The organism is Caballeronia sp. dw_19 (assembly GCF_018449515.1).
Taxonomy (GTDB): domain Bacteria; phylum Pseudomonadota; class Gammaproteobacteria; order Burkholderiales; family Burkholderiaceae; genus Caballeronia.
The window spans coordinates 230,687-287,430 of the sequence record NZ_JAAVUQ010000004.1 but is presented as its reverse complement, the minus strand read 5'-3'; the positions used below and the strand labels follow the sequence as shown (position 1 = coordinate 287,430).

General features: G+C 58.9%; 53 protein-coding genes and 1 pseudogene (2 of these 54 running past the window's edge). 25 read left to right on the top strand and 29 right to left on the bottom strand.

Translation table 11 applies throughout. The features are described from left to right. The 6 genes from HB376_RS08025 to HB376_RS08005 all read left to right on the top strand — a co-directional run. Positions 1-1,140 carry the 3' portion of a transporter substrate-binding protein gene (locus HB376_RS08025; RefSeq protein ID WP_213762881.1) on the top strand. 174 nt of this gene lie to the left of the window's left edge, so the window shows 1,140 of its 1,314 coding nt (coding positions 175-1,314); its start codon lies beyond the left edge, outside the window; it ends in the stop codon at positions 1,138-1,140. 9 nt (positions 1,141-1,149) lie between these two features. Beyond that, positions 1,150-2,025, top strand: a complete 876-nt coding sequence (locus HB376_RS08020) for a branched-chain amino acid ABC transporter permease (RefSeq protein ID WP_213762880.1) — start codon at positions 1,150-1,152, stop codon at positions 2,023-2,025. 20 nt (positions 2,026-2,045) lie between these two features. Further along, positions 2,046-3,938, top strand: a complete 1,893-nt coding sequence (locus HB376_RS08015) for an ATP-binding cassette domain-containing protein (protein WP_213762879.1) — start codon at positions 2,046-2,048, stop codon at positions 3,936-3,938. Continuing rightward, positions 3,922-4,641 (top strand): ABC transporter ATP-binding protein, encoded by a 720-nt coding sequence (locus HB376_RS08010; RefSeq protein ID WP_213762878.1) that lies wholly within the window; start codon positions 3,922-3,924, stop codon positions 4,639-4,641. Before HB376_RS08015 ends, HB376_RS08010 begins: the two co-directional genes overlap by 17 nt. A 68-nt stretch (positions 4,642-4,709) precedes the next feature. Then, entirely contained in the window at positions 4,710-6,158 is a 1,449-nt protein-coding gene (locus HB376_RS40845) for an amidase (protein ID WP_255631222.1), read from the top strand. A gap of 14 nt (positions 6,159-6,172) precedes the next feature. Further along, complete coding sequence (locus tag HB376_RS08005; RefSeq protein WP_255631221.1) at positions 6,173-6,895, top strand: glutamine amidotransferase; 723 nt, start codon at positions 6,173-6,175, stop codon at positions 6,893-6,895. Positions 6,896-7,051: 156 nt separating this feature from the next. Here HB376_RS08005 and HB376_RS08000 read toward each other — a convergent pair whose 3' ends face one another. The 3 genes from HB376_RS08000 to HB376_RS07990 are packed head-to-tail and all read right to left on the bottom strand — an operon-like array spanning position 7,052 to position 9,913. Next, positions 7,052-8,311, bottom strand: a complete 1,260-nt coding sequence (locus tag HB376_RS08000) for an MFS transporter (protein WP_213762876.1) — start codon at positions 8,309-8,311, stop codon at positions 7,052-7,054. Positions 8,312-8,363: 52 nt separating this feature from the next. Further along, entirely contained in the window at positions 8,364-9,179 is an 816-nt protein-coding gene (locus HB376_RS07995) for a siderophore-interacting protein (RefSeq protein ID WP_213762875.1), read from the bottom strand. A 23-nt stretch (positions 9,180-9,202) separates the two neighbouring features. Beyond that, a complete protein-coding gene (locus tag HB376_RS07990; protein ID WP_213762874.1) occupies positions 9,203-9,913 on the bottom strand; it encodes a PadR family transcriptional regulator in 711 nt (236 codons plus the stop codon). Between the two features lie 295 nt (positions 9,914-10,208). Here HB376_RS07990 and HB376_RS07985 point away from each other — a divergent pair, with 295 nt between their 5' ends. Continuing rightward, positions 10,209-11,204 (top strand): ABC transporter substrate-binding protein, encoded by a 996-nt coding sequence (locus HB376_RS07985; RefSeq protein WP_213762873.1) that lies wholly within the window; start codon positions 10,209-10,211, stop codon positions 11,202-11,204. Positions 11,205-11,263: 59 nt separating this feature from the next. Here the strand turns inward: HB376_RS07985 and HB376_RS07980 are convergent, their stop codons facing one another. Both HB376_RS07980 and trpS read right to left on the bottom strand, forming a co-directional pair. Next, positions 11,264-12,073, bottom strand: coding sequence for a class II aldolase/adducin family protein (locus HB376_RS07980; RefSeq protein ID WP_213762872.1), 810 nt, complete (start codon positions 12,071-12,073; stop codon positions 11,264-11,266). Positions 12,074-12,311: 238 nt separating this feature from the next. Then, entirely contained in the window at positions 12,312-13,349 is a 1,038-nt protein-coding gene (gene trpS, locus HB376_RS07975) for a tryptophan--tRNA ligase (protein ID WP_213762871.1), read from the bottom strand. Positions 13,350-13,724: 375 nt separating this feature from the next. Here trpS and HB376_RS07970 point away from each other — a divergent pair, with 375 nt between their 5' ends. Both HB376_RS07970 and HB376_RS07965 read left to right on the top strand, forming a co-directional pair. Then, entirely contained in the window at positions 13,725-14,432 is a 708-nt protein-coding gene (locus tag HB376_RS07970; protein ID WP_213762870.1) for an MgtC/SapB family protein, read from the top strand. 747 nt (positions 14,433-15,179) lie between these two features. Further along, on the top strand, positions 15,180-15,485 hold the full coding sequence (locus HB376_RS07965) for a DUF4148 domain-containing protein (RefSeq protein WP_213762869.1): 306 nt from the start codon (positions 15,180-15,182) through the stop codon (positions 15,483-15,485). 256 nt (positions 15,486-15,741) lie between these two features. Here HB376_RS07965 and HB376_RS07960 read toward each other — a convergent pair whose 3' ends face one another. The 3 genes from HB376_RS07960 to HB376_RS07950 all read right to left on the bottom strand — a co-directional run bounded on the left by HB376_RS07960 (position 15,742) and on the right by HB376_RS07950 (position 18,668). Next, positions 15,742-16,602, bottom strand: coding sequence for an MIP/aquaporin family protein (locus HB376_RS07960; RefSeq protein WP_213762868.1), 861 nt, complete (start codon positions 16,600-16,602; stop codon positions 15,742-15,744). Positions 16,603-16,706: 104 nt separating this feature from the next. Then, a complete protein-coding gene (gene glpK, locus HB376_RS07955; RefSeq protein WP_213762867.1) occupies positions 16,707-18,206 on the bottom strand; it encodes a glycerol kinase GlpK in 1,500 nt (499 codons plus the stop codon). 300 nt (positions 18,207-18,506) lie between these two features. Next, complete coding sequence (locus HB376_RS07950; protein ID WP_213762866.1) at positions 18,507-18,668, bottom strand: hypothetical protein; 162 nt, start codon at positions 18,666-18,668, stop codon at positions 18,507-18,509. Positions 18,669-19,121: 453 nt separating this feature from the next. Here HB376_RS07950 and HB376_RS07945 point away from each other — a divergent pair, with 453 nt between their 5' ends. Continuing rightward, positions 19,122-19,580: a hypothetical protein gene (locus tag HB376_RS07945; protein WP_255631220.1), complete on the top strand. Its 459-nt coding sequence runs from the start codon at positions 19,122-19,124 to the stop codon at positions 19,578-19,580. Positions 19,581-19,723: 143 nt separating this feature from the next. On the opposite strand, the gene HB376_RS07940 is transcribed toward HB376_RS07945, so the two are convergent. Then, on the bottom strand, positions 19,724-20,929 hold the full coding sequence (locus HB376_RS07940) for a multidrug effflux MFS transporter (protein WP_213762865.1): 1,206 nt from the start codon (positions 20,927-20,929) through the stop codon (positions 19,724-19,726). 545 nt (positions 20,930-21,474) lie between these two features. Between HB376_RS07940 and HB376_RS07935 the strand changes: the two genes are divergently transcribed. Together HB376_RS07935 and HB376_RS07930 are read left to right on the top strand one after the other, a co-directional pair. Next, positions 21,475-22,629, top strand: a complete 1,155-nt coding sequence (locus tag HB376_RS07935; protein WP_213762864.1) for a peptidyl-alpha-hydroxyglycine alpha-amidating lyase family protein — start codon at positions 21,475-21,477, stop codon at positions 22,627-22,629. Positions 22,630-23,271: 642 nt separating this feature from the next. After that, complete coding sequence (locus HB376_RS07930; protein ID WP_213762863.1) at positions 23,272-24,633, top strand: MFS transporter; 1,362 nt, start codon at positions 23,272-23,274, stop codon at positions 24,631-24,633. Between the two features lie 289 nt (positions 24,634-24,922). Here HB376_RS07930 and HB376_RS40840 read toward each other — a convergent pair whose 3' ends face one another. The 3 genes from HB376_RS40840 to HB376_RS07920 are packed head-to-tail and all read right to left on the bottom strand — an operon-like array spanning position 24,923 to position 26,635. Beyond that, positions 24,923-25,198, bottom strand: coding sequence for a hypothetical protein (locus tag HB376_RS40840; RefSeq protein ID WP_255631219.1), 276 nt, complete (start codon positions 25,196-25,198; stop codon positions 24,923-24,925). Beyond that, positions 25,189-25,974 (bottom strand): SDR family oxidoreductase, encoded by a 786-nt coding sequence (locus HB376_RS07925; protein ID WP_255631218.1) that lies wholly within the window; start codon positions 25,972-25,974, stop codon positions 25,189-25,191. The genes HB376_RS40840 and HB376_RS07925 overlap by 10 nt, the downstream gene beginning before the upstream one ends. A gap of 31 nt (positions 25,975-26,005) precedes the next feature. Next, the gene (locus tag HB376_RS07920; protein WP_213763059.1) at positions 26,006-26,635 is read right to left on the bottom strand and encodes an SDR family oxidoreductase; all 630 of its coding nucleotides are present in this window, start codon (positions 26,633-26,635) and stop codon (positions 26,006-26,008) included. Between HB376_RS07920 and HB376_RS07915 the strand changes: the two genes are divergently transcribed. Next, positions 26,616-26,855, top strand: a complete 240-nt coding sequence (locus HB376_RS07915; protein WP_213762862.1) for a hypothetical protein — start codon at positions 26,616-26,618, stop codon at positions 26,853-26,855. The two genes, HB376_RS07920 and HB376_RS07915, sit on opposite strands and share 20 nt — an antisense overlap. A gap of 6 nt (positions 26,856-26,861) precedes the next feature. Here HB376_RS07915 and HB376_RS07910 read toward each other — a convergent pair whose 3' ends face one another. From HB376_RS07910 to HB376_RS07900, 3 genes are all read right to left on the bottom strand, one after another. Beyond that, complete coding sequence (locus tag HB376_RS07910; protein ID WP_213762861.1) at positions 26,862-28,196, bottom strand: chloride channel protein; 1,335 nt, start codon at positions 28,194-28,196, stop codon at positions 26,862-26,864. A gap of 200 nt (positions 28,197-28,396) precedes the next feature. Beyond that, the gene (locus HB376_RS07905) at positions 28,397-29,170 is read right to left on the bottom strand and encodes a slipin family protein (RefSeq protein WP_213763055.1); all 774 of its coding nucleotides are present in this window, start codon (positions 29,168-29,170) and stop codon (positions 28,397-28,399) included. A 2-nt stretch (positions 29,171-29,172) separates the two neighbouring features. Then, on the bottom strand, positions 29,173-30,627 hold the full coding sequence (locus HB376_RS07900) for a nodulation protein NfeD (RefSeq protein WP_213763057.1): 1,455 nt from the start codon (positions 30,625-30,627) through the stop codon (positions 29,173-29,175). 330 nt (positions 30,628-30,957) lie between these two features. On the opposite strand from HB376_RS07900, the gene HB376_RS40835 reads away from it, so the two are divergent. Beyond that, positions 30,958-31,428, top strand: a complete 471-nt coding sequence (locus tag HB376_RS40835) for a hypothetical protein (protein ID WP_255631217.1) — start codon at positions 30,958-30,960, stop codon at positions 31,426-31,428. 107 nt (positions 31,429-31,535) lie between these two features. Here the strand turns inward: HB376_RS40835 and HB376_RS07890 are convergent, their stop codons facing one another. Further along, positions 31,536-32,090, bottom strand: coding sequence for a hypothetical protein (locus HB376_RS07890; RefSeq protein ID WP_213762859.1), 555 nt, complete (start codon positions 32,088-32,090; stop codon positions 31,536-31,538). Between the two features lie 704 nt (positions 32,091-32,794). On the opposite strand from HB376_RS07890, the gene HB376_RS07885 reads away from it, so the two are divergent. Next, the gene (locus HB376_RS07885) at positions 32,795-34,036 is read left to right on the top strand and encodes an HD-GYP domain-containing protein (RefSeq protein WP_213762858.1); all 1,242 of its coding nucleotides are present in this window, start codon (positions 32,795-32,797) and stop codon (positions 34,034-34,036) included. Between the two features lie 627 nt (positions 34,037-34,663). Continuing rightward, positions 34,664-35,038 (top strand): hypothetical protein, encoded by a 375-nt coding sequence (locus HB376_RS07880; protein ID WP_213762857.1) that lies wholly within the window; start codon positions 34,664-34,666, stop codon positions 35,036-35,038. Positions 35,039-35,449: 411 nt separating this feature from the next. Here HB376_RS07880 and HB376_RS07875 read toward each other — a convergent pair whose 3' ends face one another. After that, on the bottom strand, positions 35,450-35,710 hold the full coding sequence (locus HB376_RS07875; protein WP_213762856.1) for a hypothetical protein: 261 nt from the start codon (positions 35,708-35,710) through the stop codon (positions 35,450-35,452). Positions 35,711-36,182: 472 nt separating this feature from the next. Between HB376_RS07875 and HB376_RS07870 the strand changes: the two genes are divergently transcribed. The 3 genes from HB376_RS07870 (at position 36,183) to HB376_RS07860 (ending at position 38,389) form a co-directional block, all read left to right on the top strand. After that, positions 36,183-36,905 carry a hypothetical protein gene (locus tag HB376_RS07870; protein WP_213762855.1) on the top strand — a complete coding sequence of 241 codons (723 nt, stop codon included), beginning with the start codon at positions 36,183-36,185 and terminating at the stop codon, positions 36,903-36,905. A gap of 522 nt (positions 36,906-37,427) precedes the next feature. Further along, complete coding sequence (locus HB376_RS07865) at positions 37,428-37,577, top strand: DUF6726 family protein (protein ID WP_346730462.1); 150 nt, start codon at positions 37,428-37,430, stop codon at positions 37,575-37,577. Between the two features lie 140 nt (positions 37,578-37,717). Next, the gene (locus HB376_RS07860) at positions 37,718-38,389 is read left to right on the top strand and encodes a flagellar basal body L-ring protein FlgH (RefSeq protein ID WP_213762854.1); all 672 of its coding nucleotides are present in this window, start codon (positions 37,718-37,720) and stop codon (positions 38,387-38,389) included. 196 nt (positions 38,390-38,585) lie between these two features. Here the strand turns inward: HB376_RS07860 and HB376_RS07855 are convergent, their stop codons facing one another. Continuing rightward, positions 38,586-38,966 (bottom strand): hypothetical protein, encoded by a 381-nt coding sequence (locus HB376_RS07855; protein ID WP_213762853.1) that lies wholly within the window; start codon positions 38,964-38,966, stop codon positions 38,586-38,588. Between the two features lie 706 nt (positions 38,967-39,672). Beyond that, positions 39,673-39,942 (bottom strand): hypothetical protein, encoded by a 270-nt coding sequence (locus HB376_RS07850; RefSeq protein WP_213762852.1) that lies wholly within the window; start codon positions 39,940-39,942, stop codon positions 39,673-39,675. On the opposite strand from HB376_RS07850, the gene flhC reads away from it, so the two are divergent. After that, positions 39,926-40,585, top strand: a complete 660-nt coding sequence (gene flhC, locus HB376_RS07845) for a flagellar transcriptional regulator FlhC (protein ID WP_213762851.1) — start codon at positions 39,926-39,928, stop codon at positions 40,583-40,585. The two genes, HB376_RS07850 and flhC, sit on opposite strands and share 17 nt — an antisense overlap. Before the next feature lie 105 nt (positions 40,586-40,690). Here flhC and HB376_RS07840 read toward each other — a convergent pair whose 3' ends face one another. Both HB376_RS07840 and HB376_RS07835 read right to left on the bottom strand, forming a co-directional pair. Continuing rightward, positions 40,691-41,341 (bottom strand): hypothetical protein, encoded by a 651-nt coding sequence (locus HB376_RS07840; RefSeq protein ID WP_255631216.1) that lies wholly within the window; start codon positions 41,339-41,341, stop codon positions 40,691-40,693. 360 nt (positions 41,342-41,701) lie between these two features. After that, entirely contained in the window at positions 41,702-42,424 is a 723-nt protein-coding gene (locus HB376_RS07835) for a hypothetical protein (protein ID WP_213762850.1), read from the bottom strand. Between the two features lie 543 nt (positions 42,425-42,967). Here HB376_RS07835 and HB376_RS07830 point away from each other — a divergent pair. Further along, positions 42,968-43,732, top strand: a complete 765-nt coding sequence (locus HB376_RS07830; protein ID WP_213762849.1) for a transporter substrate-binding domain-containing protein — start codon at positions 42,968-42,970, stop codon at positions 43,730-43,732. Positions 43,733-44,044: 312 nt separating this feature from the next. Here the strand turns inward: HB376_RS07830 and HB376_RS07825 are convergent, their stop codons facing one another. Both HB376_RS07825 and HB376_RS40830 read right to left on the bottom strand, forming a co-directional pair. Further along, the gene (locus HB376_RS07825) at positions 44,045-44,410 is read right to left on the bottom strand and encodes a VOC family protein (protein ID WP_213762848.1); all 366 of its coding nucleotides are present in this window, start codon (positions 44,408-44,410) and stop codon (positions 44,045-44,047) included. Positions 44,411-44,556: 146 nt separating this feature from the next. Further along, positions 44,557-44,652: pseudogene (locus tag HB376_RS40830) on the bottom strand (LysR family transcriptional regulator); the annotation flags it as partial. A gap of 137 nt (positions 44,653-44,789) precedes the next feature. Here HB376_RS40830 and HB376_RS07820 point away from each other — a divergent pair. After that, on the top strand, positions 44,790-45,926 hold the full coding sequence (locus HB376_RS07820; RefSeq protein ID WP_213762847.1) for an acyltransferase: 1,137 nt from the start codon (positions 44,790-44,792) through the stop codon (positions 45,924-45,926). 464 nt (positions 45,927-46,390) lie between these two features. Here HB376_RS07820 and rbsK read toward each other — a convergent pair whose 3' ends face one another. From rbsK to HB376_RS07800, 4 genes are all read right to left on the bottom strand, one after another. Next, the gene (gene rbsK / locus HB376_RS07815; RefSeq protein WP_213762846.1) at positions 46,391-47,323 is read right to left on the bottom strand and encodes a ribokinase; all 933 of its coding nucleotides are present in this window, start codon (positions 47,321-47,323) and stop codon (positions 46,391-46,393) included. Between the two features lie 214 nt (positions 47,324-47,537). Continuing rightward, positions 47,538-48,539 (bottom strand): ABC transporter permease, encoded by a 1,002-nt coding sequence (locus tag HB376_RS07810; RefSeq protein ID WP_213762845.1) that lies wholly within the window; start codon positions 48,537-48,539, stop codon positions 47,538-47,540. Beyond that, a complete protein-coding gene (locus tag HB376_RS07805) occupies positions 48,536-50,155 on the bottom strand; it encodes a sugar ABC transporter ATP-binding protein (protein WP_213762844.1) in 1,620 nt (539 codons plus the stop codon). Before HB376_RS07805 ends, HB376_RS07810 begins: the two co-directional genes overlap by 4 nt. Before the next feature lie 201 nt (positions 50,156-50,356). Further along, positions 50,357-51,331: a sugar ABC transporter substrate-binding protein gene (locus tag HB376_RS07800; RefSeq protein WP_213762843.1), complete on the bottom strand. Its 975-nt coding sequence runs from the start codon at positions 51,329-51,331 to the stop codon at positions 50,357-50,359. 202 nt (positions 51,332-51,533) lie between these two features. Between HB376_RS07800 and HB376_RS07795 the strand changes: the two genes are divergently transcribed. Together HB376_RS07795 and HB376_RS07790 are read left to right on the top strand one after the other, a co-directional pair. Next, the gene (locus HB376_RS07795; RefSeq protein ID WP_255631215.1) at positions 51,534-52,442 is read left to right on the top strand and encodes a LysR family transcriptional regulator; all 909 of its coding nucleotides are present in this window, start codon (positions 51,534-51,536) and stop codon (positions 52,440-52,442) included. Positions 52,443-52,644: 202 nt separating this feature from the next. Continuing rightward, complete coding sequence (locus tag HB376_RS07790) at positions 52,645-53,373, top strand: DUF2968 domain-containing protein (protein WP_213762841.1); 729 nt, start codon at positions 52,645-52,647, stop codon at positions 53,371-53,373. Positions 53,374-54,527: 1,154 nt separating this feature from the next. On the opposite strand, the gene HB376_RS07785 is transcribed toward HB376_RS07790, so the two are convergent. Together HB376_RS07785 and HB376_RS07780 are read right to left on the bottom strand one after the other, a co-directional pair. After that, a complete protein-coding gene (locus HB376_RS07785) occupies positions 54,528-55,679 on the bottom strand; it encodes an MFS transporter (RefSeq protein WP_213762840.1) in 1,152 nt (383 codons plus the stop codon). Beyond that, entirely contained in the window at positions 55,676-56,482 is an 807-nt protein-coding gene (locus tag HB376_RS07780) for a DeoR/GlpR family DNA-binding transcription regulator (protein WP_213762839.1), read from the bottom strand. Before HB376_RS07780 ends, HB376_RS07785 begins: the two co-directional genes overlap by 4 nt. Before the next feature lie 232 nt (positions 56,483-56,714). Here HB376_RS07780 and HB376_RS07775 point away from each other — a divergent pair, with 232 nt between their 5' ends. Beyond that, positions 56,715-56,744, top strand: the 5' portion of a protein-coding gene (locus tag HB376_RS07775; protein WP_213763052.1) for a hypothetical protein. It continues 372 nt past the right edge of the window; 30 of the gene's 402 nt are visible here — the first part of the coding sequence; the start codon lies at positions 56,715-56,717; its stop codon lies off the right edge, out of view.

Here is a 56,744-nt window from a genome sequence, read left to right as displayed (position 1 = left end):
GTCGCGAGCATGTTCGACCTGACCGGGAACCTGAATATCTACGGCGTGCAACTGATGAACGCATCGAAGTACGCGATCGATGCGATCAATAAAGGCGGCGGCGTCATGGGCCGCAAGGTCGTACTGCACGCCTACGATACGCAATCGAAGATCGAACTATATTCCCGCTACGCTCAGGAAATTGGTGCCGACGATCGAATCAGCGCCGTCGTGGGATGTATTACCGGTGCGTCGCGGGAAGCCGCGCGGCCCGTGTTGAGCCGATACGGAAAGATTCTCTTTTTTCCGATGATCGACGAGGGCGGCGAGTGCGACAAGTTCACCTTCATGCAAGGCAGCGATTGCGTTCAACAGGAGGCGCCTCTGATCAACTGGGCCGTCAAGAACGCAGGCAAGACAATCTACGTGGTTGCGGCGGACTATGTGTATGGCCACGTCGCGACGGCCTGGACGCAATCGCTGGTGGCGAAGGCCGGCGGCACGATTGCGGGCATCGAATACATTCCCCTCGAAGTATCCGATTTCGGCTCGACGATACGCAAGATCCAGGCGGCCGGTCCGGCGGTCGTCATGTCGAACCTCGTTGGCAACAATCACATTGCGTTCTACCGACAATTTGCCGCGGCCGGGCTGAACAAGTCGATCCGCATCATTTCACCGACCTTCGGACTGGGTAACGAGCAAACCGTGCTGACCCCTCAGGAGGCCAGCGGAATCATAGTCGCGTACTCGTATTTCGAATCGCTCGCCACGCCAGAAAACAAGACGTTCCTCGATGGCTTCAAGGTCCTCTACCCGAATGCGGGCCCGATTCCAGATGGTCCGGTGCAGGTTTGGAACGGCTGGAATCAGTGGCGGCTCGCAGTGGAACAGGCAAAAACCACGAACACCGCGCAGGTAGTCGCCGCGCTCGAGTCAGGCAAGGCCTATGTTGGCCCCAGCGGCAAGGTATCGACCGACGGCCAGTCTCATCGCAATGTGCAGGACATTCACCTTGCGCGGGTCTCAAGCCAAGGCAGCTACGAGATCATTGAGTCGCTGCAGCAGGTTGCGCCTTCGCGCGAAATCGTCGGCGCAGGAACCATTGATCTGATCGGTAAAGACAAAGCAGCGCACAAGATGGTCAACCCCAAAGTCTAGGAGCGTCTCATGTCGATGTCCTCCGTTCTTGTAGTTGCGCTGTCAGTCCTGACGAGCGTCTCTATCCTCGTCATGGTTTCACTGGGTCTCGCGTTGATATTCGGTCTGATGAAGGTCGTCAACATGGCGCATGGCGAGTTCATGATGATTGGCGCATTTACCGCCGTCACGCTGGTCCGTTACGCCGGGATTCCCCTGTTCGTGGCGATCGCGGCGTCGCCGCTACTCAGCGCAGCGGTCGGCGTTGTGGTCGAGGTGGTACTGATCAGGCCGTTATACAAGAAGCGGTTGGTGGACACGCTTCTCGTCACGTTCGGACTGAGCCTGATCCTCTTTCAGCTCGCCGTGGATATTTTCGGCACGACATCGGCTGGCATCTCTACGCCGCTTGGTGCGCTGAAGATCGGCACTTACTCCGTGTCAGTCTATTCGTCCTTTGTGTTGCCAGCCGCGGCGTTTGCATCGGTCTTTGGACTCTATCTGGTGTTCACCCGCACGCGTTATGGACTGTTGGCGCGTGCGACGGCTCAGAACGCCGAGATGGCGAGCGCACTGGGCGTCTTCGCGCCACGCATCAACCTCATCACGTTCGCGATCGGTTGCGGCATGGCCGGGTTGGCGGGAGGGCTGATTGCGCCGGTTATTGCCGTCAGCCCCGGCCTTGGACAAACCTATGTCGCGCAGGCATTCATGACCGTGGTAACGGGCGGCCCGGCCTTTGTGTTTGGCACCGTGATGTCATCTGCTTTACTCGGTAGCGTGGCCAACCTCGTCTCGCAGTGGCTGACGACACTCTGGGGCGTATCCGCTCTGCTCGTGACGGCAATGGTCCTGGTTCGAGTCCTTCCCCAAGGCATATCAGCGTCTTGGCGCCGTAAATTCTAAGCGTCGACGGGAGATTTTTCGTGAACACCAATCCAGAGATTCAAGATGCGTTGATGGCGCAGGCGCCTGACGCCATCCATCCGGGCCGCTCCAACCTGCTGCGGAAAGCGGCTCATCGGGGGCTGGTCTGGCCTGTCTTGCTGGTCGTTGTTGCACTTATCGTGGCGCCGCATCTGTCGATCGCGCTTCAACTGAAGGGCGTGCTTTGGCTCAGCTTCGGCATCGTCGCCTTGAGTCTCGATTTCTTGTGGGGACGAGCCGGCATTTTCAGCTTCGGCCAGAACGCGCTATTTGGAGTGGGTGCGTACGCTTACGCGATCTTCTCCTTGAACGTGTTTCCGGTCTCCCATGAAACGGGCAGCGCGTTGGTTGCGGCAGCGCTGGCCTCGGCGGTGTTTGCCGGCATGCTGGGATACGTGCTCTTCTACGGCAAGATCGGTGATGTTTATCTGGCGATCGTCACGCTCGCGATCACGCTCGTTTTGTATTCGGTTATTTCGAGCACGTCGGGTCCGCAATATCACATTGGCGAAGCACTTCTGGGTGGCTTCAACGGGATTCCTTCACTACCGTCCATCGCGTTGGGCTGGCCGGGTAACGAGTCCACCTCCGAGCTTTCGCCCTCAGCCATGTTCGGCTTTGCCGCTTGCGTGGCAGGGCTGATTTACAGCGTAGTCAGGTTTCTTGTGACGGGGCGATTCGGCCGGATGCTCGCCGGACTTCGCGAGAACGAGCTTCGCATGGATCTGCTCGGCTACGACACACGCCGGCTCAAGCTGATTGCCTTTGTTATCGGTGGCGCACTTGCTGGAATCGGCGGCGCACTTTTTGCCGCATGGGGAACGTTTGTCAATCCGGCGATATTCAGCCTTCCGCAGGCCGCGCTGATCGTGATATGGGTGATGGTCGGCGGGCGCGGTTCGCTGGGCGGCGCGTTCCTCGGAGTCGTCCTCGTCCAGTGGATCTCCGACGAAGCCGAAAACGTGATCAGCGAACAGACGCCGCTCATTTTGGGCGTGCTTCTGGTCGTGACGGTGATGCTTGCGCCCTCGGGTGTTGCGTCGCTCCTTCGCCGGCCGATAGATTATTTGCTTCGCTTCATTAGCAGACCGTCGCGACCTGAGACCGCCGCTGACCTGTTCGATGGAGAGGCGGATACGTTGCCCGATGTTCACGAGAGCGGCGTGCGTTCGAGCGGCGTCATGCGTGCCAATGCGATCGCGAAGAACTTCGGTGGGGTCTCCGTGTTGCGTGGAATCAGTGTCGACTTCGTAGGTCCCGGGATTCATGTGGTGATCGGTGCGAACGGCGCCGGCAAGAGCACGTTCTTTGGCGTGTTGACGGGCCGCCATCAAGCGACGGATGGTCAAGTCGTTCTTAATGACATCGACATCACCCGGGCACCGACATTCAAGCGAGCCCGTCACGGCCTCGGCATCAAAACTCAGGTTCCGAGCCTGTTTCCCGGCCTTTCCGTCCAGGAGAATCTTCGCCTGGCTCATTACGAGCCTGGACGCAGCCGGAGCACACGGCTCGTGCGCAGAACGCTTCAAGCGGTCGGCTTGCACCGCAAGATGAATACGCTCGTCGCGGAGCTTGCGCATGGCGAACAGCAATGGCTCGAAATCGCGATGGTGCTTGCGCAAGACCCGGCCGTGATCTTGCTGGACGAGCCCGCAGCAGGCATGACCGCACAAGAGCGGAGCAACACGGTTGCATTGATCCAGCAACTGGCGATCGATCATACGGTGATCGTGGTCGAGCACGACATGAGCTTTATCCGTGCGTTGAGCGCGCCCATTTCAATGCTGCATCAAGGGAAGATTTTCCGTCAGGGCACGTTTGAAGAGATCACGTCGGATCCCATCGTCATCGATGCTTACCTGGGAAGAAATCATGCTGCTCACCACTAGCGATTTATGGTCGGGGTACGGCAACGTCACCATCTTGCGCGGCGTGGATTTCAACATCGAAGCGGGCGAAGTGGTTGCTGTCCTCGGACGAAATGGCGTCGGCAAGACGACTTTGATCCGGACCCTGTCAGGCGCGTTGCCTTGTCAGCGAGGCGGCATCCAGTTGAATCAGGTCGAGATCAGTTCAACGGCAGCTCACCGGCGTGCGCAGATCGGCATCGCCTGTGTGCCGCAAGGGCGTCAGATCTTCACTCAACTGACGGTTGCAGAAAACATGCTGGTCGGCGCCTATGCAATGGGCTTTGATCACAAGCGTATCAAGCAGAAGATGGAAGTTCTGATGGTCGATTTCCCGTCGCTCGTGCCCAAGCTCAAGCATCTTGGGGGCAGTCTTAGCGGCGGGCAACAGCAATTGCTGGCGCTCGCCAGGGCGTTGATCACCGAGCCCAGACTGCTGTTGCTCGATGAACCGTCCGAAGGTATTCAGCCATCCTTACTTGATGACATTTCACGCGTATTGCAAGCGGTTTCATCGCGGGACGGGTTGTCCGTGGTGCTGGTCGAGCAGAACCTGGACTTTGCCCGGCAACTGGCATCCCGTGCGTACTTGATGGAATCGGGACGCATCAGCGGAACGGTCGCCATCACTGACACGCTTGACGATAAAGCGCTGGATCGCGAGCTGTTCGGTGCAGTGCTCTAGCGGCATCCGACCTATTTTTTCTTTAACCGTCGATATCGATTCGTTGCCCAAGCCAAGGAAGAACCATCATGAATGAGCCAATCAAGGACTCCCGTCTGTCTCAGTCGGAACTTTGCTTCATCACGGCCGAAGAAGCATTGCAAAGGTTTCGCGACCGAAGCCTTTCGCCGGTAGACCTGATGAAAGCTGTCATCGCGCGCTGCGAGTCCGTCAATCCGAAGGTCAATGCGATCACCAACCGGTTTTACGAGCAGGCGCTGGATCAGGCCGCGAGTGCCGAAGCGCGGTATCAGTCAGGCGTTGAGGTTCGTCCGCTGGAGGGCATTCCGCTTGCGGTGAAGGAGCTTCACCCGGTCAAAGGGGTGACGACTTCCTGGGGCTCGAAGGTTTTCGAAGGCGTGGTCGCCGATCGCACGATTCCTGCGGTGCAGCGCCTTTTCGATGCCGGCGCGATCATGCACATTCGCACCACGACCCCTGAATTTGCCCATGCAGGCCATTGCCACAGCCCCCTCTATGGTGTGACCCGGAACCCGTGGGACACCGATTTCAGCAGCGGCGGGTCCTCTGGCGGATCGGCAGTCGCCGTGGCAACCGGCATGACGACGCTGGCGGAAGGCGATGACGGTGGCGGCTCGCTGCGCATTCCCGCCTCGGCTTGCGGAACAGTCGGCTACAAGCCTGCCTACGGACGCGTTCCGGGCTTGCTGCTCGATACGATGTTCGAGTCGATCGTGCATATCGGCCCGATCACGCGAAGCGTCGGTGACGCCGCGCTGATGCTCAATGTGATGTCTGGCCAACACCCGGACGACATCACAAGCCTGCGCGATCGGGTCGTCATTCCCACCGCTACCTCGGGAGGCATGCAAGGCCTGCGGGTCGCTTTCTCCAGCAATCTGGGCTTCGTCGAAGTTGATAACGAAGTCGCCCGGAACACGGCGGAAGCTGTCCGCAAGATGCAGGCGGCGGGCGCCGTAGTGGAACAGGTCAATCTCGATTGGAATGAAAGTGCCTACGATGCCTGGGTAACGCATTGGGAAGGACTCTTCGCGACGATCGCCGGCCATCATATTCCGCAATGGCAATACAAGATGGACCCGTTCGTGCGCAGTCTGATCCATCGTGGTTTCGGTCACAGCGCGGTACGCGTCAAGCAGACCGAAATGGTGCGTTCGGCAATGTGGCAGAAGCTGTCGGCCGTGTTCGAGCGGTTCGACGTACTGGTGTGTCCGACGCTCGCCGTGCCCGCTCTCAAAGCGGAACACAAGAACGACGACGCCGGGTTCACGATCAACGGCAAACCGGTCGATGCGTATCTCGCCTGGGCACTAACGTATCCGTTCAATCTACTGAGCCAATGTCCGGTGATCTCCGTGCCATCGGGCATGAGCCCCCAGGGTCTTCCGACAGGGTTGCAGATCGTGGGGCGTCCGTTCGACGATCTGACCGTATTCAAGGCCGCAGCCGCGTTCGAGCAGGCGGCGCCGTGGGCTCAAGCCCATCCTCAACCGTAAAGCGGAGAATCCACTTGAAAACAGTTGCTGTCTTTCGGCATGTTCTGTTCGAAGACCTGGGAACACTGCGAGGGGTGCTCGAAGAGCGAGGCTATGAGATCCGCTATTTCGACATGGGCGTGGATGATCCGAGGCGTGCGGAGATTGAAGAGGCAGACTTGATGGTCGTGCTGGGCGGTCCAATCGGCGCATTCGACGACGACCTCTATCCATTCCTTCGGACCGAGCTTGCCGTCATTTCGGAGCGTCTGCTGTCAGGGCGGCCGATTCTCGGCATTTGCCTGGGAGCGCAACTCATGGCTCATGCGCTTGGAGCACGAGTCACGCCGATGGAACACAAGGAAATTGCTTTTGGTTGTGTTTCGCTGAGCCCCGAGGGCCGGGCATCGGCCTTGGGACATCTGGGCGATGACGTTCCAGTGCTGCACTGGCACGGCGACGAATTTCAGATGCCTGAGGGATGCCACGTTTTGGCGTCGACGACGCAATGCAAGAATCAGGCATTCCAATATGGCGCTTGCGCGCTTGCGCTGCAATTTCATCTGGAAGCCGACGTTGCGCGAATCGAGCAATGGTTGATTGGTCATAGCGTCGAACTGATGCAGAACGACGTGTCTGTGACCGCGTTGAGGGAGAGTGCGTTGCGCTCAGGTGCCGCGCTGGGCAACGCGGCGTCTCAGGTATTTAATGCCTGGCTAAACTCGGTCCCGGGCCTCACGGAGCGCCCCGATGGCTAAAGACAGGCCGCCGGGGAGTCTGGTACTCGCACTGGCGAGTGCCGTCATCAGTTGCGCTGTGCGCTGGTATTTTAGTTTTCAGTTGAGCCTGCGCGACATCGACGAATACTTGCGAGGCGCAACTTATTCAAGCCCGGCCAAATCTTGCTGAAGCGACTACGCTTCCCCAAGCGGCTCCCCGGCAATGGGCGGAATAACAGCTCCAGCTCTTTCCGTTGCCGCTTTCACGCGGCCTACCCAAATCGCCGCGAACGACACGAGGGCGGCAGCCAACAAGCCGTTGACGCCATAACCCCGGATGGCGCCATGCGCATCGAACGACAGGAACAGTCCGCCTAGCCACGCACCGCAACCGGCACCGAGTGCTTGCAGTGCGCTGTTCGTGCTGAGGAAAGCGCCTCGGTTAGACGGTTCCGGAACCGTCGTCAGCAACGCCTGCATCGGCACCATGCGGCCGGACACGATCACCATGAACACGGGGAACAGCAGCACCATCGCGATGAACGGCAGGCTCGGCAGGTGAGTGATGAACAGCACGGGCAGCAGGGACAGCACCACCAGCAGACGGAACATCCGACGACTGCCGTAACGGTCGGAAAGCCGGCCGACAAGCCGTGCCGTGAAGAACGTCGCGGCGCCGCCTGCCATGTATAACCACGACAACTGTGCCGGGGCGACGCCGTGGTTAGCCACAAGCATCGGCGAGATGAACGGGATCACCAGCATCTGCGACACCATTACGATGAACGTAAGCGCGAACGCATTGGCGTTACGGGGGTTCGACACCAGGCGCCACAGCGTAGGCAGCACGCTCCCCAACGGAGGTTGCTTGCGGCGTAGATGTTCGGTGAGCGAAGGCACGATCTGCATTCCGGCCAGCCAGATCACAACCGACAAAGCCGCGAGCAAGATGAACGGCGTGAACCAGCCGAAGTGCGCGCCTAGCAAAACGCCGGCCGGGACGCCCGCCACTGCGGCGAGCGAAAAGGCCGTCATGATCGTGCCGGTCGCGGCGCCGCGGCGGGCAGCGGGAATGACGTCGCTGACGATAGCCATGATGACCGATCCCAGCACGCCGCCGGTGATCCCCGCAAAAGCGCGCGCGATCAGCAGCATGGGAAAGCTGGTGGCGCAGGCGCACGCAAGATTCGACAGCGCGAACAGCGCATAGACCGCTAACATGAGACGGCGACGATCGAAACGATCGATGTAGGTGGCGGCAAGCAGCCCCGAGAGACCGGAACACCACGAATAAGCTGAGACAGCCGTGGCGAACGCGGCAGGTGATATCTGAAAGCTCCGCATGATCTGCGGGCCAAGGGGCATCATCACCATGAAGTCCATGATGATGGTGAATTGCGTAAGCGCAAGCAGCCAGAGAAGGCGGCGCTCGCGACTCGCATCCAGACTATACATATAGCCATCCTAATTAAATGTTTTTCAGTGGCTAAGACGGAGAAAGCGCGAGTCAGTCGTCGATGGATTCGTGAACCGCTTCAGCGCCACGTTTCCAATAGCTGGCCGCGCGAATCCGGGTCTTGTCGACACCGCGTTCCGTGCATAGGTGCTGACGGACGGCGCGCATGATGGTGGCTTCTCCCGCGGCCCAAACGTAGCCCTCGCCGGTCGGCAGATACATCTCGCGCAAGGCCAGCAACAAGGCTCCGCCGGGGAAGTCCGATTCGCTGCGATAGCGCCATTCGGCGTACAGGTCGGTCTGCGTCGTGAAGTCGATGCGTGCCGACGGATCTTCCACTTCAATCAACGCGGCCACGCGAGTTCCCGGCGGCAGCTCTTCCAGCCTACGTGCAATGGCAGGGAGCGCGGTCTCGTCGCCGATCAGCAAATGCCAGTCGAAACCCGTGGGGATCGTAAAGGAGCCACGCGGCCCACCGATTCCCAGATACTGTCCTACCTTCGCCTGCGCCGCCCACGTCGCGGCCGGTCCCGCCTCATGCAGCGCGAACTCGATGTCGAGCTCGCGCGCTTCGCGATCGTATCGGCGTGGAGTGAAGTCGCGTGCGATTGGGCGCGGCTGGCCGTCCGCGAATACCGGGCCATTTGGGCCGGCCGTGGGCATGACCGGCTTGTCGGCTCCGGGCGGGGGAAAGAAGACCTTGATGTGGTCGTCGAAGGACGCGGATTCGAAGTCGTGGAGATCGTCGCCGCTTAACGTGATGCGCACGAGGTGCGGCGTAAGCGGTTGAACGCGCTTGACTTGAGCCAGGCGGAATTTAAGTTGATGGCGGACGCGGCCGACCGCCAGATCGGGTCTGTTTTGCATTGTTTGTTCTCTTAAGTATTGATTCATGCCGGATTGCCGGTGGTTTTTCCTTCGATCTCGGCCGTCGCACGCGCAAGGATGGCGGCAATGCGGCGTTGCTCGCTAGCGGATGCGTCGGTTCGGATCAGCAATGCGTGCTTGAGGGCGCGGCGTGCCTGGATGAATTCGGGCAACCAAGCGTTGCTGTCGCCATTAGCGTCTGCGTTTTCGTCGGTTGCTTCGCCTGCAAATGCGCGGCGCACTGAATCCATCTTGCGGGCGAAATGGCTTAGCTTGGCCAGCATCAGGTCAACGCGCTCGCGGTTGGTCGCCAGGTAGTTGCGGCCGGGTTCGGCTAACGCATAACGCTTGCGATTGCCTTCTACTTCAACCGTTGCATAGCCCAGTTCTTCCAGATAAGTCAGCGCTGGATAGACCATGCCCGGACTCGGGCTGTAAAAACCGTTCGAGCGAACTTCGAGCGCCTTGATCAGCTCGTAGCCGTGGCGCGGCGCTTCGGCCAGAAGGGCGAGCAGGAGCAACTGGAGGTCGTCGGAGGTGAACTTGCGGCCACGCGGCATGCCGTCGTCACCGCGGCCGCCAAATCCTCCCGGACCGCCTGGGAAGCGGCCGTCGTCGTCATGGCGGTGGTGGTGGCGACCGATTGCATGCCACAGTGCATGCATGGAAAAACGGTCTGAAGATTCAAATCCAGCTTCGGGGCGAGCGAACTCGCGATTTCGATGATGTCTCATCGTAAAACTCCATGGTTATCGTAAAACAGATCTTAATATATATCTTAAGATACGTTGTCAATATTTTTCGGAGAGATGCGCCGGAGGGCGTTGGCGCGTGGAGGGCGGCCCGAGGCGTTGCGTTCTACGGCACGATTCGAGTCCTGCACGCGTCGCCACGGGCTCCGAACCGCTGTGCTGAAACCTGCAATGCTTAAGTATCCGGCGCTCATAACCATATCGGAATTGAATAATTCTCAAGGGGACGAGGCGTCGCTACTCTGGGCGCTGATTTCGCCCGCGAGGATTTATGCAGATGGATGGTTCCGATGTTTTCGATGGACGGCGGCGCGTATTGCGCTTGCTGGGCGCCGCGCCGGCTGCCGTTGCGCTAGGCGGATTCAGGTCGCGGGAGGCGAGGGCGGCGGACGCGGCCCTCGGTTCCGTCACGCTGGTGCTGGGCGATCAGGCTGGCGGCACGCGCGCGCTGGCTGAGGCGGCGAGGGTGCTCGACGGCACGCCGTATGCTTTCAAGTGGGCTAATTTCCAGGGTGCTGCGCCGCTCTTCGAAGCGCAGCGCGCGGGTGCCGTCGACCTCGCTCCTGCTGGCGATTTGCCGGTGCTGGCCGCGGCCGTTGGCGATCCGACACTCAAGATCGTTGCGACACGCGTTGGCTCGGGCTCGCAGTTGGGCATTCTCGTTCCGGCGGATTCGAAGCTGCGCAGCGTGGCGGATCTCAAGGGACGTACGGTGTTTGTTTCATCGGCACGCGGCAGCATTTCGCAGTTCCAGCTCTACGGTGCGTTGGCAGAAGCCGGCCTTTCGCGCGATGACGTTTCAGTGCGGTTTGTATTGCCAGTCGACGCGTTCACTGCATTTGAGTCGGGAAGTATCGATGTCTGGGCGACCTTCGATCCGTACTTCGGGACAGCAGTTCAACGGGGTGCGCGGGTGCTGAGGGATGGTACCGGGATCAATAGCGGCCTGGGCTTTGTAACGGCGTCCGGTGCTGCTGCGGCCGATCCGCGAAAGCGCCTCGCTATTGCAGATGTGCTGCAGCGTTTGCAGCGCGCGGGTGATTGGGCGCTCGCCAATCCCGATGCGTACGCGCATGTCTACGCGTCGCTCACTCGCCTTCCTTTCGATGCCGCCAGGACCATTACCGCGCGATCAGCGCTGAAACAACGCTTTGTCGCCGAGAACGATATTGTCGCGTTGCAGCGGGTTGCGGATATCGCTTTCCGCGATGCGATCCTGCCAAGACGGATCGATGTGCGCGCCATCTCCGATACGCAGATCGCGAAGGCCTGACGGCGGGCGAATAAGGCGATGTGTGATGCATCGCCTTAAACGCTCAGTGCCGTTTCAAATCAGTCGAGCAGATCGGGTTCGGCTTCGACCAGGCCTTCATACAAGCTCTCGAACGAAAACAGCGCGCCTCCCGGACGGCCAACCCGCTCATGCGTCAACGCCGCCACGTCATGCGGAATGCGCTGAGGCGTACCGGCGGCTTCGGCGAGCAGTTGCGTGTGGCACGCGTTATCCAGCGCGAGATACCACCAGGCAGCCGCTTCCACCGTGGGGCCCGCGGTCAGGATGCCGTGATTCTTCAGGATCACCGCCTTGCTCGAACCCAGCGCGTCGGCAATGCGCGCGCCTTCCCTGGTGTCGAGAACCACACCCTGGAAGTCATCGAATAGTTCGTGATCCTCATAGAATGAACAAGAATCCTGCGTAAGCGGATCGAGTTTGCGTCCGAGGGTCGACCACGCTTTTCCGTATAGCGAATGCGTATGCGCAGCCGCGACAATATCCGGACGGGCTTCGTGAATGGCCGCGTGAATCGCAAAGGCGGCTTGATTGACCGGACCCTTGCCGACCACGATCTCGCCTGCGCTGTTCACCAGCAGCAAGTCGGAAACCCTTATGCGCGCGAAGTGCTTGCCAAGCGGATTGACCCAGAAATGATCAGGCCATTCAGGGTCGCGCGCAGTGATATGGCCGGCCAGGCCTTGATCGAAACCGTGGCGGGCGAACAGGCGAAACGCGCCGGCAAGCCGCTCCAGGCGATGCCGGCGTTCGGCTGCGGGCGTCGCCGGAGCCGGGACTTCATCGAACCAGAATTTGCGGACGGGCGTGGCGTGCAGGGTGAGGCCGGGCGCGTCGGTGAGGGTGCTCATTGTTTTGATGTCCTTTGGCGTTCAAGCGCGTTCTGAGTCGTCCGGATGAACTAGTGCCGCGAGCGGCAGGCGTAGTCCCGGCGAGTGTCCCTGGTGCGAACCGGCAGAAGGCTCAATCGGTCGATGCCAGTGAACAGTCTCAAAGGCTAGCACCCGGGCCTGCAAAGGTTAAATATCAAATGAAGATAACCATATCGATCGCGCATGGGTGGCGCTCTGCAACGAGGCTTGGTTTTTCCTAAGCGCTTATCGATTCAAACGAAAACGTCCCTAGCGCCGTCCGGACCTCATCCAGCGTTTGTTGCGTGACAGCCTTGGCGCGCTGCGTGCCCTCCCTAAGCACACTAAAGACGTATTGCGGATCCTGGGCGAATCGTTCCCGCCGTTCCCGTATGGGGGCGATCAGCGCCTGCAGCTTATCTTCCAGTCGATGCTTGAGCGCCATGTCGCCGAGCCCTCCTGCGCGATACGCCGCCTTCAGGCGTTCCACCTCGGCGCGGTCGTCGTCGAATACGTCCAGATACGTAAAGACCATGTTGCCCTCCACGGTCCCTGGATCAGACGCGCGCAGATGGGCCGGATCGGTGTACATGCGTTTTACCGCTTCGCGTATGGCGTCGGGCGAGGATGAAAGCGCAATCGAGTTGTTCTGCGATTTGCTCATCTTGGCTTTGCCGTCGACGCCGGGGAGGCGGCCCATCGCCGGGATCAATGCCTCGGCTTCCGGCAGAACATCGACGCCCGCTTGCCGGTTGATGCGGCGAACGATTTCGTTGGTCTGTTCAATCAACGGAGCCTGGTCCTCTCCCACCGGAACGAAATGCGCTTTGAACCCGGTGATATCGGCGGCTTGCGCCACGGGATAACATAAAAAGCCTGCCGGAATATCGCGCCCGAAACCGCGGGCTTGAATCTCTTCCTTGATAGTCGGGTTACGTTCAAGGCGCGCGACGGTGACAAAGTTCAGGTAAAGCAGGGTCAATTCGGCGAGGGCCGGCAGAGCTGACTGCACGGCGATGGTGCTCTTGTCCGGATCAATGCCGACAGCCAGATAATCCAGCGCCACTTCCAGTACGTTACGACGCACTTTCTCCGGATCATGAGCGTTGTCGGTCATGGCCTGGGTATCGGCGACGAGGAGGTATTGCGTATGTGTTTCCTGAAGCTCTAGCCGGGTTTTCAGCGAGCCAACATAATGGCCCAGATGCAGCGGCCCGGTCGGGCGGTCACCGGTCAGGACGGTGAGGCGCGGTGCGGAAGGCGGAGTGTCGTGCATATCGTGCATATCGTGCATAAACGGGTTCTCTTGGAGAACCACCGCAGGACGAGCGAACCGGGAGATGAAGCCATGTCGGCCGGACTGCGGCGGTCATGGTCATTAAAAAAGACGTGACAACGCCGCTCCTTCAGGAGCGGCACCAGGTATGAGCAGTAGCGGGATTGATCGCGGGCATGACGTAAGAATGCCATAGAGCAGGGATTGCTGACAACGCCCGACTCCCAGCTAAGTGGTCGGCCTGCTGTCATCGGACTGTCACACGCGGACAATACGGTGAGCGGCGTCGGCATTGCGTCGGCGCGGCCATCGAGAGTGCTTGAGCGGTCTTTGTCAGGCAGCGCATGCGAACAATACAATTCAAACAATCGCTCTATGATCTACGAATACATTCTTCCCCTGATAGCGGCTTTGTCGTGCGGCATTGCCATCGGTCTGGAAAGACAGATGCGGCAGCGAACCGCAGGCCTGCGCACCATCACCCTGGTGACCAGCGGCGCCTGCTTGTTTGTGATCCTTGGCGCCATGACCGGGAACGGAACCACGACCGTGACGCAAATTGCGGCGTATGTGGTATCCGGCGTGGGATTCCTGGGCGGCGGCGTCATCATGCGCGAACAGGGCGCAATCCAGGGGATCAATACGGCGGCCACCTTGTGGTGCTCGGCGGCCGTCGGCGTTCTTTGCGGGGCATCGCACTATGGACCCGCCATCGCGGGAACCCTGGTGATCCTGTTCACGAATACCGTACTGCGTGAAATCGGGCGCGCAATCAATACTGCGCCGGTGGCTTCCGCAGACCTCGTGCGCAAATACGTACTGACGGTAGTCTGCCGCGCGGAAGATGAGGTGAATATCCGGGCGTTGATCACCAACTCTATGGTGTCCGCGCCGCTGTCGTTCCAGGGACTTAGCAGCACAGATCTCGACGACGATTCGCGGCGAGTGGAAGTGATCGCAACGCTCGAAACACATCCGAAATATCAATCAAAGGTTGAAGCCGTCGCGAGCCGGCTCAGTATGGACAAGGGCGTATCGAGCGTTAGCTGGGCGGCGCTCGATACCGTACCCGTGCCTGACTGACAATGCGTCACGGCCCATCGGCATGATCCGCGTGTCCGCGCGCGCGAGGCATGGCATGGGTTTTGAAAGGATGCATCGGTAGTATCCGGGACAGCGATGCTTGCGCGGACTCATGCCGACATGGCCTGCGGGTTCGACCCGCCGGGCGCGATGAGCGAATGGGTGCATCATCAGGCATTGCTTCACCCCATTAAAGGTCGCAGATGAGTACTTACGTGTTGTTGGCTTGCGGGTTCGGGACTGGATTCGCGATTGCCATCTGGGGAATATTCGACGCATTGAAGCATTCCCGACGGGAATCGCAAGAGCATGATGACCACGCGGGTGATAGATCCAGGCAGTAACCTGAACACCAGCGGGAACCGGTGGCGTTTTTAATAGCTTGGCCGAGTGCCGCCTTATAGCCGCGCCGCAATTTTTCGAAGCGACGTTCGAACGCCGCCCGGAATCGCATCAAAAAAAGCGAACGGTCCGTGTGCCGGCTTACCGCCTTTCAACGGCATTTCATCAGGGACATCTTGATGACCGAGACGCCGTTCAGGGACTGCAATTCAATACGTTCGATATCTTCAACCAGTTTCTATCTTCGAATGCAGGGATGTACAAGATGACGATCTTGTCATCTGGGCGTCAGCTTCGAGTCAGTGCCCGCCGCGCAGAATGAAGTTGCTTACCGTCGCTTACCGGACGATGGAGCGCGGCTTCATTCATTGAGAGTGAAGCCACTTTTCAAAGAGGCTACTCATTATGAAAGCACTGATCTGCACAACACTTGCTTTGGTCCTGGCTGCTCCCGCCGTCTCATTTGCCCAAACCACCGATCAACCCGTCACACGTGCCGAGGTGCGCGCTGATCTCATCCAGCTCGAGAGCGCGGGATGGCGCCCAACCTCACCGCAGGCAGCCTATCCGAATGATATCCAGACTGCCGAAGCACGCGTGCATTCGGGTGATACCGCCAGCGGTTACGGTGGAGCAACGGAGAATGGAACGTCAATGTCGCAGCCGCCGACGAGCGGAACTGCGGTCGCGCCGGTGTCCAACGGTCAGTGATTCGTACGGTAGTGTAGCTACTGCAGGCCGGCGGCTTTGCTTTGTTAACCGTAGTGCGCCTAGCTCGAAAATAGCCCGTCGCTCAGTGCCGCTAAGCGGGCACTCGCGCGAATGAGGGACGTTGCGCGGACGCTGACAGAAACAATGGCGAAGATAACGGTATTGAGCGCAGCATTGAGCGGCTAAGCGCCGGACTAACCAACGTCCGGCGCTTAGCCGCTGCATCGGCTTGGCGCCAAGTCAGTCAATCAACCTATCAGATGCGCTGTCCTTGCTCGCAGTCCTCGCCATTGACCTCCGCTTGCAATGCGCGCACGCGCGCCGGCAGGAAAGGATGGATCAGCAGTTGGTAAGCGCCGCCGCCAATCACGCCGCCTATCAACGGAGCGACCACGGGAATCCACCAGTAGTTGTCCGGTGAAGGCAGCGCGGACGAACCCCAGCCCGCAAAGTACGCAAATAAACGCGGGCCAAGATCGCGGGCCGGATTCATTGCCCAGGCTTCCAGATAGCCCATCGATGACCCGAGGATTGCCACCAGGAACCCGATCATGAGCGCACCCGCATTTGCCTGGGGCGCCATTTCGTTGAACTGCTCGGTGATGGCGAAAATACCGAACAAAAGGAACGCCGTCAGGATGACTTCATCGGAGAACGCGTGCATGGGGGTGATGGCCAGGCCCGGATGCGTGAAGAACACGCCCGCTGCGCCGCCGTCCGCCCGTGACAGATGATGAACCAGGTTGTAATGGTCGATCACCGGCCCGAACAGCGCATAAACAATGACGGCGCCCAGCATGCCGCCAACGAGTTGCGCTACCCAGTAGGGCAACACTTTCTTCCACGAGAAACCGCGGAAGAGTGCAAGAGCGAGCGTTACCGCGGGATTGGCATGAGTGCCCGAAATGGAGCCGGTCACATAGATAGCCAGCGTCACCGCCAGGCCCCACGACATGCAGACACCCCAGTAAGCATTCACATACGGGCTGGGATCGTATAGCACATACATGCACGCCACTGAATCACCGAACGCGATGATGATGAGGACGGCGATGGCCTCGGATATAAGTTCGCCGACAAATTGCCTGCCGGTAGGTTTCGCAATAGTTAGTGACACGAAAAGGATTCCTAAAAGAATAACTGCGTTGCGGTCAAGAAGGCCGGGATGACGTGACCGAGGCTCACGTTGAACGCAGGTTCAACGTGAGTTCAACCTGGAACTCAGGTAGCGTCGGCCCACGCCTTGGCGGCATTTACCGCACGTTGCCAGCCGTGCATATGGCGCTTGACCTCGTCCACCGCAATATCCGGCGAGAAACGACGGTCCAGCTTCCATTGGCTTTGCAGTTCATTCACGTCTTTCCAGTAACCGACTGCCAGCCCGGCCAGATACGCCGCGCCCAGCGCAGTGGTCTCGCTGACCTGCGGACGGACTACGTCCACGCCCAGCATGTCGGCCTGGAATTGCATCAGCAGGTCATTGGCGACCGCACCGCCGTCCACGCGCAATTCGCCAATGCGGATGCCGGAGTCGGCTTCCATGGCCCTCAACACATCGATTGATTGAAAGGCGATGCTTTCGAGCGCCGCCCGTGCAATGTGGCCGGAGGTCGTGCCACGTGTCACGCCGAACAGCGTGCCGCGTGCGCGTGCATTCCAGTGGGGCGCACCCAGGCCGGCAAAGGCGGGCACCATATAGACGCCGTCGCTATGCGGCACGCTGCGCGCAAGCGCTTCGATTTCATTCGCACTCTTGATGATGCCAAGTCCGTCGCGAATCCATTGCACGACAGCGCCGCCGATAAAAATACTGCCTTCCAGCGCATAGTTGACCTGATCGCCGATCTGCCATGCAATGGTGGTGACCAGGTTGTTGCGCGATTCGATCGGCTTGTCGCCCGTGTTCATGACGAGGAAACAACCGGTGCCGTAAGTGTTTTTCACCATGCCGGACTTCGTGCACATCTGGCCGAAGAGGGCGGCGTGCTGGTCACCTGCAATGCCGGAAAGGGGAATCTTCGAGGCGAATACCGTGGTCTTGGTCGGGCCGTACACCTCCGAGGAGGCCCGCACTTCGGGCAGCATGCTGCGCGGAATATCGAGCGCGTCGAGCAGTTCGTCATCCCACTTGAGCGTGTGGATATTGAAGAGCATGGTGCGCGACGCGTTGGTGACGTCGGTGATATGCAAGCTGTGTTTCGTGAAATTCCAGACGAGCCAGCTATCGACCGTACCGAAGGCAAGACGTCCTTGCTTCGCTTTCTCGCGGGCGCCTTCAACATTGTCGAGTATCCAGCGGATCTTGGTCGCGGAGAAGTACGAATCAATAGGCAAGCCCGTTTTGGCACGGACCTTTTCTTCCAGCCCCTGCGCCTTCAACTGGTCGCAGAAGTCGGCGGTGCGGCGGTCTTGCCAGACAATGGCGTTATAGATTGGCTGGCCGGTTTCGCGATCCCAGACAATGGTGGTCTCACGCTGATTGGTAATGCCGATAGCGGCTATGGATGCACCGTTCAGGCCCGCGCGGGTGACGGCTTCGGCGGCTACGCCAGCCTGGGTCGACCAGATTTCCTGCGGGTCGTGCTCGACCCAGCCCGGTTGTGGATAGATCTGGCCAAATTCCTTTTGCGCGACTGACACTACGTTGCCCTGGCGATCGAACACCATTGCGCGTGAACTCGTCGTGCCCTGGTCGAGCGCGAGGATGTATTGCTCCTGCATTGTCTTCTCCACTGGTTTTTAAATGGACCGCCGCTTCGTGCATGATGCCTCGCGACGTTGCTGATTTCTTGTTTTGACTGCGGTTTCGGTGAGACTGAAGTTTCTACGAAAATTACATTTTGATTGCGACGTTAAATCCGGCTAGCGGCTTTATGCGGTTGAATAAGGGCCGCCTAACAGGCGGGATGAAGGCGTGGGTTCATTCGCTGACCACCGCGCTATTTCATTGAATGCCGGACGCTTTGCCTGTGCCGCGGGGTTTCCTGGCGGCGATCCCCTTTCGCGTCATATCGCCAGATTTCATCCGCGCGAGCCGTCGTTGATCGATCCGGTGCGCGACACCGACGAGTGGAAAACGAACTCGATTTGTTCGCAAAGGAACACCGTCAGGTCGGGTTCCACCATATCGCACGCGATGCCAGCTCGGCCAATATCTCGTTTGATGACCAGTACATCAGCCATTGTGTCTCGATTCACGCTAGTCGCTCGTATCAATTAAGAAAATCTATCGAACCGATAATGTTCGAATTCGAATGCTAATGAACAAAATCGAAAATGTAAAGGCGCATTTGTGACGCGCGCCGGAGGTGTGGGCAGGCGCATCGGAGTTAGTAGAAAACCTCGAAACGGTGCCGGTAAAAATGTTTGAAAGTTCGAAAGAGAACGGACACGACAGGCAATAGCGCCCGCAATGGGGGTGATTCCGCACGCGGAGGTTTGAACGTCCTGATAGCCCGGTTTCACCTGCTGCAAGCCGAGTGCCGGCTCGCAGGTCTGCTACGGAATCGCGATGTTTGTACGGGCTCAAAGGCATCTGGCAATCCGGCAACAATTTACCGATGCAGGTAGAGTGAAACACCCCGACCAAAAAGTTCGCCGCGGTCGATGCAACGTCGAAAAAAATAGAGGCCAACCATGCGGGTCGCCAGACAGGTCACCAAGCTTATTCGGGTTGTCGTCGTGGTCGCGTTCGCGCCCTTCGGGTTGTTATCGACATTTGCACATGCAAGTGCGATAGAAGAACAGCTCGATTGCAAATCGACGGGCCACGTGTTCATCAGCGCGCTGATGCAGAGTGGCGAGATACAACTCAAGCCCATGCATGTCGAGAAGAATTCAATCAACGCGTTCCGGCCTGTGCGGGGCGTGAAGCTGACGGCGTTCGATTTCCCGGTCTTTGTAGTGCTGGGCTATGAGAAGGACGATCCGCTCTTCAAGCCGGGCAAGGGCGATCCCGTTGCGGACTGGGCATACGGCGTGGTGGTGACAGGAGCGTCGGACGACGTCAGGGACCGCCTGCGTCAAACGGGCAGCGCCGCTATCGTTCACGAAGTCACACCGGTGATGACGGCAATTCTTTGTAAGGCCAATTGAAGGGCGAAAACGCAAGGCGCGCCTAAGACCCTAGCTTAAGGCCCTATTAAGGCCCTATTAAGGCCCCATTAAGGTCCCACTAAGGCTCAAGTGCATTGAGTGGCTACGGGACCGCGATCACCACTCAATGCCACGCGGGTTCTTTACTCTGCCGCCGCTGGCAGCCTTGCGTTTTCGATGCGCAGGGTGAGGCGGGCGATGGCAAATGCCACCAACGCGGAGAGTGCGATTGCGACCACCATTGGCTTTGGCGCGCCGTCGGCGAACAGGCCGGACACGGCCATCACAGCAGCGCCCACGACAAACTGCAATGCACCCATCAGCGCCGAAGCCGTACCCGCAATTGTCCCATGACTCTCAAGCGACAACACCGCGGAAGTGGGCAAGACAAGCCCCAGGAAACCATATCCGATAAACAGGAAAACCATCATCAGCGCGAGGCTGTCGGCACCCGCCAAAAACAGCACCGCTACGATGCTCATCGAGATCGCGAAGCCGGTAACCGCTACGCGAATGACGCGCGGCAGACCGTACTTGGCTGCCAGGCGCGCAGTCAACTGGCTGAAGCCGAAAAACGCCGCCGCGTTCAGCGCGAAGCACAGGCTGAACGTGGTGGGCGACAAGCCATAGTGGTTGATGATCACGAACGAGGCGCTTGCCAGGTAGATGAAAAATGACGACACGCCGAACGCGCCGACAAAGGTGAGGCCAAGGAACGTCGGATCACTAAGTAACTTGCGATACCCCGCGAACGCGCTTGCCCACGAGCTATCGGCACGATGATGGATTTCCCGCGTCTCCTTCAACTGCGTAGCCGCAAGCACGAGCGCAAGTCCGCCCGCTACGGTCAGCGCCCAGAAGACACCGCGCCAGCCGAACGCCGCAATGATGAAGCTGCCGGTCAGCGGCGCCAATAGCGGAGAAACGCTCACGACAAGCATCAGCAGCGACATGAGCCGGGTGGCATCGTGACCGGTATGAAGGTCACGCACGATGGCGCGCGGAACGACCATGCCGGCACACGCACCCAACGCCTGGAGCACGCGAAAACCGATCAGCACGTGCACGTCCGGCGCAAAGGCGCAGCCCACGCTGCCGATGGTAAAAATCGCGAGGCCGACATAGATCGGCATCTTGCGGCCGAAGATATCCGAGAGCGGCCCGTACACGAGCTGGCAGACCCCGAGCGTGATAAAAAACACCATGAGGCTCATCTGCACCTCGGCCGGAGTGGCATGCAGCGCTCCCCCGATAGAAGGCAGGGCGGGCAGGTACATGTCGATGGCAAACGGGCCTACGGCGGTAATCAGGCCCAGCACAATGGCAAGTTTAAGAAAGCGTCGTGTCATCATTTTTCGGTAGGAAAGAGTAGCGGCATGGTAATCGAAGTCATGCCGGGTCAGAATGCTCTCCTCGTGGTTGAGGGGAATTAACCGGAATGAAATGGGGCGCGATACGGCGCGTCCATAGGCGCATTGCCGGATCGTGGCCCTATATGCACGACGAACGACGCATTGGGAAATCGACATCGACATCGACCGGCTTGACCATTCCGATATTCACCAGGACGCCACGCTCCAACGTGGGTTTCTCTATAGGGGAAAGAGAGTCAGGCGGCACGGTGCCGCGTACAGCGGCTAAAAGCAAACAATGGCGCATCAGGGCGCGGGTTTGAAATGAGATCCCGGCGTTAAGTGGACGCGAACTCTGCATCTGCCGTTCATGTTGTGCACTATAGTGAAATCCACGCTGGCGTGCTCGGATGACCAAGAAGACTATGCGCCAGCGCAGGGGACGACCGGAAGGTCCTTGACATGCATAACCTCGCCTTCTGGTCCCGTTCAATAAACATGGCGTCCAGCGCCATCGTCACGAACAACAAGGAGCGAGATTAATGTTTCAAGCACATCCACTATCCTGCCCATGCTGCGGTGATCCAGCCACCCGCGTGCTGACCCGTCGCCGTTTCCTGGCCCTCGCAGCCGAGGGCGCCGCGGCACTCGCGTTGCTGCCGCATTCGGCCTACGCCGACACCGATACGACCCGGACTATTGCCTACGACTCGGTCCCTAATCCACTGCATTTGCCGCGCGATACCTATTTCGGCGAATGTTCGGGGGTCGCGCTGAACTCCAAAGGCCATATCTTCGTGCTCTCGCGGGGCAATACGAGCGGCCCGGCTTACGGTGCCGCAGCGGCTCAGTTGCTTGAGTTCGCACCGAATGGTCGGTTCGTCCGCGAGATTGGCCGCAACCTCTATGCCTGGTCTTTCGCGCATATGGTCAAGGTCGATCGCGAGGACAATATCTGGGTGACGGACAAGGGCTCGGACATGGTGATCAAGTTCACGCCCGACGGACGCGTAGCGATGGTCTTCGGCCGCAAGCAAGAGGCGGCCGATGAGGAGACCGGTCCGCTCAAGCATCCGAATCCGCCGCTGCCCGCGGAGCCGGGACGCTTCCGCCAGGTGACCGACGTGGCTTGGGACGCCGCCGGCAACAGCTATATCAGCGACGGGTATATCAACTCACGCGTGGCCAAGCTCGACAAGGACGGTAACTGGCTGAAGTCATGGGGCGAGCGCGGCACCGGACCCGGACAGTTCCACACGCCGCATAGCATCGCGCTTGATGCCAAGGGGAGCGTCTATGTAGCCGACCGAAGCAACCAGCGCATCCAGGTGTTCGACGGGGAAGGCAATTTCCAGCGCCAGTTCACTATCGATGTGCCGGTGCCTCCCGGCGCGCGGCCAGCGATTGGTTATGCGCCCGATGAGGCAGCCATAGCCGCCGGCACGTTTGCACCCGGCTCGCCGTGGGCCATCTGCATCTCGCCGGGACCGAACCAGGTGCTGTACAGCTCAGATGCCTTCCCCGGGCGCATCTACAAACTGTCGCTTGAGGGCGAGGTGCTGGGGGTACTCGGCGAATCGGGCAAGCAACTCAAGCAGTTCGGCTGGATTCACCAGATGGCTTGTCCATCGGAGAACGTGCTGTTCGTTGCCGAACTCCTGAACTGGCGCGTACAGAAGCTCGTGCTGCACGCGTGACGCTCGCATTAAAACGGATTTGATTGAGTCACCGGAGTGGCGGGCTGACGCTCGCCACTTTAGCCTTATCAGGCGTCGTTAGCGGCTTTAAACAACTGCACGCCCTTTAGCAAACCCAACCCGCTCTCGGCGATATCCACTATACAAATCCCGGATAGTGCCTGAGAAGCGTTATTCCAAGCGGATCAAAGGCTAAGCGCCGGACACGCACGCCTGCGCCTAGGGGTTGCCCCGCATAGTCGACGCTGATCTCCCCCCACTAGTATCCCCGCCGCAGAGCCAAGCAACAGAGCGCGTGCACGCTATAGCTGGAGTTCTTCCGCCGCGCAAAAACCAGCCCGCCCTGATGGCCGTCATCCGTCACCCGATGTCAACGAAAGAGGAGGGGGAACAGGGAGCAGACCGCAGCTTCCCGAGTTTCGAACACCTGGCGTTTTCAACGTAAGTGCGAGCTTTTAGGATCGGATATGCCGGACTAAACTGAGTAACTCGACCAAGCCAGCGGCATGCCTGATGGTGCTGTCGATTAGTGAATCTTCGTCAGCCCCGGCCCTTTTTGTGCACTAAGCGATCAAGCAGTCAGCAACCTCGTGTCGTTCGGCACGCCCGGTGACGACGTAACAAAACACATAAGGAAGAGACATGAGCAGGAGTCCGTCAGTCGACGTTCAGACATTCATCAATGAACACCCGTTCGGCGGGTTTCAATGGCTGATTTTTGTAATGTGCTTTGTCATCGTCCTGCTGGACGGATTCGACACGGCCGCTATCGGGTTCATCGCCCCGTCACTGATCACCGAGTGGAATATCAGCAGGCCTGCGCTTGCTCCGGTCCTGAGCGCCGCGTTGTTCGGACTGGCGTTCGGTGCGCTCCTCGCCGGTCCGCTTTCCGACCGCCTGGGACGGCGCGTGCTTCTGATTACATCGGTCGTGATCTTCGGTGTCGCCTGCCTGGCTTCCGCTTTCTCCGGCGACCTGACGCACTTGACGATACTGCGCTTCATCACGGGACTCGGACTAGGCGCAGCCATGCCGAATGCGGTGACGATCATGAGCGAGTTCTGTCCGGATCGCCGACGCGCAACCCTGATCAACCTGATGTTCTGCGGTTTCCCGCTCGGGGCGGCGTTCGGCGGGTTTCTCGCGGCGTGGATGATTCCCGCTTTCGGATGGCGCAGCGTTCTGGTGTTGGGCGGCGTGACTCCGCTGTTGCTGGCGGTCGTGCTGCTCATTGCGCTTCCGGAGTCGGTGCGTTACCGGGTTGCCCATGCGCATCCCGTTGAAAAGATTCGCGCAACGCTTGGCCGTATCGGTCGCAGCGCCGCCAACGCCGCTTCATTCGTGATGACGGAACAGGCTCAGGCCGTGCCTGGAAAAAGTGGTATCCGGTTGGTGCTGTCGCGGGAGTACATCGTTGGGTCGGTGATGCTTTGGCTGACCTATTTCATGGGACTCGTCATCTTCTATGCATCGATCAACTGGATGCCAATTCTGCTGAAGGAAGCGGGTTTGAGTCCGCAGCGCGCCACGCTGATTTCCGCGCTGTTCCCGCTTGGCGGGGTGGGCGCCGTTCTATGCGGCGTCCTGATGGACCGGTTCAATCCGAACCGCATCATTGGGGCATGCTATGCATTGACCGCCATCAGCGTGTATTGCATTGGTCACGCGGTCGGCAATATCACCTTGCTGATAGTCGTCGTTTTTGCAGCAGGCGTACTGATGAACACGGCACAGTCGTCCATGCCCGCACTGGCGGCTGCGTTCTATCCGACCCAGGGGCGCGGTACCGGCGTTGCATGGATGCTCGGCATTGGCCGGTTCGGCGGCATAGCGGGCTCGTTCCTGGTCGCTGAACTGACCCGGCAGCACTTCAGTTTCGAAAACATCTTCGCTGTAGTGGCGGTGCCCGGCGTGGTCGCATGCATTGCGTTGCTGATCAAGCAAGCCGTTCAACCTCGATCCGCAAGCGTCAAGGTCAGCGACATAGGAACGGTTTCGCACTAGTCGCGCAGTAGTCTTCGCGATGACATGCGAAAAAAAAGCCCGCACCTCTCTCGAAGGCGCGGGTTAAAGCTTACGGAGTGTCGCCGCCAGGAGGAGGAGAACCTGGCAGCGACGTAACCAAGCATAAGCGGTTCCGTCTGAAACAGGTTTTTCCTCATATATCGATTCCTTACGGACCTGTCCCAGAGGCCTTGCCCGGGAACGTGCTTAACGATTGGTATTAATCGGGAACAGTTTTAAATAACAACCTGCGCTTTCGCAGACCACGGCAGACCGGGCGATTAACGGATCAGGGGATCGCCTTGCGGGCTCGGAACTCATCGAAGAGACGAAGGAACATTGCGGTGCTGTCCACTACGTCGTGGAAACCCGCCTGGCGAATCTTCGTCGTGCTGGTGATCACGTCCCAGTCGCAGCGGAAGATGAAGTCACCAAAGCCCCATGCCGCCACGTGCTCATACGGCACTGGCGCGAGCCCGTATTTGGCCGTCATGCGCTCCCACAGCGGGCCTTTGTCGGCCATGTAAGCGCTCAGGTTCAGCGTCTGCGGTTCCGCTAGCGGCATGTCGAAATAGTCGGCAATGGCAGGCCACAACTGGTTCCATCGGAACAGATCGCTGTTCGTGAGGTTGTAGCTCTCGCCACCGGGCGCCTCGGCGCGGCCCATACGGATCCACGCGCGAGCTGTGCGGCGTCGGTGACCTGCGCGAGCTTGCCATAGCACTCTGCCGTGCCAGGAAAGCGCAACGGCAGGCCGAGCTCCTTGCTGATCGATGCGTACACGGCGATCAGCATGGAAAGGTTCATCGGATTGCCGAGCGCAAACCCGCACACCACGTCGGGGCGCAGTACTGTTGCATCCCAGCGCTTGCCCTCGGTCTCGGCGAGCAGCCAGTCCTGCATGTCGTAGTAAAAATCGGGCGGCATGTGACGCGGATCGTCCTCGCGCGCCGGTGTGGTGAAGCTGCCCAGATGCGCGCCGTAGTACTTAGCACCTTGATACAGCACAACCCGCTGCAATGCTGGCGATGCGGCCTGCACTGTGTTCACGAGGTGACGCAGCATGCCCAGATTGGCATCGATCAGCGCTTGCGGCGTGGGCTTTTCCTGATAAGCCGCATGGAAGATGTGGGTGATATCGGTGAGGCCGCCCAGCTTCGCCTGGACATCGGCGGGGTCCAGCAGATCGACCGCGATGTAAGAGGCGGTTGTCTCGCCACCGGGCACGCGCCGCGACAGGCCGATCACTTCCCACTCCGGCAAGGTGGCCAGATGTTCCACCAGTTGCAGGCCGATGACGCCAAGGCCACCGGCGACCAGTGCTTTGTATTTCGTGCTCATGGTGTTGGTTCCTGTATTGTCAGTCGACGAGTCACGCGATTGCGCCGCCACCGTCCACGAGCACGGTGGACCCCGTTGCATATGGCGTGCTCGCTAGATAGACGATAGCGTTAGCGACGTCTTCCGGCTGGCCAACACGTTTCGCGGGCAAGCGGGCAGCGGCGCCCTCGAACATGCTTTGACGAGCCTGCTCGTCGAGCCTCGACCAAAGCGGCGTCGCGATCAACCCGGGCGACACCGTGTTCACCCGCACCGGCGACAACTCCAGCGCGAGGCCACGGGCCAGTGCTTCCAGCGCAGCGTTGATCGCGCCTTGCAACACCGAGCTCTTGCTTGGACGCACGCTGAGGAAACCGGAGACCAGTGTCAGTGAGCCGCCTTCGGTAATCTTCACCTCGCGCGCCACGCGATACGCGCCCCAGAACTTGCTGTTCATGGCGGCATAGGCATCGCTGAGCGCCAGTTCGCGCACAGGGCCGCCGGGTGTTTGCGCGGCAGAGATCACAACGTGATCGAAGCGTCCGGCCTTGGCGAAAAAGGCCTCCACGGAAGCTTCGTCGGTTGTGTCGATCACAGCGGTGCGCCCATGTGCGCCAATGTCTGCCGCAACGGCGTCCAGCTTCTCCTGACTGCGCGAGGCGATGGTGACGCTGCTGGACAGCGGATGCTGCGGTCTGGCGGGATCATTTGGTTTTCATCCCGAGCATATCGTCATTGCAGATAGCGCGGGCGAGCAGGCTCTTTTCCCGGCGATAAGACAAGCGAGCGAAGACACAATCGTGCTGACCAATGGCTTCAGTTGCCGTGAGCAAATCCGCCACGGCACGCGCCGTGAAGCGATGCACCTGACGGAGTTGCTTGCGCTGGCCTGCCAGGGCTGATCCCCTTCAGCCTCGCGATATGGCGCCGCCTTTGAGTTCGGAGCTCGCGTTTGAAGTTCGCGCCTGCTGCGCTTGCATCCTGAGTTCAAGCAAGCGATTGGTCGCGATCGATCCGGCCACCGCGCACAACATGGGCACGATGAAATCGTGATCCACACGTGTGAACTCGACCATGAGAACGAGCGCGGTAATTGGCATTTTCATCGACGAAGCGAGAAAGGCCGTGGCCCCGACAATCGCGAAAGCACCCATGGGCGTACCCGGCCACATCAATGTCCAGATCCCGCCCAGCACGATAGCGAGCAGCGCGCCGTTAGACATGCCGGGAGTGAGCAGGCCGCCTTGGGCGCCCGCGCGCAGGCTGCTGGCGGTTATGGCTACCTTGATGACCAGCAGCGTTGCTGCAAGGCCGATGGTCAGCTCATTGCTGAAGCCCAGTTGCGCGGGTGTCTTGCCGTTGCCGAGGATCTGCGGGAACGACACCGCGAGCAAGCCGATGATCAGGAAGTTGATGAGCGATAAAAGCGGCAGCGTCCATCCCTTCGGTGCGGCCGCGCGGGCTTTCGTTGTCAACTGGACGAACGCGAATGCGGCGACGCCAAATACGGGACCGGTGACAATAGACCACGTCACGAGGTTCGCGCTCAAGCCAAAGTGCGGCACGACGTATTGTGATTCGTCGCCGAGGCCGAGCCACGCGACCACGGCCGCGATGACCGAGGTGACCAGCGCGGGAATCACGACACGCAGCTCGAACGACCGGAGCAATACTTCGAGAACAAAGATCGCTCCGCCAAACGGAACGTTGTACACGGCGGCGAGCCCGGCGCCTGCCCCGCACGCCACCATCAAGCGGGTCTGCTCGACGGTGAGGCCGGCGTAATGCGACAGCCATCCTGCAAGCAAGGAGCCGATCTCGCGGGGCGCAACTTCGCGGCCGAGCGGCGAGCCCAGCGCAACGGTGATGATCTGAAGCAGCGCATGCGCGGTCGTGGTGACGGGAGGCATGCGCGGGTCGTCGGATGCAACGGCCTTCTTGATGCTGATCAGCGGCCGCCCATAGCGATAGATGATGAACCAGCCGCAGCCTGCAATGAGACCGCAGAGCACGAGCACGGCGACGCGCCGGCTAGCCGATGCCGCCACGACGCCCTCATAGAAGCTCTCATGCCCGACCAGATGCGTGATGCTGTAGCCGTACGCGACGTGCTGGAGAAAATGCAGGAGGAGCGCCAACGCCATGCCGCCCAGGCCGGCGCCGATCCCGGTAAGGACGGTGACCACCGCGAATCGGATCAGTGGGCTGCCGGGAACGCCAGGGCGAGGTGGTTGAGCGAGCATCGAAGAATGTTGGCGATATGAAAGGGGTGATCGATTGAGCAGCCTTGCGCTCATCGGTTAAGCGTAATCAAAAAACTTCAATTAGCGTGAACCCGAATCTACCGCTTGAGGAATTAGACGTCAAATTCATTTATTTTTTTCATTAATGTAGTTTGCGCATGATTCTCACGAGGCCCCTGCCGTGCACCTATTGATCACGATCAGCTTTGCGCCGGCCCCTTGAGCCGTTCAAGAAGCGAACTGATCAGATCGATCGGCATGGGGAAAATGATGGTCGAATTCTTGTCACCGGCTATGGTGGTCAGTGTTTGCAGATAGCGCAGTTGCATGGCTTGCGGCGCTTGGGCGAGCATTTGCGCGGCCTGCAGCAGCTTTTCCGACGCCTGCAATTCGCCCTCTGCATGGATGATCTTCGCGCGCCGTTCGCGCTCGGCTTCAGCTTGCCGTGCGATGGCGCGCACCATGGTCTCGTTCAAGTCGACGTCCTTGATTTCGACATTCGATACCTTGATGCCCCATGCATCGGTCTGCGAATCAAGTACCTTTTGAATGTCCATGTTGAGGCGCTCGCGCTCTGCCAGCAGCTCGTCGAGTTCATGCTTGCCGAGGATCGCGCGCAAGGTCGTCTGCGACAACTGGCTGGTTGCTTCGAAGAAACGGGCGACCTGGATTACAGCCTTCTCCGGATCGACCACGCGAAAGTAGACCACCGCATTCACCTTCACCGACACGTTGTCGCGAGTGATCACGTCTTGCGGCGGCACGTCGAAGACGACGGTGCGCAGATCCATTCTCACGACTTGCTGCACCGCCGGAATGATGAGGACAAGGCCCGGCCCCTTGACCTTCCAGAAGCGGCCGAGCATGAAGACGACACCGCGCTCGTATTCGCGAAAAATGCGGATTGACGAGAACACGATAAGGATGACCAGCGCCAGCAAGACGCCGCTGAAGCCAAACGTGAATCCGACCATCATTATTCTCCTTGTTTTACTTCGTCCAGCCGCGCCACGCTCAGCATCAGGCCATGACGCCCGAGCACCCGCACTCGCTCTCCGCGTGCGAGCAGTGCAGGCGCTTCGTGGCAAGATTCGTGGCAAGACACACGCCATCGTTCGCCGTGCACGCGAGCCCAGCCGCTGTCGCTTGGCGCCACGTCTTCCAGCATCTCGCCGATGCTGCCGAGCATTGCTTCCGCTCCGCTTACCACGGGTCGCCGACGTGCCCGCAGCGCGATGCTCGACACAACGAACACGAACAGCGCGGTGGCAATAGTCAGGCCGGCCACAAGCGCCACCGGAATGCCGTAGCCGGGAGCATCGGTACGGAACAGCATGAGCGCGCCCATGGCAAAGGCGACGATGCCGCCGAAGCCGAGCGTGCCGAACGTGGGCAGGAAAATCTCGGCAATGAGAAAGGCGATGCCGAGCAGGATCAAGCCCAGCCCGGCGAAGTCGACGGGCAGCAATTGCAATGCAAACAGGCCCAGCATCAGGCTGATTGCGCCTGCAACACCGGGTAACGCGAGACCGGGATTCGCGAACTCGAAGAACAGGCCGTACATGCCGATCGTAATGAGAATGAGCGCAACGCTCGGATCGGTAATGGTCGCTAGAAAGCGGCTGCGCCAGTCGGGCTGGATCGTCATGACAACCGCGCCGGATGTGGCGAGGACATGATCGCCCGTGATCGTGTGCACATGCCTGCCGTTCAGCTTCGCAAGCAGATCGGGTACGTCGGACGCGTTCAGGTCGATCACGTTCTGCGCAAGCGCTTCGCTCGCCGACAGGCTGACCGCTTCGCGTACCGCGCGTTCGGCCCACTGCACATTGCGGCCGCGCAGTTGCGCGAGGCCACGTATGTAGGCCGCTGCATCCTGGACTTGCTTGGTGGTTTCGGTCGATGCCGCGTTCATGCCGGCAGACGCCGATGCACCCGCGTCTGTCTTGGCCTGTCCCGGCTCAGGCTCAGTGGACCCGCCTGCACCGATACGAATAGGCGTAGCGGCGCCGAGGTTGGTGCCGGGCGCCATCGCGGCTATGTGGCTTGCATAGACAATGTATGTGCCGGCGCTGGCCGCCCGCGCCCCGCCCGGCGCAATGAACGCAGCAATGGGAACGGGCGATGCGAGGATTGCCTTGATGATCGAGCGCATCGACTGGTCGAGTCCGCCGGGCGTATCGATCTCGAGCACGGCCAGTTGAGCGCGTTCTTCAGCCGCCCGGGCAAGCGCGCGAACGACGAAGTCGGCGCTAGCCGGACCGACAGCGCCGTTAAGCGGAATGACCACGACAACCGGGCTTGCGGCTGCGGCGCTGCAGAGCACCAGCCCCGCGAAAAGGGCCACCGCTTTGCGCAATAGTAAGGCCGCTGTGCCGGAAAGCGCGCGCACGGCATCCGGGTGAAACAAGCAAGACGAATAGCGTTCCATCACGATAAGAGCCGCGTTTGCAGACAGTGTGACGCAGGCTCAACAAGGGTTGCCTGACATTAAGCTTATGCCAAATTGAGCACATGCCAAGTGTGTCCGCTCTAAGGATTTCCACGATAAAGCCGCAGCGGCCACTTAGTGGTATCAGGCACGGGCAAAGGCGTCGTCGTTTACCTCCGCCGATTGTTTCTGGTTGCGTGCGATGCCGGAATATTTTCACGGCTTCGATCGTTTAATCCATATACCGCGCCCCAAGCGGTGCAAGCACGCGCTATGCGTCAATCGACGCTGGCGTAACGGGGCGTGCACGGGTCCACGCAGGAGATGATGATGCGTCAGTTACTTCGGTTGGGAATAATGCTTGCTGTCCTGGGTTTCGCTGCGCCCGCGCTTGCGCAAACGTACGACGATGCAGCCGGTGCAGATGTTGATTACGGCGCCAATTGCCGTGCCGTAGCGGGACAAGCGGATGTTGATGGATCGACGCAGCAAGTCGTGGGGCGCGCGTGCCTGCAAAGCGATGGAACCTGGCAGATCGTCGAGAGCCCAGATGGCAGCATGCTTGTGTACCCGGTCGCGTACTACCCGTATCCCGATCCATGGTATTGGGGGCCGCCGCTGTTCATTGGCGGAGGCGTGAGCTTTATTTTCGTCGATCGCTTCCACCACTTTTCCCACTTCAACCATTTTCATCAAATGGGTCATATGCACGTTGGCGCATCGATGGGCTTCGGCTTTCGTGGCGGACCATCGCGATTTGGGGGGGGCATGCACGCGTTCTCGGGAGGCCACCGGCGCTAGATCAAGCGCTTGGCTTGAGAAATGAGGGTATTGAATTTTTTAAATAACGCGTTCGGCGAGCAGGCGGTGTTCGAATGACCCATTGCTGACAATATGGATCCGCGCGCTCATTGCAGGGCGACCGCAGGCAATTTCGATTCATCCAGCACGGCGACTCCGCAGAACCAGTCGCCTCCATGCACGTCGTATTTCCAATGCATATTGGATTTCATCGCCGACCTGCAGTTATCGAGCGAAATCATACCGGGCTCGGCAACGGTGCATTGACCTATCGCAATCGTGGATTCCGGCAACACACGCTCTGAGGCTGTGCGAACAGGCGAGGGCTTCGAGATGGATTGCAGGTCATCGACCAATTGCTGAAGTTCTCCAATACGGCCGGAATACCAGGTCGTGAGGCACGTTTCATCCGTGCAATGCGTTTCTCGCCAAGTCCATTTGGCATCGCTGTCCGCACGGAATGAACGTTTATCCGCAACTGCGCGGCGTGCTTTCCAATACAGCTTTCCGAGTTCATCGTCGAGCTTCGATAAATCCGGGTTGTGGCAAATCAGCTTTTCAGTTGCCGAGTGACCGAGGTTGCAATCGAAGCTGGTGGCGTGAGCCACAAGCGGACTACCTAATAGAATCACGGAGATCAGGGTGGTCTTGAAGAGGGTCATCGTTATCGCTGGAAGAATGGGCCTTTCATCCATATTCGACTGGATTCGATACCTGGAATGCAAAGAAAAGAACGGCGGTTCGGTCTGTACTTACCAAATATTTCCAGTTGAACCAGACTGTTGTTAAACGAGCACGTAAACGGCTGACCAGCGGGTTTTTTGAAAGCGGCGTGAGGTACGCTAGGGACGATCCGATGGCGAAGCTGGCGGATAAAGGAGGGCACGACCGGCGCTGGTTGAGCGTTTTACTTAGAGCTTACGGTCAGTCTGACCGCTAGCTGCGCATAGGCCACGTGGGGTCACCCCATTGAATGTGCGGTAAGCCGGGGTAAGGCGTCTGGGAAATATTGCGGTCATTCTCTAATGCTCACAGGCCGGTACGCGCGATCATTCCGTATCGAAGGGTAAGTTTGGCGAGTGATCGGGCATCCGCGGCGAGCCCTGGCGCTAGCGATGCAACAGGGTTCGATAGCCTGGAGCGAGCCGCGCAGATTGTCATTGTCATCGAGGGTACGGCGCTCAAGGCCAATGACCGGATTGAATCTGACGGCCTGAGCCGCTCGCCTGGGTAATCAAGGTGCTGTGTGAAAGAAATCAAGGATCTGATCAGTGCATTGGTGGAGCGCGTACGTGTAGGCCGAAGCTGACGGTGTTCTGGCTTCTCCCTTCGCTAGTTCCAAAACATGGCTCATCGGAGTTGGCTTATGTTGAAAACGGTCGCAGCCTCTTTATTGCGTCCTGGCATGTTCCTGCACAGTCTGGATCGGCGCTGGCTCGATCACCCATTCTGGAAGAACTCGTTTTTGCTCACCGTTATCGATATCGAAAAAATCGTCGCAAGCGGAATTACGTCCATTGTGATCGATACGGATCGAGGTCTGTCGTGCTCTGAGGACTGCCAGGGCGAACCGGTTGACCCGTTCGACGCAGGCAGCTCGGCCGCGCAGACGGGGGACGATCAGCTATTCGTTACGGCGCGCACGCAACTGCCGCGAAGACCGGTAGGCGAGGAAATCAAGCACGCAAAGCGTCTGTTTGAATCAGCCTCCAATGAGATGAAGGTGGTGTTTCAGCAAGCCCGCATGGGAAGAGCTGTGTCTGGCACCAGCATGATGCCGCTGGTGCAGAGCATTGCCGCGTCCGTTATTCGCAACCCGTACGCATTGACCAGCGTGGCGCGCCTGAAGCACCACGACGGCTACACGTATATGCATTCCGTTGCCGTGTGTGCGCTGATGACGGCGCTGGCGCGCGAACTCGAGCTTGACGAGCAAGGTGTGCTGGAAGCTGGCGTGGCCGGTTTGCTGCATGACCTGGGCAAGGCGCTTATGCCGCTGGCCGTGCTGAACAAGCCCGGGAAGCTGAGTGTGGAAGAGTACGAGGTCGCCAAGAAACACTCCTACGACGGCTGGCTCATGCTGCAGTCAGCCGACGTCAGTGCCGGGGTGCTGGAGGTCGCTCTGCACCACCACGAAAAGGTCAATGGCCGTGGATATCCCCACGGGCTCAAGGATAAAGCCATTCCCCTGCTGGCCCGGATGGGTGCGGTCTGCGACGTGTACGACGCAGTGACATCCGAGCGGCCATACAAATCATCCTGGCATCCGACTCAGGCCCTTCGCAGCATGGCGTCGTGGGAGGGGCAGTTCGACAAGACCATTCTCGCGGCGTTCATCAGCACGTTGGGCATCTACCCGGTGGGCTCACTGGTTCGGCTTGAATCGGGCTTTCTTGCTGTCGTGCTCGATCAAGGCAGCAGGTCTATCCTCGCGCCGACAGTAAAGACGTTCTTCTCATGCAAGTCGAATCAACCGGTCTTCCCTCAGATAGTAGACCTGAAGAAATTAAAGGGCGCTGACCGGATAGTGGCCATTGAAGACCCCAAACAGTGGAACCTTCCGCAACTAAACGACCTCTGGTTGAATCAGGTCGGCCCTTTTGCGTAGGCCACGCAGGGTGCGTCATGGGTCTTTGCATCGTGTTGACAGATGTACCCGGGTTGCCCCGGGTTAGCTTAAGCGGACTATCCAGCCGCCGTAGTTTCAGCTTGATTGTGTCCCGCCGAAATTCCATTCGCATCAGGCTCTGAATCACGTACGACCGATTGCCCCAGCGCGGCGCGAAAAGACCGGCTAAGGGCTTGTTGCGTTCGCGCACCCGTCCAGGTAATGCCCGGTAAGCAGATGGCATCTACAGCCCGTAATTGCCGAAATGCCCCTCTTCAAAGCGCTCTAACCTCTCTATGCGTGCATGGCGTCTTCTGCGTTGACTCCTTCAAATGCACATCAGGGCCATGACGGGAAACTGCGTCAGGTGCCCCGGAGTTCTGGCCGGTCCAAACCGCAGCAACGACTGTCGAGGGAGAAAATATTGCGGCGCTTCATTTTCATCGCGATGCTCTTTTGCATACTCAATCTTCAAGCTTGCGCCAGTTCGGTGGAAACGTTTGCCCTGGGCGGAATCGTGGGTGCCGTGGCGGGCGTATCGGCCATCGCCTGTGCGGTCGGATGTAAATGACTAGCGCCAGGAAGCGCACAGGTGTTCGCGACGTTCCCAGCCGGAATGCATCAATCGTGCGGCACACCGCCGAGCATGCGAGTCAGGCGCTGGGGAATGTCACTCACTTTCCCTCGTCACCGGAGCCGGTTGGCTCGCTGGCGGATCACGGCGTCATGCCGGTCATGCAGCGAACAAGGGCAGCCGAGCTTTCACATGGGTTGAGCGAAACAATGATCGAGCGGCTTCTTAAGTGTAACGACGTTGTATTGCTGATGGAATGTGATCAAAGGGTACGTCGCGTTCCTTATCGCGGCAAGCAACGCAGGAGCGATGTACTGCGCTTTCTGAGAATAGCGGGACCACAGGTACGGGCGCTTGTCTACAGCCACCAAGCTGAAGACGGCCCTGTCTGGATCGACGTCATGTCGGGTGAAATCTCCGTCCAGTAACAGAGCGCTGGCATCTGCCTGCATTCTCGTGTTTCGTGCCACTTTCGGACCCGATGGAACGTAGTGTTGATTAGCGTCGCTTTAACTGCGGTAAGGACACGTTGTTAATGATTCTGTATTTTATGAACCAACGAGACGCCATAAAGTATCTCGTTGAAATCCGGCTTGACGCGTTAGCCAAGCCGAGCTCGAGAGTCATTGTTAAGACGCATTTGCATGAAAGTCCCGGTGTTGAAGGTATCGACCGCGTTCTTCTTGACGTAAGGGCTGCCCGCATTGCGTATTTCGTGGAATGCGGTTCGACGGTGGGAGATCGGATCGTGTTTATTACCTGAATGCTGCGCCCCGATGATCGCGGGGACGCCGGCCTCTTGATACGTCGCTCATGATACGTCGCTCATGATACGTCGATCATGCCGCTTCGAATCGCCACTCCTCAAAGCTTCTTGACTCCCCGGTCTGGATGTCGACCCATAACATTTCCCCGTCGGATGTGTGGCTGAAGACCAGCGCGCGAACCTCGCGCTGACTATCCAGGAATCCCAGCAAGGCACGCAGCGTGTGTTTGCCCCGATATCGAATTGCACGGCTTGATACACCTTGACCGCTAACCAGCATGATGGGGTTGATGCGCACTTTGCAAGCAATCTCGCCGGTCGTGGAAAAATTCATTTCATCCTCCAAGTACGTTCAATACTTAGTGATAACGTCAGCGATTCGAACAACCTTAGGTTTCGAAATAACCGGTAAGGGAATTTTCTAAAGGACGTTATTTGCCTAGGAAAATGAGCCATGAATTGGCGGATAACCTGGTCGAATTCTTTGCATTCAACGTCCAAAAAATACACTGTTTACAAGCTGATTCCTAAACTGAAAGCAACGCATTTATCACCGAATATTTCATTGTCGTGCCGGTAGCGCTTAGTCCATAAGACTGCCGGATATCTCGCTGGCTCCAGCTTCTTACTCAGACTTTCCAACACTACAGATTCCTGCATGCCAGGTCGATATGACGTCTGGGAGAATGAATTCGTACACTCGCCACTCAAGCATATGCAGCACTGCGAACCTGATCCGGGAAGCACTGCCACCCCCCCTCTACGCAGCCGATTCGGCATCACTGAACAACCAACCGGGAGACACCATGGCACTCGATTCCAGCATGTCAATTTCATCTTCGGATTTTCCCAACAGCACGGCCAAGCCGTCGTCCAATGTGACCAGCAGCGCGCTTCCCGAGCGGCCGCCGTCGGCGATATCGTCAGGAAGCGGCGATGCCCTGATGGCGGCGCTAAAACTTACGCTGCAACGCATGGGGATCGACCCGAGCGGGTTTGCGTCGGCCAGTAATGGCTCTACGGACACTGATTCCTTTTCGGGCAACTCGGGCACTACCGCCGAATCCCAGGCGCGCGGGGAGGCGGACAAAAGCGCAGGCAAGCAATTCCTGGTGGCGCTGTATCAGGCGCTTGTCTTGCAGCACGCGCTCAATGCGTCCGATCAGCAAGAGGGTGATGTTGCGCTAACGGACCAGGTCACATCGGCCTATGTCGATCTCGGCTCTTCCATAGAAGAGCTTGCGAAGACTGTCCGGGCGACCTCCGTGGACCAGGATACTGTAGTCGACACCTGGGACTGGCAGCTTGACGACCCCGTTGGGTCCACGGCCGGCAGTGATGATAGTGCGAACGATAGCACCACGATTGCTGGCGCTGTCAGCACGCTCAACAACGCATGGCAATCCTATGTGGCACCTGACGTTAATGCGGAGGAGGTGCCGTTAGCGGATGTTCTGGATGGTTTGGGCGAAGAGACCAAGGGCGTTAGATGGAATCCGATCGGACTGGTAGTCGACGTGAAGATATAGGTTTGCCGGTGCCGAATGATCATTGGCAGCGCAGGTCGGCAGCGCGTATTAATTGTGGTTGAGACCGTATGGTAAGTGCTGGTAAGGAGTCTAGAAAAAGCGGTGATCTTTCATTAATCAACGCTAGCCGTTAAGCGCGATCATTCGATGTCGAAAGAGAGTTCTAGCGACCTGGCGTGCGTTCAAGTATGCGTTCAAGTCCGCCTTGAGGCTACCTTGACGCTGCCTCGATCCCTTCATCTTTATTGAAAGCGAGCCTGATCATGAATGTTAACAGCCGTAGCCCTGCAGAACGTATTGCGCCGACACCCATGCGCCCGACTGGCGGTAACTCAGGTAGCGCGGCCGGCAAGAGCGCTAAGACCGATTCGCTATCGCTGCCGATTGAGCCAGCGACTTCCCCAGCGCTACCGTCGACCGGCTCGGTTGGCACACGCATCAACACCAGCGTCTGAAAGGGTAGCGGTCTTATTTATGTTCAATTTGCAGTCTTACAAACGTTGCGTGCGGCTGGTGGCATGCATGATGGCGAGCGTGGTCATATTGCCAATGGAGGGTTGCGCGGTGGCCGCACTGCCGTGCCGCCTGGTGTCGGCCACGCTCAAGATCGTGCCGGCCGTGGGTCATGCCGCCGCCGCGCCGTTTGACACATGCGCCGACGCAATCGATTGACAATGACCGGCTCGCCGCTCCACATGACGAGCGGGTGAGCACGGCTTAGGGCTTAGCGGCAAGTCAGCAATCCAGACGCGGGCCACTATTTCATCGTGCCACGCATGGCCAAGAACCTTGATCTCGCGAACCATTAAAAAATGAACTCGTTAAAGTTTGTGATTCTGGCTAGCGGTATGGCGTCGTTAGCTGGATGTTCAGGCGGCTCGAATTCTATCGTCGATATGCCGACGTTCGCGCCAGTCGTAGTCTCAAGTCCGTTGAATATTGAAACCGGGGGCGCGATCTTCCAGGGCGGCAACACGCTGGCCCTATACGAAACGCCTCGCGCGCAACACGTGGGCGACGTATTGACGATTCGCCTCTCGGAGTCCTACTCGGCTAATAACAGCGGCGACGCGTCAGCTGACCGTTCGAGCGACATCAGCGCGCAAGCTGCCGATCAGTCTAGCGGCGCGGCGGCGCGACTGGCCAAGCTGTTTAACATAGGGTCCGCGAGCACGACTTTCAAAGGGCAGGGGGCTGTGTCGAATACGACCGGGATGACCGGGACGCTGGCGGTGTCGGTTATCGCCACTCTGCCGACCGGGAATCTTGTGGTTGCAGGGGACAAGATCATTGCGATGAACCAGAACCGCGATCGCCTGCGGTTGTCGGGCATAGTGAATCCTAAGGACATCGAGGCTGGAAACTACATATCGTCAAGCAAAGTTGCCAACGCGCGTATTGAACAGGCAGGTGTCGGCATGCTCGCCGACGCAACTACGGTAGGCTGGCTGCAGCGAATGTTTCTTAGCGTGCTGACGTTCTGATCCCGCGAGGGTAGCGGTCGGGGCTGGGGCCACGTTGCTGGTGCCGGGTGCCCCGGCATCATTGCTGAGCGCTTTTGAGCCGCTGCTTTCTCCGGAATTATTTCGGACGAAACGCAAGACCGCCGGTGACCTTTCCCCCGATTCGATACGTCCGAGAATAGCATCCGCTTCAGCGCCCGCTTGGCGGGCGCGCCCTTCACGGAGCGGACGGATGTTTTGCCAGCGTGCTCAGATCTTCATCCAGGCTCGTGCGAATGGTCGTAATCGCCTGATCCACGTTGGTCGGGCGGAGCAGATTGCGCGCCAGTGCTTCGTAGACATATTGGCGGATCGCCGGGACCTGCGTCTTTAGCAGGACGTCGTGGTAGATATCCCTCATCTCGCTTTCCCGGCCGTTCAGGTCATATAGCCTTTGCAAATGCTGTAGATCATTGACCACCGCAAAGCTCGATCCGAACCCTTCGCGGCCAACGTGGCCGCCATCCAGGTTGGACGGCAAAGTGCTTTGAGCGAATGCACTGCCGGCACCGGTTGCCAGGACGCTTGCGAGAAGCAGAGTTTGGGTAAGTTGTTTCATGATTATCGAGTAGGACTTCGCTTAAGCGGAAATCGAGTAAAAGATGCCAACGCAACTTCACCGTCGACAGGTGACAAACTTGGCAACACTGCCGATCGTTCTCACGGGCACAAGTGGCAAAGCACGGTGTACGGGCGCCATGCACTGCTCCAGCGACCTTCATCGCATCTGCATTAATGTCAGTTTCCACGCCGGCTGCCGACCCTGTCCAGGATCGATCCTGCGAAGAAAGCAGACTGCACGATCCTGCTACGTGATCTTCTGCAGCCTTATATCCTCTTGCATCCATGAACGAAGAGGAATGCGAGGGATGGTTGCGATCCAGCCACTCCCCCATATTGCTTCGTCAATTTGCAGGTTCATGATTGCGCACTTTCGCTAGCGCTGAAACGCCGAGCAACATGCACGTTCGCCAAGTCCTTCCTGAATCTTATAAATAATTTCGCCGCATTTATTAAAGAATTGAAAGTAATCGAGTGCATATCAAAAATGGCAGGAAATTAAAGGAAATATTCCGTAAGCCTTAGGGAAAAGACTTGTCTTTTCCAAGAAATTTACTTGAGAGGAAAGGAGGATCATTCGGTTCAGGGAAGGTCGTTACCAATACAATGCAACGCGTCTCCTAACTTTTTCGTCAGATGGTCAAGTGATCAATTCATCGACGACATTTTTTGAGCTCGGTAAAATCCACGGAGGGAGCATGTTGCTAATCGGCGGTGCAGTAGGTTTTATGTCCGGGGTTCTGCTTATGTTTTTCCTCCTGGGACTTAGGGTGCCTGAGGATCGGATAGTCGATCTCGCCGGTACCCTGATTACGCACAATCCGGCTAAAGCGCCAACTCGGAGTGCCGAAGCGTTCTTGCGAGTGCGCGGTTTCCGGGCTTGAATCCTTGGGTGCAGCGCCACAGCGCTGGGCGATACAGCAGCCGATCAGTTTGTATAAGAAGAGGATTACGCCAATGGCGAAGAAAAGCATTACTGAAGACGCTCAGGACGTGATGCGGGCCGCCATCTTGATCGAACTCGGTGCACGTATTCAAGTGCTGGAAAGCGAAGTCAACCTCTCTCGTGACCGCATGATTCGCCTTTATCAGGAAGTGAGGGGCGTGTCTCCGCCCAAGGGCATGTTGCCGTTCTCGGTTGACTGGTTCCTGACATGGGCACCGAATATTCACGCATCGCTTTTCTATAACATCTATAGATTCCTGACGGATCTCGCGGGCTGTTCGCATTTCGATGCATTGACGAAGGGCTATAAGCTTTATCTCGAGCATTGCGAGCGTCACGACAGCTACATCATGTTGAGCTTCACGCGCGCCTGGACGCTCGTGCGTTTCTTCGACGCCGGCATCCTGCAGTTGACCCGATGCTGCACCTGCACGGCCAAGTTCGTCACGCGCAAGCAAGACGCGGCTCACAGCGCGATGTGTGGCAGTTGCCAGCCGCCGTCGCGGGCGGGCAAGAGCGCCAAGGCTGTTTCGCGCATCACAGAAGACGAAGCTGCAGGTGAATGCAGCACCATACAGCCCGAGGCCATGGAGGAGTTGAATGTGACTCTATCGGGCTGCGCTGATGTGAAACCTGCTCAGCACGAAGCATCCTGCGGGCAGGCCGCCTGAGCAGGCTACCTGACGCGCTATAGAGTCTGCGAGTCCCGGGTTCGTGTGACCGGACCCGTGATGATGTCGCGGCCTTTCTGGTCGCATTGGCGCTTCATGCTCTAATCAATCCGACGTTGCAACCACCATTTTGTCGATGAGCGCCGTGACCTTGGTCGCCGTGCTCGCGAAGCGGTCGAGCTTGGCGCCGCTCGTGGCGTAGCTGGCGGCGATCACGATCTTTCCGCGTTGGATCAACGTGAGGTTGATGGCGGAAAGGTACTGGGTGTATCCGTCGGTGAATGTCCGATGCCCCCAATCCGTGGCCGCGCTGTATACGAGTGTCGCTTCGCAACTTGGCGGGGAAGTCCCTGGCGCATACACGGTCGACTCCACCCCGCGTTTATGCAACGCGTATTGCAATGCCGGGACAAAGTCGCCAACGGGGACCATGGAATTCCACTCGATGCACACGGCATGAAGAGATGCCTGATCACCACTGATGACGGTGGGTGACGAGTGGTTCGACGCAATGCTCAAGCCGGCTTGTACGACTGACCCGGCTGCATCGACGGCGGATATCACGGTCAATGCGCAGCCGGATAACAGGGATGGGCTGAGCGCGGCGCAGATGAGCGATGCATTGCGCATAGATCTTTTAACCTGGCAGGCGAGGCGTTCCATTGGTCTGGTGACGTCCGTCATGCCGAGACGAATGACGGGTTCGACAATGATCGAACCGTATCCTTCGGTCCTGCATTCGATCGAGCTAACCATGACGCCATCACTCCTGTTTGCGTTCTTCAGCGGGTAGCGAGCGGGTGCGATTCGTGTGAACCTCGCATGCTTGTAGTAAGGCTGACTCGACCAGACACGCTCTTGACGATGAAATGACCGCGATAACAACGACTGATATCCCTGCTGATTTGCATGATTTATTTCCGGAGATGAACAGGGCGCCGTCGCGATCCGACTAGTGGAAAGCAATGGATCGTCTGACCGCAATTCCATGGTCGCGCACTTCGGCAAGCGGTGAAACGACAAGCAACAGAGCGCTCCTGCAGGTCCTTTCTCAACCTTTCCGTGGCGCTCGAAAAGTCGTGCAGCTTGCACGGGAGTAGTACTTACCAACTTGCGTCAGCTCGCATCTACGCTGCTGGTCTTCCATTGCTGCACAACAGACTTCACCCAGGCGTCGGGCGCTTTCAGCAGATAAACGAGCGTGGCGTTACGCGTAGCCGGCAAGAAACGCAAAGTGATCGAGCTCACTGCGTTTTCCCATTCGTAGACCGGCAGCGCACTGCTTGCCGATGTGGATCCAGATGTATGAGCGCCAGCCCGCGGCGCGCCATAGCGGTCCGCAAGAGCGTGGCGCAGATCGGCCGCGGTGCCTTCGTCTATGACGAACGACATCTCATACAACCTGAAGGTGGTTTGTCCGTTGACTCGTGCGAAGCGCAGCGTGTGGTCCTGCGCCGGCGCGCCGTCGACCACTGCGCGCGATATCGCCCAGCCATTGGCACGTTGATGCGCCCAGCGGCAGGCAACCGTCAGGCTTTCGCGCGTCTTCAGGTCCATGCCGAGGGAGCCAGCGATTACATCGGTCTCGCACACCGGCACGCTGTCGATTGGGGTCGCTCTTACGGTCGCGCCTGCCTGGAACTCATCGAGGGTTATGCCCAGAGGGATTCCACGAAACTCGAACGGTGTATCTTGAGGGTGCCTTTTCTGATCAGTGGCTTTGCTCCTGGAGCCGCTCGCATCGCGCGCGACCGGGTCCGCGTGAACGGTGACGAACGGAGTGAGCGACAGCACGCCGGTAGCTAGTGCAAGTGCGCAGGCAAACAGGTGGCGTTTCATGGCTCAGTTGATCGCCAACGCACGCATGTCGAATGCCATGCGTGCGGTTTGTTCCGCTAACCTAACCCTTTGCAGCGCCGCTGAAGGCCATTGAATGCATTGGGCCGTTGTAGGCACATGAAGCCGGTTTGAGAAGCCAGCAAGTTCTGGGTTGCCGTGATGGGTCATGATAAGCCTCGCGTAGCGCATTGATCCGAGCTCTATTCGACACCACGCATCGAAACCCCGGGTTTGCGGGTGATCGATGCGCGGCAAAGCGTATTGCGTGTCGAATCATCCCACCGGGTTTGGGCGTGCGATGTGAGAAGGAGTGCACGGTTTCCCGCAGTGCTTACGAGCTGTTTCCGCTGCTTACCAATTTTGAGCCGGCCTTCATGGCGGAAGGCCAGCGCTATCTGCTCGTGAGCGACAGTCTGGCAGAGGACGTGTGCTTTCGTGTAGATAGCGTGCTTTATCGATTCGATGGCTAAACGCATAGCGCAACGCGGTCGGATGCGACAATGATATCTTCCGGCGTCCATGTTGTTCGAGAGGATATTGTTCATGACAGGCACGACGCAATTGAATCGAAAGTGGCGCGAGAAAGTCGTCCTGGCGTATATCGACGAGCCGCCTTTTGGTATGAGCAACCAGAGCGGGGCGGCATCCGGTTCGGATATCGAACTTGCCGAAGAGATTTTGCGGACCATTGGCGTGCGTTCGGTCGAGTGCAGGCTAACGACATTTTCGGAACTGCTGCCGGGCGTCGCGGCGGGGCATTGGGATATCAATGTTCCTTTATTCGTGACAGCAGAGAGAGCCGAGCTTGTTGCGTTCAGCGTACCTGTCTGGGCCTTGTACGACGGGTTCCTGGTTAGCGCCGGAAACCCAAAGCATCTGACGAGCTATGAGGGGCTGGCGCGGGCCGGCGACGCGCTGCTGGGTGTGATCACCGGTCAGGTACAACACGACGCGGCCAGGCGCGCTGGCGTACCTGAATTGCGGATAAACCAGTACGAGCACCAGCAAGAGGCGATCGACGCGTTGCTGGAGGGCCGCATTGACGCATACGCGAGCACGGCGCTCGGAAACCGCACGCTTGTGCAACGTATCGGGAATGCGGCCTTGTCTGCCGTCTCGCACGATCTCACGGCGGCAACGCCGTACGCGCCCCCCAAAGGCGCGTTCTCGTTCGCCAAGGCTAACGTGGATCTCCGCAACGAATTCAATGTCCAGTTGCGCCAGTATCTCGGGTCGCCGGATCACCGAAGCAAGATGGAGCGATATGGGCTCACTGCTACGGAGATCGATCCTGTTGTTGTGGACTAAGATCGTGCTTTGGTCGATGCGGGAAAATTTGATCTCTACGCGAGTGGCGTGTGCTCGTTAGCAGGGCAAGCGTCAAACAATTCATGCGATCGTGACGGGCGGCAAGTTATCACCTGCAATAATATTAAAGGTGATAACTTGGAATACACATGCCATCCTTGCACGAACTCGCTTTTCAAACGCTCTTCGCGCAATTGGAAGACACCGCACAGTCGCAAGCGCTCATACCGCTTGAGTCGTCCGGTTTGAAGATCGAGCGGACGGTGAAGGGTATTGACTACGTGTATTGGCGGAGAAAAAAAGCCTGCGGGTTCAGAACGGTACCTCAGCCACGTGCCAAAGCACCCCGGAAGGATCGAAGATGAACCCTACTTTCATGCCCCAGCTTTGCAGCGCTGGCTCGCGAGGGGCGGCGATAGAAAACTGCTTGGTCAGCTCGCCGGGTTTTGTCTTTTGCCACCACGAATCCACATCCTGGACGAGAAGTTGAATCATGCAGTTCTCGGCGAATTCCTTTGCGTAGAAATTCTGAAGAATGAAGCTGAAATTTCCCAGCTTTAATATCGCAATGCTTTCGTCCTCGTGGGTCAGCGTGAAACCTAGTGCCCGGTAGAAACGCTTCGAAGCGTCGAAGTCTTTCGCGGGTACGAAAGGTCGAATAGCGAGAATCTGATCCATGACGATTCGTCACTCCCCAAGATGATGTTGCTGCCGTTGTTGGAGAAACCGCGTAGAGATTTTATCAAGCGGCGGGGCACCGGGGCACACGAACAAATCGGTGGTGTCCAGCGCGATTGGAGCGCTTATGCTGCGGTCGCGGTCAACTACCGTAGCAGTTCCAGCAGCATGACCGCGGGGCGGGGAAGAATGCCCTGGCGGCGTCGGAAAGCCGTTAGCGTGCGACGCGCGACGAGCCCTGGCTCCGACGCAACACGCGCTATCCACGAGAACGCTTTATTTTCCCGAAAATCCGCCATTCCGCATTAATTTTCCATTTTTTTAACGTGCACCATAAGATCGCCAGGCGGGCTGGGGCACGCGGCGAACCCAATGAACGATGACAATAGTTGCAAGAAGGCCAGTCATTCCCGCATTAACCGGCGTTCGCTTCCTGGCAGCGTTGAGCGTTGCGCTCTATCACCTTTCGCCGGATGTCGCCGCGTCGTTAGGGATTTCGCCATTTTATTTCTATGAAAATTCGGGCGACCCCGTCGAATTGTTCTTCATTCTTTCGGGGTTTATCCTCACTTACACTCATCCAGAAATGAGCGGGGCAGAGGCGCCTGCCGTACGACAGTTCTATTTTTCCCGGTTTGCAAAAATCTACCCGATCTATTTGCTGGGCTGGATCGTATTCGCACCGCTGGTCTATTCGAACCTTGCCGCCTTGCACGGACACTCGGCCGGTCTATATGCGCGGCTTGCGTTTTACGGGGTGATTTCCCTGGCGCTGTTGCTAGCCTGGACGCCGGCCACCGCGAACGCCTGGAATACCCCCGGATGGTCGCTCTCCGCGGAAGCGGTCTTCTACGCGTCGTTTCCCTTCCTGTTTGCTTTCCTGAAAAATCGCAGCGTTAGCGTGCTGTTGAGTTTGATCGGGGCGTGCTGGTTATTTTCCGTCATTCCTACGTTGACGCTTTCGTACCTGCCATCGTCATTGGGACAGGCGTACTGGATGCGAGAACTGGTCAACTTTATGCCGGTGCTTCGGATAGGCGAGTTTACCGCCGGGATATGCATGGCGCGTCTTTATCTAAGCCAGGGCACGGCTAAAGCATTTGTCTTCGATGTGGCGGCTTTCGCGGCTTTGGTTGCAGCAGTTGCGGTCATTGTGCTGGCAAATCATGTGCTGGCCAAGGCGTTGTTGTTCCCAGCCTTTATCGTGCTTCTCTATTGCCTGGCACGCTCTAAAGGGCTGCTTAGTAGCTGGCTTGGAAGCAAGCCCATGGTATTGCTTGGCGAGGCGAGCTTTGCGTTCTATATCCTGCATGTGCCCCTTTTCAGGTATGCAAAGATGCTGTTCCCGAGTGTCGCCACCGCTCCTGCGCCATTTTTTGGATTTTTGCTCGCGCTAACGGCGGTGTCAATATTCAGCTTCCTGTTTATCGAAAAGCCCTTGTGCTCGTATCTTCGCAAAGCCTACAAGACCTCGCGTTCACCGCGTGCGATCCGGCAACCTGAGCACGCGCATTAGGTGTCGGATCGCCGTCGCCTTGGTCTGGTGACTAACGCTGGGTGGGTTGGAAGTTTTCGTGAATTTGTTTTCGTTCGCACTCGGACTTGGGGCTAGTGGTCAAGGGTCAGTGCCGGGTTGCTGCTTTCAGGGTTAGTGGTCTGCGAGAGTCGGATATTCTCTTTATCACTATTAGCCACTGTGCGTGGCGGCACGTCATTTCTTTGTCCAAAGCGACAAAGAAACGAAGCAAAGAAAGCGCTTTCAACCACGCTACCCTAAGTGTCCACAGCGTGCAGTTTTGATTCATAGGTGCCCCAAAAGCACGGTGCTCGCCAGAGCGAAGGATGTGTGAACCCCTCCTTCTCCGAACACGGATACCCACACGCTTCGCCACCAGTGACTGAACCTGCCCAAGGGGCACGGCACCCCGCGCTCGGGTAACGATTAACCGGGACGCTTGCGGAGTCCCGGAACAAAGAGGGCTAGGGCGCGCTGTCAACTTCCTGGCGAGTCGGGATGGAGGGTTGTGCGCCGGCGCGCGTAACGGAAATGGCGGCGGCTCGTTGGGCTAAGCTGATCGCAGCGTCTATGGGCTGGCGTGCGGCCAACTGTGCGGCAAAGACGCCGATGAAGGTATCGCCGGCAGCCGTCGTGTCCACTGCGTTCACCTTGGGCGCCGGGTAGTGCGTACCTTCGCCTCCTTCGGGTAACAGATAGGCGCCTTGCGATCCAAGCGTCACGATGACGTTACGCGCTCCCGCTCGCTGAAGTTCTTTCGCCGCCCTGCGCGCACCGCTTTGCGATTCAACCGGTAATCCGGCAAGGATCGCGGCTTCGACTTCGTTCGGAACCAGATAGTCGACCAACGGCAACCACTCGGGTGGCAGCGGACCGGTAGCCGGCGCTGGATTTAATACGGTCAGCTTGCCGAATCTCCGAGCGGTGACAAGCGTGGCATAGACGGCATCCCACGGGGTCTCTAGCTGACACACCACTACGTCGGCGGCTTTGATCACCGCCTCATGGCGCTTGACCATCTCCGGGGTCACCTGGCCGTTGCTGCCCGGTACCACCACGATCGTGTTCTGGCCGTCGTCCGCGACGGTGACGATCGCCACGCCGGTCGGCACTGACAGGTCGGTTTCGACCGCGCTGCAATCGATCCCTTCCGCTTCCAGATCCGCCAGCCGCAATGTACCGTTGGCGTCGCCGCCCACGCATCCGGCCATGGCCACCCGGCCGCCGATACGCGCAGCCGCAACCGCCTGATTGGCGCCCTTGCCGCCGGATATCTGCGAGAACTCGTGGCCGCTGATCGTTTCGCCCGGACGCGGCAGGTGCGGCGAGCGCGCGACCAGATCGGTATTGATACTCCCCATGATGAGGACAGAGCCTTGCTTGGTTTCTTTGGACATTTCAATTTCTCCTGCTGGCGAACGGCTCGATCACCGGGGTTGAGCTTTTGTTAAGCACCTTAAATGAATGCGCTAAGCCCAAACTGGGTGCCACGGACGTCGGCGATAATAGGGACACGTTTTCTTGAGCCACCCGTGATTCGCGCCTATTTAGCGCGAATCAACTATCCAAAGCGCGGCTGCACGAGCGCTCGGGACCGGGTTCGGCCAGCGCTTACATGATGCGCCGTTTGCTGCGGTACGTATCCAGCACGACCGCCACCACAATCACCGCACCGGTGATGATCCGCTTGGTTGGCTCGTTCGCGCCGATCTGTGCGAGACCTGCTGCAAGCACCGAAATGATCAGGACGCCGAAGAACGTGCTGATAACAGAGCCGCGTCCACCCATCAGGCTCGTGCCGCCGATCACAACCGCTGCAATCACCTGCAGTTCGATCCCCGAACCCGCGTTGGGGTCGGCCGCTTCAAGCCGGGAGATCTGGAACAGGGCTGCCAGACCCGAGAGCAGACCCATTAGCGCAAATACGATGACCTTGTACGGCCGTGGGTTGACCCCTGCCAGCCGCACGGCCTCCTCATTGGTGCCGATGCCGACCAGATAGCGGCCAAAAACCGTTCGGGTGAGCACGAGTTGCGCCACGACCATCACGGCGATAGCAATCAGGAATGAAGGAGAGATACCGAACGCGATGGGGTTCGAGAGAAAGTCGAAGGCGTCGCCAATGTACGCCGTGCGCGAGTTCGTCATCTGGTAGGCAAGACCGCGTGCCGCTTCCAGCACACCTAGCGAAACGATGAACGAAGGGATGCGCCAACCCACCGTCACGGCCCCGGTCACGCAGCCGGTGAGCGCCGCACCGGCCATGCCGAGCAATGCGGCCGGCAGCGCCCCCCAGTGCCATTGCAATGCCGCGACGCTGGTCACGGCCGCACCCAATGCCAGCACCGACCCCACCGACAGATCGATACCCGCAATAATCAGCACGAACGTCATGCCCACCGACATCACGACCAGATCGGGAATCTGATTCGCGATGGTGCTGAAGGTGTCGTAGCTCAGGAAGTGCGAGCTCAGCACGGAGAAGAGCGCGATCATCGCGATGAGCGCCCCCATCAGGCCCAGGTAGTTCGAGAACCCCAGTCGGGTGCCGATCGGCTTCGCGCTTTTGGGCGGCTCCGTTTGCGATTTCGGCGTAGTTGTTTGTACAGTCATGACTGGTGCTCCGTGATAGGGAAGTCCGGCGTCTCGGCGCCCGGTTCAATAGATTCGCTGAGGATTTTATCGCGGGCTGCATAACCCGCGAACGCTGCGGCCAGCAATGCGTCCTGCGACCAGTTATCGCGTTCGAAGACGCCGGTCATGCGTCCCGCCGACATCACGCCGATCCGGTCGCAGATCAGCATCAGCTCGCGCAGGTCGCTGGACACGACCACCAGCGCGCGGCCTTCGCGCGCCTGGGCGCCCATCAGTGCATAGATGTCGAACTTGGCGCCGACGTCGATGCCGCGCGTGGGTTCGTCGAAGAGCAGAACCGTGCAATCGCGCGCGAGCCAGCGGCCGATCACCACCTTCTGCTGATTGCCGCCCGAGAGTTCGGACACCGGTTGCGCAGCGCTCGACGTGCGAATCCGCATGGCGTCGATCTGTTTCTGCGCGAGTTCGGTCTCGCGGCGGGTATCGATAAAACCGTGCGTCGATACCGCGCCAATATTGCCCAGCGAAATGTTCGCGGCAATCGGCTGGGGCAGTAACAAGCCTTCGCCCTTGCGGTCTTCGGTGATGAGCGCAATACCCTGGCGCACTGCATCGGAGGGTGACTTGATGCTGACGGTCTTGAGCGCCGCACCCTGGTGCGCGATCGAGATGCTGCCGCTATCCGCCCGATCCGCGCCGTAGATCAGCCGCATGAGTTCGGTCCGGCCCGCGCCGATCAACCCGCTGATGCCGAAGATCTCGCCGGCCTTTATTTCAAACGATACGTCACGCACGGCGTGGCCGCGCGTCATGCCTTGCACCTTGAATGCCGTCGCGCCGATGCGGCGTTCGCCGAGGTCGATACGTTCGCCAATATCGCGTCCGACCATCAGCGTGACGAGCTTGTCGCTGGTGAGATTGCGTATGGTGTCTACGTGCACGAGCCGCCCGTCGCGCAACACGGCCGCGCGTTCGGCGATCCGCGCCAGTTCTTCCAGCCGATGCGAGATATATACCAGCGCCACGCCGCGCGACTTCAGGTGGGCGACTTGCTCGAACAGCAGGTCGACTTCGCGAGCCGTGAGCATGGCGGTGGGTTCATCGAGGATCAGCACGCGGCAATCGCCGATCAGGTTGCGCGCGATCTCGACCATCTGTTGATGGCCGATCCCGAGTTCACCCACGAGCGTATCCGGGTCGATAGCATCGAGCCCGACCTGGGCCATCGCCTGGCGCGCGTTTTCGCGCAGTGTCGTGCGGTCGATCCAGCCCAGCCCGCGTTTTCGTTTTGGCAGGCGATTCAGAAAGAGGTTTTCAGCAACCGACAGCGTGGGCAACAGGTTCAGTTCCTGCATCACCATGCGCACGCCGAGCGCTTCGGCGTCGCTGCGGCTTGCCGGCGCGTATGAGATACCACCGAGCTGCATTGAACCTGTAGTGGGTATCACAAGACCGCCTACGATCTTCGAGAGCGTGCTCTTGCCGGCGCCGTTTTCGCCTGTCAGCGCGAGCACTTCACCGGGACGCAGGTGGAGCGAGACGTCCGCGAGCACGGGTTCGACGTAGGTCTTGCCGATCCCGTGAATGGTCAGCACCGGCGCTATGTCGGCGGAAGGGACTATTGGACTGGGCATCGCTTATGAGAGGCTAGGGCGGGTACTGGAATGCGAGTTTCGCCCCGGCCATAAAGAGCCGGGGCGCACTACACGTTGGAATACTTGAAGCTAAAGCCGGGCGCGCGTCGGGATACTCTACGCCGCTTGCAGCGTTCGTTCAGCATGCGCCACCGCGGCCAACCGCAATGACGCATGCCGGTTGGCTTGGGGCCAGCAGGCTTACTTGGTGATCAGGTTGACTGGCGTTTCCACCACGCTCGACAGTTGCGACTGTTTCTGGTGCGCGGAGAGCGCTTTCAAAGCCGTGTCGATACCAAATACCGCTTGTTTCGCGGCGTATTGATCGGCCGTTGCAAGCACCCGGCCGTCGGCGAGCATCGGTTTGATGGCGTTGATGTTGTCATAACCGACGACCTGCACCTTGCCCGCCTTGCCGGCCGCCCGCACGGCAGCCACCGCGCCGAGTGCCATGTTGTCGTTGCCGCACAGCAGCGCCTTGATGTTCGGGTTCGCGTTCAGGATCTGCGATGCCACCGCGTTGCCCTTGTCGATTTCCCAGTCGCCCGATTGCAGCGCAACAACCTTCATGCCGCCTGCTTGCATCGCTTGCTTGAAACCGGCTGTGCGTTGCTGCGCATTGGTCGTGGTCGACACGCCTTCGATAATGCCGACTTCATCGCCGGCCTTGAGTCGCTTGGCCAGATAATCTCCGACCAGCCTCGCGCCCTTCGCGTTGTCCGGGCCGACGAACGGCACGTTCAGGTCCTTCGATTTGAGCACATCAGGATCAAGCTGGTTGTCGATGTTCACCACGATGATCCCTGCATCCACGGCCTTCTTGATGACCGGAACGAGCGCTTTCGAATCAGCCGGGGCGATCACGAGCGCGTCGACCTTCGAGACAATCATCTGCTCGACAATGCGAATCTGGTTCGCGGTATCGGTTTCGTCCTTGATGCCGTTCGAGATGAGCGTGAACTTGCTCGCGTTATGCGCCTGGTAATCCTTGGCGCCCGTTTCCATGGTGAGGAAGAACTCATTGGCGAGTGACTTCATCACGAGGGCGACAACGGGTTTTTTCGCCGTTTGAGCGAACGCCGACGAGACAGGCAACAGCGAGAATGCGGCTGCTACTGCGGTCGCCGCGGTCGCAGCGAGTAAGCGGCGCCGTGCTTGATTAGCTTTGCGGGTCATAGAGTCTCCGTTAGTTAGTTCGCTCTTCGGTCTACTGAGGGAATAGCCGTCGAGTCGTTTGGTCAGTAAATCAATTTGAACGACATGCTTGTTGCCGGATCGCTTTAACGCTAATACGTACAAACCCGATGCATGAGCCGTGGCGTAAATCAAGCGGCAATCCAGCCCATCCGGGTCTAATGCTATCCTCGCGATTCGCGATATGCTACGTCTAAAATCGAAAGCGAGCGTTTCAAAAATGGAACACGTTGACTGGGACGACTTGCGGCTTTTGCTTGCCATCGCCCGAGAAGGAACCATGAGATCCGCCGCTGCGGCGTGCGATCTTAGCGCGGCAACGCTGTCGCGCCGCTTGACGGAGCTTGAAAGAAGATTGGGTGAACCCCTGATTGACCGCGTGCCTTCCGGCTGCGCAGTCACGACGTTCGGGCAGCGGGTGCTTGCATGGGCCGAGCAGATGGAAGCCCTGGCGCACCAGATCGAACGGGCCGGGGATGTCACGGGTTCTCACGGTCTTGAAGGAACGGTCAGGATCAATGCGGTCGAGTGGATGTCCTACATCCTGATGAAGCTTCTCGGCTCCTTCCAGGAAAGGTTTCCCGGACTGGCCATTGAAGTGCTGACCTCGCAGCAGCCATACAACCTTGCCCGACGTGAAGCCGACATTGCCATCTGGTCGGAGTGCCCGGACGAGGGTGACCTGTACGTCCGCCGGATCGGCAAGGTTCGCTTTGGTTTATATGCATCGCGAGACTATTACCTGCGTCACAAGGTGGCCATCAAGAAGAAGGAGTGGAGCAAGCTTTCCTTCGTCGGTTATGACGAGCGCCGGGGGGACCATCCCGCGGCCCGCTGGCTCAAGACGCTGCCGGGCGCACCTGCGCCGAGCCTTCGCAGCAGTTATGTGCTGGGCGTGTTCGACGGCGTGCTGGGCGGCTCGGGTCTGGGCGTGCTCGCGCAACTGGCGGGTGATACGACCAGTGATCTGGTCTGCATCGAACCGCATATCAGGGAGCTGGATCAGGATGTCTGGATGGTCCTGCATCCGGCGCTGCGTGGCAGCGAGCGCATACGGGCGGTGTCGAACCTTGTTGCCGATATTTTCAGGTGAAGGTGGGCGTTACGACGGGGCCTTTTGCTTAACCTCGCGGCCTTCGACACATGCCGCAACTGGTTCACTGGGTATACGGACTATCCGCTGCTTCGATTTCGACTCAAAGAACACGGTTTTTGGATGTGGCCAATGAATATCGGCGCATTCTATCTGCCATAATCCGGTCGGTTTCGCTTTGTTCAAAGAACTCGGAAATTCCATGAAATCCAATAATAAATGGCAGCGCGGGGTAGTTCTCTGGGCAGGAGCGGTGGTCTGCACGGCCGCTTGCGCCGCAACAACAGCATTAGCGGCAACGCCTGCGCGGCAGGATTCGCCGTCGGCATCGGGAAATGCGCTTGGCGATGCGAGCGCGCGGCGTGGCTTGCTGACCAACGGCGCGGCTGACGAACCGCAGGCGCCGGGTAATGGAAGCGACGGCAGCAACGGCAGCATTACCGAGTTGCAGCAGATGATCCGTGACGGCAAGGTAATAGAGATGCGCACGACCTATAACGGCAGTTATGGCGCGAGCATGTTGTTCTATCCGGACCAGATGACGTATTACGTCGCGCTGTTCCAGCAAAAGAAGTTTTGGCGCGTGATCAAGACGCAGACCGATACGCGTGCCGAAGCGGTTTATGCGGACTTCGCGAAGAGCACGGCCCAACTTGCCGATTCGGAAATACGTCGCGAGAAGTTACAGGCTGAAAACGCCTTCGCGGATCGGCTGATTGCTTTGCAGCAGAACCGGGCGAGCCGCTTGCAAGCGGATGTCGATGTGGCGCGCGCGCAGCAAACTCAGGTCGTTGATCGTCAGGCGCAACAGCAGGCAGCCATTATCACGTTGCGGGCGCAGCAGGACGCGGCTCAAGCGGAATTGCGTGCGTTGCAGACCAAGGTGCAGGATCTTCAGCGTCAGGCGGATGGGGATTTGATGCCGCAGTGAGTTTTGCGAAGGGGGCGGGAGGTTTTTCCCGGGGGGGCGGGGGCTATGCTGGGGTGGGCGGTTCTGGGGTTAGCGGTCAAGGGTCGATGCCGGGGTGCTAGGTTCTGGGGTTTGCGGTCGGGGTTGGTGCCGGGTTGGTCGGTTCTGGGGCTAGCGGTCGGGGTCTATGCCGGGTTGCTGCTTTCGGCCGTGGCGGTCTGCCTGAGTCGGATTTTCTCTTTATCACTGTTAGCCACTGTGCGTGGCGGCACGTCATTTCTTTGTCCAAAGCGACAAAGAAACGAAGCAAAGAAAACGCTTTCAACCACGCTACCCTAAGTGTCCACAGCGTGCAGTTTCTATTCATAGGTGCCCCAAAAGCACGGTGCTCGCCAGAGCGGAGGATGTTTGAACCCCTCTTTCTCCGAACACGGATACCCACACGCTTCGCCACCAGTGATTGAACCTGCCCAAGGGGCACCCCGCGCTATCCGCGGACGACCTCCCTGCAAATGTGTACGCGCCTCGAACCATATCGCCAACCCTGCTGGAAACGAGGTCGCGAAGATGCGTAAGGCCGTACTTACGCAAATGACTGTGGGGACCACGCGGGTGACTCACCAAAACTGGAGCGGCAACACGCGTGGTGCTGCGACCTACCGACATAACGGTCAGACCACGTAGCTGACACGCGGAAGAGTGCGGCAGCCAAAATGCGTGAGGCCGTGCGGATTCATTGGCAATGGTGCTTGCCCGAGAGCGTACGGGGCGAAGCGTGTTCGTGTCAGGATTCGCGAGAAGGAGGGGTTCAAACATCCTCCGCTCTGGCGAGCACCGTGCTTTTGGGGCACCTATGAATAGAAACTGCACGCTGTGGACACTTAGGGTAGCGTGGTTGAAAGCGTTTTCTTTGCTTCGTTTCTTTGTCGCTTTGGACAAAGAAATGACGTGCCGCCACGCACAGTGGCTAACAGTGATAAAGAGAAAATCCGACTCAGGCAGACCGCCACGGCCGAAAGCAGCAACCCGGCATAGACCCCGACCGCTAGCCCCAGAACCGACCAACCCGGCATAGACCCCGACCGCTAGCCCCGGAACCGACCAACCCGGCATAGACCTCGACCACTAACCCCAAAACCGCCCAACCGGCAGGTCCCACGCCCAACGCTTAGCGTTTAAACCACCCGCTCGACGCCAGCCCGGCTCACGGCTTTCCCCCCCACCAGACAGACGATCAAAGCAGCCAGCAAAAGCCCACACAACGCGAGCCGTAAACCCAGTAAACCCGCGCCCAGCCCGATCACCGGCGGTCCCACCAAAAAACCGGCATAACCCGCCGTAGCGGCCATGGAAACACCAACAGCCGGCGTTGTCGTTGAACGGCCCGCGGCACTAAAGATCACCGGCACGATGTTAGCCAGACCGATCCCCACAAGCGCGAACCCCACGCAAGCGGTGACCACGTTCGGATAACCCAGCACCAACGCCAAGCCCAGCGCTGCGATAAGCCCTCCAAACGCGACCACGACGCTCGCGCCCAAGCGTCGAACCGATACATCTCCGACCACGCGGCATGCCGCCATCGCGAACGCAAACGACGAATAGCCGAGCGCCGCTGCGCTTGCTTGCGTGTCGAGCGCCGAGCGCAGGAACACCGCGCTCCAGTCCGCCACAGCGCCTTCGACCAGCATGCAGAGAAAGGCAAGGGCAGCGAGTTTCATGACGCCCGCGCTAGGCAAAGTAAAACCGCTAGCCGACGCTAATCCCCTCGGTCCAATATCCCGCAGCGCAAGTACAGCGCTGATCAAAATGAGTGCGCCGATAACGACGTCAGGCAACAGCAGTCCGCCCATCGTGCCGATACCATTGGCCTGAAGCGCCGCGCCCGCCGCCGCTCCCAACAGGCCGCCCATGCTCCACGCCGCATGAAACGACGACATGATCGGCGCCTGCCATTCGCCTTCGATCGCACTGGCATGTCCGTTCATCGATACATCCAGTGCGCCATTCGCAGCGCCCAATACAAAGAGCACGACGCATAACAAAGCGAAGTCCGGCACCAGCGCGGGCAAGGGCAGCGCAATAACAAATGCAACGCCCAGGAATGCTGTGACGCGGCCACTTCCGAAACGCGGCGCGAGGCGGCCCGCAAGCGGCATGGCAACAATCGCGCCCAACGCAAAACAGAAAAGCGCGATCCCGAGCGATGCATCATTTAGCGATAAAGCTTCCTTGATCCGCGGGACTTCGACGGCCCACGCGCCAATGCCCAGCCCGTTAGCAAGAAACACCGCCGTGGTGGCAATGCGTTCAGCGACAGGTCTCATGATCGGGCCCTCGCATGCGCCACGATCACGTTGCCGCAGATTTTTTCGAACTCGCCTAGCCGCTGCGCAGAGACATCCGCCTCCACGATCAAATGCTCAATGCCGGACGCCGACACCACGAAAAAGGGCGCCGCTGTCATCAGCTTCTCGGACGTGATCGCGATGGCGACCTGACCGCTCGATTTGACCATCGCACGTTTAAGCTCGGCTTCCTCCGCCTCGAATGCAGCCACGCCCTCGTCCGGGTCGATGGCGCAAGCGCCGAGGAAACACAGATCGGCCTTGATCTGCTGGACCTGCAAAAGGGCAGTGGCCCCGAGCGACCCCGCTCCACGCGCGCTCATCCGGCCGCCAATCAGAATGACATCGAAACCCGCGCGATCGAGCAGACGCGAACAGGCATCGGGGGAGTTCGTCACGACCGTGAGATCGGCGTTGTCCGGAAGCGCGGCCGCGATAGCGACGTTGGTCGACCCGGCATCGAGCAGGATGATCTGCCGCGGCCGGACGATGGATGCCGCCGCAACGGCCAGTTGGGCCTTGCGGTCAGCCGCTTGGCGCAGACGGGTGGACCCGGCCGGTGCAGCGGGCGAGATCAGCAGCGCACCGCCGTACACACGCTTGCAATGACCCGCGTCTGCCAGATCGCGCAGATGGCGGCGAACCGTGTGTTCGGAGGTGTTGAATTCGAGCGCGAGTTCAGTCGCCAGTACGCGGCCGTGCGTTCGTAGCCTGTCGAGAATCAGCTTTGCGCGTTCGTCGGGAAGCAACCCGTCTACGGCGTCACGCCTGCTTCTTTGCATGTTGTCGGTCTCTGTCCGGATTTATTCGTTTGCTCTAAATCGATCATAAGTGAGCATAAGTTATCGTAAACGAGCGAGTGTGGGCAAATTTTTTTGTTCGTCTTTCGTGGCTGTGAAACCTGATCTGACCAGCGCGGCGAATCTGGCAAGAGCAGCCGTTCTTCGCTTTCAACCCTTCGGGCAAGGTGCCATTACAATCGAGCACTCCGATCAGACAACCGTGACTTGCTCCATGAGATACCTCTTTGCATTGACACTGGCG

Bases quoted from the DNA above. Each gene is read 5' to 3' on its own strand.
- HB376_RS08020 (WP_213762880.1), top strand. From the start codon at position 1,150: ATGTCGATGTCCTCCGTTCTTGTAGTTGCGCTGTCAGTCCTGACGAGC.
- HB376_RS08010 (WP_213762878.1), top strand. From the start codon at position 3,922: ATGCTGCTCACCACTAGCGATTTATGGTCGGGGTACGGCAACGTCACC.
- HB376_RS40845 (WP_255631222.1), top strand. From the start codon at position 4,710: ATGAATGAGCCAATCAAGGACTCCCGTCTGTCTCAGTCGGAACTTTGC.
- HB376_RS08000 (WP_213762876.1), bottom strand. From the start codon at position 8,311: ATGTATAGTCTGGATGCGAGTCGCGAGCGCCGCCTTCTCTGGCTGCTT.
- HB376_RS07995 (WP_213762875.1), bottom strand. From the start codon at position 9,179: ATGCAAAACAGACCCGATCTGGCGGTCGGCCGCGTCCGCCATCAACTT.
- HB376_RS07990 (WP_213762874.1), bottom strand. From the start codon at position 9,913: ATGAGACATCATCGAAATCGCGAGTTCGCTCGCCCCGAAGCTGGATTT.
- HB376_RS07985 (WP_213762873.1), top strand. From the start codon at position 10,209: ATGGATGGTTCCGATGTTTTCGATGGACGGCGGCGCGTATTGCGCTTG.
- HB376_RS07980 (WP_213762872.1), bottom strand. From the start codon at position 12,073: ATGAGCACCCTCACCGACGCGCCCGGCCTCACCCTGCACGCCACGCCC.
- trpS (WP_213762871.1), bottom strand. From the start codon at position 13,349: ATGCACGACACTCCGCCTTCCGCACCGCGCCTCACCGTCCTGACCGGT.
- HB376_RS07970 (WP_213762870.1), top strand. From the start codon at position 13,725: ATGATCTACGAATACATTCTTCCCCTGATAGCGGCTTTGTCGTGCGGC.
- HB376_RS07965 (WP_213762869.1), top strand. From the start codon at position 15,180: ATGAAAGCACTGATCTGCACAACACTTGCTTTGGTCCTGGCTGCTCCC.
- glpK (WP_213762867.1), bottom strand. From the start codon at position 18,206: ATGCAGGAGCAATACATCCTCGCGCTCGACCAGGGCACGACGAGTTCA.
- HB376_RS07950 (WP_213762866.1), bottom strand. From the start codon at position 18,668: ATGGCTGATGTACTGGTCATCAAACGAGATATTGGCCGAGCTGGCATC.
- HB376_RS07945 (WP_255631220.1), top strand. From the start codon at position 19,122: ATGCGGGTCGCCAGACAGGTCACCAAGCTTATTCGGGTTGTCGTCGTG.
- HB376_RS07940 (WP_213762865.1), bottom strand. From the start codon at position 20,929: ATGACACGACGCTTTCTTAAACTTGCCATTGTGCTGGGCCTGATTACC.
- HB376_RS07935 (WP_213762864.1), top strand. From the start codon at position 21,475: ATGTTTCAAGCACATCCACTATCCTGCCCATGCTGCGGTGATCCAGCC.
- HB376_RS07930 (WP_213762863.1), top strand. From the start codon at position 23,272: ATGAGCAGGAGTCCGTCAGTCGACGTTCAGACATTCATCAATGAACAC.
- HB376_RS40840 (WP_255631219.1), bottom strand. From the start codon at position 25,198: ATGCCGCTAGCGGAACCGCAGACGCTGAACCTGAGCGCTTACATGGCC.
- HB376_RS07925 (WP_255631218.1), bottom strand. From the start codon at position 25,974: ATGAGCACGAAATACAAAGCACTGGTCGCCGGTGGCCTTGGCGTCATC.
- HB376_RS07915 (WP_213762862.1), top strand. From the start codon at position 26,616: ATGGTGACGCTGCTGGACAGCGGATGCTGCGGTCTGGCGGGATCATTT.
- HB376_RS07910 (WP_213762861.1), bottom strand. From the start codon at position 28,196: ATGCTCGCTCAACCACCTCGCCCTGGCGTTCCCGGCAGCCCACTGATC.
- HB376_RS07905 (WP_213763055.1), bottom strand. From the start codon at position 29,170: ATGGTCGGATTCACGTTTGGCTTCAGCGGCGTCTTGCTGGCGCTGGTC.
- HB376_RS07900 (WP_213763057.1), bottom strand. From the start codon at position 30,627: ATGGAACGCTATTCGTCTTGCTTGTTTCACCCGGATGCCGTGCGCGCG.
- HB376_RS40835 (WP_255631217.1), top strand. From the start codon at position 30,958: ATGCGTCAGTTACTTCGGTTGGGAATAATGCTTGCTGTCCTGGGTTTC.
- HB376_RS07890 (WP_213762859.1), bottom strand. From the start codon at position 32,090: ATGACCCTCTTCAAGACCACCCTGATCTCCGTGATTCTATTAGGTAGT.
- HB376_RS07885 (WP_213762858.1), top strand. From the start codon at position 32,795: ATGTTGAAAACGGTCGCAGCCTCTTTATTGCGTCCTGGCATGTTCCTG.
- HB376_RS07875 (WP_213762856.1), bottom strand. From the start codon at position 35,710: ATGAATTTTTCCACGACCGGCGAGATTGCTTGCAAAGTGCGCATCAAC.
- HB376_RS07870 (WP_213762855.1), top strand. From the start codon at position 36,183: ATGGCACTCGATTCCAGCATGTCAATTTCATCTTCGGATTTTCCCAAC.
- HB376_RS07865 (WP_346730462.1), top strand. From the start codon at position 37,428: ATGATGGCGAGCGTGGTCATATTGCCAATGGAGGGTTGCGCGGTGGCC.
- HB376_RS07860 (WP_213762854.1), top strand. From the start codon at position 37,718: ATGAACTCGTTAAAGTTTGTGATTCTGGCTAGCGGTATGGCGTCGTTA.
- HB376_RS07855 (WP_213762853.1), bottom strand. From the start codon at position 38,966: ATGAAACAACTTACCCAAACTCTGCTTCTCGCAAGCGTCCTGGCAACC.
- flhC (WP_213762851.1), top strand. From the start codon at position 39,926: ATGGCGAAGAAAAGCATTACTGAAGACGCTCAGGACGTGATGCGGGCC.
- HB376_RS07850 (WP_213762852.1), bottom strand. From the start codon at position 39,942: ATGCTTTTCTTCGCCATTGGCGTAATCCTCTTCTTATACAAACTGATC.
- HB376_RS07840 (WP_255631216.1), bottom strand. From the start codon at position 41,341: ATGGTTAGCTCGATCGAATGCAGGACCGAAGGATACGGTTCGATCATT.
- HB376_RS07835 (WP_213762850.1), bottom strand. From the start codon at position 42,424: ATGAAACGCCACCTGTTTGCCTGCGCACTTGCACTAGCTACCGGCGTG.
- HB376_RS07830 (WP_213762849.1), top strand. From the start codon at position 42,968: ATGACAGGCACGACGCAATTGAATCGAAAGTGGCGCGAGAAAGTCGTC.
- HB376_RS07825 (WP_213762848.1), bottom strand. From the start codon at position 44,410: ATGGATCAGATTCTCGCTATTCGACCTTTCGTACCCGCGAAAGACTTC.
- HB376_RS07820 (WP_213762847.1), top strand. From the start codon at position 44,790: ATGACAATAGTTGCAAGAAGGCCAGTCATTCCCGCATTAACCGGCGTT.
- rbsK (WP_213762846.1), bottom strand. From the start codon at position 47,323: ATGTCCAAAGAAACCAAGCAAGGCTCTGTCCTCATCATGGGGAGTATC.
- HB376_RS07810 (WP_213762845.1), bottom strand. From the start codon at position 48,539: ATGACTGTACAAACAACTACGCCGAAATCGCAAACGGAGCCGCCCAAA.
- HB376_RS07805 (WP_213762844.1), bottom strand. From the start codon at position 50,155: ATGCCCAGTCCAATAGTCCCTTCCGCCGACATAGCGCCGGTGCTGACC.
- HB376_RS07800 (WP_213762843.1), bottom strand. From the start codon at position 51,331: ATGACCCGCAAAGCTAATCAAGCACGGCGCCGCTTACTCGCTGCGACC.
- HB376_RS07795 (WP_255631215.1), top strand. From the start codon at position 51,534: ATGCTACGTCTAAAATCGAAAGCGAGCGTTTCAAAAATGGAACACGTT.
- HB376_RS07790 (WP_213762841.1), top strand. From the start codon at position 52,645: ATGAAATCCAATAATAAATGGCAGCGCGGGGTAGTTCTCTGGGCAGGA.
- HB376_RS07785 (WP_213762840.1), bottom strand. From the start codon at position 55,679: ATGAGACCTGTCGCTGAACGCATTGCCACCACGGCGGTGTTTCTTGCT.
- HB376_RS07780 (WP_213762839.1), bottom strand. From the start codon at position 56,482: ATGCAAAGAAGCAGGCGTGACGCCGTAGACGGGTTGCTTCCCGACGAA.